Here is a 56,066-nt window from a genome sequence, read left to right as displayed (position 1 = left end):
AGTCCCCGTCCTGCACCACGTATTCCTTGCCTTCCTGCCTGAGCTTGCCGGCATCCTTCGCGCCGCCTTCGCCGCCGAGCGACACGTAGTCGTCATAGGCGATGGTTTCTGCCCGGATGAAGCCGCGCTGCATGTCGGAATGGATCTCGCCCGCAGCGTCCGGGGCCTTTGCGCCCTTGTGCACGGTCCAGGCGCGGGCCTCCTTGGGGCCAACGGTGAAGAAGGTGATCAGGTGGAGCAGCTCGTAACCGGCGCGGATCACGCGGGCGAGGCCGGTTTCGTGCAGGCCCATCTCCTCCAGGAACACGGTGCGCTCTTCCGGGTCCATGCCGACCAACTCGGCCTCGATCGCGGCTGAGACGATCACGGCATTGGCGCCCTCGGCCTTGGCCTTCTCGAACACGCGGGCGGAGAAGGCGTTGCCCTCGGCCGCGCTCTCTTCCTCGACGTTGCAGACGTAAAGCACCGGCTTTGCAGTCAGCAATTGCGCCTGAAGGAAGACGCGGGCTTCCTCTTCGTCCTTGGGCTTGGTCAGGCGGGCGGGTTTGCCTTCGCGCAGCAGGTCGAGCGCCTGGCCGAGGACCGAGGCAATGATCTTGCTTTCCTTGTCGCCTTGCGCGGCCTTCTTCTGGGCGGCGGGGACGCGCTTCTCGAGGCTTTCAAGGTCGGAGAGCATCAGCTCGGTCTCGACTGTCTCGGCATCCGAGATGGGATCGACCTTGTTGTCGACATGCTGGATGTCATCGTTCTCGAAACAGCGCAGCACGTGGACGATCGCGTCCACCTCGCGGATGTTGCCGAGGAACTGGTTGCCAAGGCCCTCGCCCTTGCTCGCCCCGCGCACGAGGCCGGCGATGTCGACGAAGCCGAGCTGGGTCGGGATGATCTTCTGGCTGCCCGCGATCTTCGCCAGGGCATCGAGCCGAGGATCGGGCACGCCCACATTGCCGACGTTCGGCTCGATCGTGCAGAACGGATAGTTCGCCGCCTGCGCCGCCTGCGTCTCGGTCAAGGCGTTGAACAGCGTCGACTTGCCGACGTTGGGCAGGCCGACGATCCCGCAACGAAAACCCATCTTGCACTCCGATAAACTGCTGGTTGCCGCGCCCCTTAGCCGGGCCGGGCCGCTTTGGCCAGTTGCCAGCGCGACTGGCGATTTCACAAGCTTTCGCTCGGATTAACGCGCTCAGCCCACCGCTTGTCGCGTCCCTTCCGCCGTCGTGGGCGGAACATGACGCGGCATCAGGGGTTTGCCCGAAGTCACCCCACCGGGAGAATAAACATGAACAAGTACCTCACCAGCACTGTTGCCGCGCTCGTCGCAGTGGGCAGCGTGGTGACAGCCATTCCTGCCCAGGCGCAGTACCGCAACCGCGACAGCGACCGCGACGGTGTGCCGGATCGCCGCGAATGGAACCGTGACCGCGACCGTGACGGCCGGCCCGACCAGTATGACCGCCGCGACAATCGCCGCGACAATCGGCGCGACCGCCACACCTGGCGCTATTATGGCGGCAACTACGGCTACAACGGCTATCAGGGCCGTTGGCGCACCGGTCAGCGCTACCCCTACTGGCGCGACCGTGGCTACTACATCACGAACTATTCGTACTATGGCCTGCCGGCCCCGCGCCCGGGCTATCGCTACTACCGGGCCGATAACGGCGATATCGTGATGGCTGCCGTGGCCACGGGCCTGATCGGCCTGATCATCGGCGGCGCTCTGCGCTAAACCTGGTCGGGCTAAACCTAACCGGATTGTCTCCGTCCCGCGTGGGCGGGGGCGGTCTCTCGAAATCGCGAAAGGGTCGCTCCCGAGGGAGCGGCCCTTTCAGCCGTTCTGGCGCAGGGCGACGTCGCTCATGAAGCGCGCGTCGCCGCCCTTGGCGAGCCATTCGGCCTCGCCGGCGATTGCGCCGAGCATGTCGGACAGGGCGTCGATCTCGCTCTTGGCATAGTTGCCGAGGACGTGGCCGGTCACCCGGTCCTTGTGGCCGGGGTGGCCGATGCCGATCCGGACCCGGCGGAAATCGGGCCCGAGGTGCTGGTCGATCGAGCGCAGGCCGTTGTGGCCGGCAAGGCCGCCGCCGGTGCGCACCTTGACCTTCATCGGAGCGAGGTCGAGCTCGTCATGGAACACGGTCAGCGCCTCGACGCCGAGCTTGTAGAAGCGCAGCGCCTCTCCGGCCGCGCGGCCGCTCTCGTTCATGAAGGTGGCGGGTTTGAGCAGGAGGATCTTCTGGCCGCCGATGCGGCCTTCCTGGGCCCAGCCCTGGAACTTTTTCTGCACTGGCCCGAAGCCATGCACCTCGGCGATGGTGTCCACCGCCATGAACCCCACGTTGTGCCGATGCAGCGCATATTGCGGACCGGGATTGCCGAGGCCGACCCAGACTTGCATGGCTTGGGGTGTTTACCTGAGAAAAGAGGAAAGAGGGCCGCGCACCGAGGCGCGGCCCCCGAAATCCATTACGCCGTAGGCGTTTCGTTGTCGCCTTCTTCGCTCTTCAGCGAGGAGGGGGCAACGATGGTCGCGATCGTGAAGTCGCGGTCGGTGATCGCCGAGGCGACGCCGGCCGGCAGGTTCACGTTGCTGATGTGGATCGAGGCGCCGATGTCGAGACCGGCAACGTCGATCTGGATCTCGTCGGGGATCGAATCCGGCGCGCAGACCAGTTCGAGCTCGTGACGGACGATGTTCAGCACGCCGCCCTTCTTGAGGCCGGGCGAGCCGGCTTCGTTGACGAAGATCACCGGCACTTCGACGTGGACCTGATGGTCAGCCGAGATGCGCAGGAAGTCCGCGTGGACCGGACGGTCGCTCACGGGGTGGAAGGCCACGTCCTTGGGAAGCGTCCGCACCTTGGCGCCATCGACCTCGATCTCGACGATCGAGTTGAAGAAGTGACCGGTCATCAGCTGACGGACCAGTTCCTTCTCCTCAACGTGGACGCTGAGGGGTTCTTCGTTGTTGCCGTAAACTACGGCGGGGACACGGCCCGTGCGGCGCAGACTGCGGGAGGCTCCCTTGCCAACCCGATCGCGCGCCTCGGCCGGCAGGTTAAGCGTTTCGCTCATGGACTTGCCTTTCGAATTGCGATTGAAGTTTGTTTCTCCCGCCACGCCTCCAGGGATGACCATGACGGGAAGCGGCGGCCCCTAAGCGCAAAGCGGCGGAAAAGCAAGCTATTCCACCCGGCGTACGGTCCACCCCCGCTGGACGAGCAGGGCGGGCAGGCCATCGGGCCCGGCAAGGTGCGCCGCGCCGACCGCGACGAAGGGGTGGCGCCCGGCCCTGAGCATGGTGTCGAGCTGTCCGGTCCAGTCGCGGTTGCGCGCTGAATAGAGCGCCTCGCGCAGTTCGGGATCGGCCAGAAGGCCCTGGTGCGTGGCCTCGGCGATGGTCTTCATGTTGCCGGTGCGCCAGGCTTCAGCGATGCGGCTTTCGTCATCCGGCTCGCCCGCGCCGCGAATGACAGCCGCGAGCAGGTCGCGCTGCTCGGTCTCGGGCAGGGCGTCGAAAATGCCGAGCTGCCGCCGCGCGCCTTCGAATTCGCCCACCGGCAGGCCCGGCTCGGCATTCGTCAGTGCCCGGTCGATCCCGTTGGCCGGATCGCCGGCCTTGGTTACGGCCTGGGCAAGCTCCAGCGCCGCAGCCCAGGTCTCGGTCTCGGCGAAGGCGGTGTCTGACAGGCCCTTGTCATTGAGAATGCGGGCGAGGGCAGGGCGCAGGTCAGGCGCGATCCGCTGGGTGAGTGGCGGCTGGCCGGGGCTCCTCGCCAATTCGCCAAAGACCTGCGCCGTGGCCGTGTCGTCGTTGATCCGGGCGATTTCCATCACGATCGAATCGGCCCCGCGCAGGGCTGCATCGACCTTGTCGGTGCGCCAGCCGACCTTTTGGGGCAGTGCGTGGATGGTGCCGAACAGCCAGCCTTTCTCGCCCTGCGGTCCGCTCACTTCCCACAGCGCTGGATTGGCCGGCTGGGCCCGCGAGCAGGCCCCGAGCAGCGCCAGCGCGGCGAGCGCAGCGACGGGCTTCACTGGATGCGCTCGACCTTCAATCCGTTCTTGGTCAGCATGGTCAGCATTGATTCCTTGCCCGCGAGGTGCCCCGCGCCGACCGCGACGAAGACCGTGCCCGGCTCGGCCATGCGCTTCTTCGCCCAGTTGGCCCACATCTTGTTGCGCCCGGTCAGCAGCACGGCGGAAATGCGCGGATCGTCTTCCTTGTCGTTGAGCAGTTCGGCGAGCTTGTCGGCATGGCCCGCGCTCCACTCGCGGATCATCGCTGCCAGTTCGGTATCGAGCGTGGGCAGGCCGTCGATCACGTCGCGCAGGTACTTCTTCTGGACCTCCATCGGCAGGCCGTCGAACAGGGACAGCTGGTAGGCCGCCGTTTCGAGGCCCATCCGGGGTTTGCCCAGTTGCTTGGCCGCGGCGGAAATGGTTTCCTCGGCCCCGGTATCGGCGCTGTAGCCCTCCTTGGCGAGCGGCAGGGTGGTCAGCGCGACGGCGGCGTACCACGGCTCGAACCGGTCGAAGGCCTCGGGCGGGAGCTTGAACGAGGCCAGAGCGCCTTCCAGCTTGGCCTTGTCCTCGGCCGAGAGCAGGCCGCGTAGGGTCTGGCTTGCCGGAAGCATGGCGTTGGACAGGATTGCGTTCTGCATCTCCTTCGCGTCGGTCTCGGGAATCTCGGTGACAAGCTGGTCCGACTTGCGGAAGGCGGCCTCGACCGGCCCGGTCAGCCAGTTCACCCCGGCCGGCAGGGCGTGGATCGTGCCGAACAGGTAGATCGTGGTGTCCTTGTCCGACAGCTTCCACAGCGCGGGCGTGACCGGTACGGTGGGCGGCGTCGTGGCTGCAGCCGCCGCGGCCGGGATGGGCGCGAGCTGCTGTGCCGCTCCGGGCGCGGCCAGCGAGGCAAGGGCGGCAAGAACGGGAAGGGCGAGCGAACGGAGGGCAAGGCGCATGATCACGGCCTATAGCGGGTAAACCTGCCAAGAGATGAACGGAAATTGACATGGCACCGTTTGCAGGCCGTGTGCACGGTTGATTCCCCGCGCGCCATCCGCCAAAGGCGCCCTCATGACGGATACCGCCGCACCGCTGTCCTTCCAGGACATGATCCTGCGCCTCCACGCCTTCTGGAGCGCGCAGGGCTGCCTCATCCTCCAGCCTTATGACATGCGCATGGGCGCGGGTACCTTCCACCCGTCGACCACTCTGCGCGCGCTCGGCCCGCAGCCGTGGAAGGCGGCCTATGTCCAGCCCTCGCGCCGGCCGACCGACGGGCGCTATGGCGAAAACCCGAACCGACTGCAGCACTATTACCAGTATCAGGTGATCCTGAAGCCTAACCCGGAAAACCTGCAGGAACTCTATCTCCAGAGCCTCGCCGCGATCGGCGTCGATCCGCTCGCCCACGATATCCGCTTCGTGGAGGATGACTGGGAAAGCCCCACGCTGGGCGCCTGGGGGCTGGGCTGGGAAGTCTGGTGCGACGGGATGGAAGTGACCCAGTTCACCTATTTCCAGCAGGTCGGCGGGTTCGACTGCAAGCCGGTGGCGGGTGAGCTGACTTACGGGCTCGAGCGTCTCGCCATGTATATCCAGGGCGTGGACTGGGTCTATGACCTCAAGTTCAACAACGACGGCGTGACCTATGGCGAGGTGTTCCTCGAGAACGAACGCCAGATGTCGAAGTACAACTTCGAGGTCGCGGACACGGATTCGCTGTTCCGCGGCTTCCAGGCGGCTGAGGCCGAGTGCAGGCGCTGCATCGAGGCCGAAGTTCCGCTCGCCGCCTATGACCAGGCGATCGAGGCGAGCCACCTGTTCAACCTGCTGCAGGCGCGCGGCGTGATCTCGGTGCAGGAACGCGCCAGCTACATCGGCCGGGTGCGTGATCTCGCCAAGGGTTCGTGCGAGGCGTGGATCAGGAAGAACGAGGCCGAATGGGCCGAGAAGTTCCCGGGGTGGACGGTATGAGCGATCAGCTTGCATCTGGCGCGGCCGCAAAGGCGCGTGATTTCCTCCTCGAACTGCGCTCCGAGGAGATCCCGGCGCGGATGCAGGCCGGTGCCCGCGCGAGCCTTGAGAAACTGTTCCGCGAGCAGATGGCTGGCGCCGGTGTTTCGGTCGGCGCGGTCACGGTCTATTCGACCCCGCGCCGCCTCGCGCTGATCGCCAAGGGCTTGCCGGACGCGACCGCCGCCGTTTCCGAAGAGGTGAAGGGACCGCGCGTCGGCGCGCCGCCGCAGGCGCTCGAAGGCTTCCTGCGCAAGACCGGGCTGACCGCCGAGCAATTGACCGAGCGTGACGGCGTGCTTTTCGCCATCACCGAAAAGCCTGGCCGCGATACCCGCGCCGTGCTGGGCGAGGCGATCCCGGCGATCTGCCGCGCCTTCCCGTGGCCCAAGTCGATGCGCTGGGGCAAGGCCTCGATCAGCACCGAGAGCCTGCGCTGGGTGCGCCCGCTTTCGGGCATCGTTGCCATTTTCGGGCAGGATCTGGTCGAGTGCGAGGTCGGCGGTGTCCGCTCGGGCTATGCCACTCTCGGCCACCGCTTTCACCATCCGGGCCAGATCACCATCGGCACGGCGGACGATTATGTGGAGAAGCTGCGCGCCTGCCACGTCCTGGTCGATCATGCCGAGCGTGAAGGCATGGTCCGCGAGCTGGCCCGGGCCGCCGCGGTGAATGCCGGGCTGGTGCTGGTCGAGGACGAAGGTCTGGTGATCGAGAACGCGGGCCTGACCGAATGGCCGGTGCCGCTGCTCGGCCGGTTTGACGAGGATTACCTCGAGGTTCCGCCCGAGACGATCCAGCTTACCGCGCGGACCAACCAGAAGTATTTCATCTGCCGTGACGGCGCGGGCAATCTTGCCAACGCCTTCGTCTGCACCGCCAATATCGAGGCGAGCGACGGCGGCGCGGCGATCGTGAACGGCAACCGCAAGGTGCTGGCCGCGCGCCTCTCCGACGCGCGCTTCTTCTGGCAGCAGGACCGTAAGACCCCGCTTTCGGTCCACGCCGAGAAGCTGGCGCGGATCACCTTCCACGAGAAGCTGGGGACGGTGGCCGACAAGGTCGAGCGCGTGGCGAAATTGGCCGAATGGCTGGCCAGCGAAGGGATCGTGCCGAACTGCGACCCTGCGCTCGCCCGCCAGGCGGCCGAACTGTGCAAGGCCGATCTCGTCACCGAAATGGTCGGCGAATTCCCTGAGCTGCAGGGCCTGATGGGCGGCTACTATGCCCGCGCCGAAGGTCTGCCCGACGCCGTGGCCGACGCGATCCGCGACCATTACAAGCCGGTCGGGCAGGGCGATGAAGTGCCCACCGCGCCGGTGACCGTGGCCGTGGCGCTCGCGGACAAATTGGACACCTTGGCGCAGTTCTTCGTTGAAGGTCTGACGCCAACCGGATCGAAGGACCCGTTCGCCTTGCGTCGGCAAGCCTTGGCGGTGCTGGCGGTCCTGCAGGAAAACAGGCTGCGGGTAGGGCTGAAAATGGCCCTCGCCGTAGAGATGGCGCGCGGTGTCGCTTACCGCGCGGGCCGGGTTGACGCGGATTCCGAAGTTTACGCGGCGCAGGCACTCGCCAACCTGGGTGAGGCGATGCCTGTCGACGATGTTGTCTGGGCGAACGCGGAGGAGCGCAAGCAGTCCGCAGTAACCCTTTCGATGCACCGGGCTGTCGATGGAACGGAGGCCCTGCTCAATTTTCTCGCCGAGCGGCTCAAGGTCCAGCAAAAGGAAGCCGGCGTCCGGCATGATCTGATCGATGCCGTGTTCGCGCTGGGCGGGGATGGCGATTTCGTCCGCCTGTTGGCGCGGGTCCAGGCGCTTCAGGCATTTGTCGGCACCGATGATGGTGTGAACCTGCTCGCCGGGTACAAGCGCGCGGCCAATATCCTCAAGAAGGAAGACTGGCAGGGCGCCGATGTGACCATTCCGCGTTCGGGCGACGAGGACCCGCTGTCGGGCGTCGACGATCCCGACATGCGCGAGGTGGCGCTCGCCCGCAGCCAGATGGTTCATCCTGCCGACTACGTCATGGAACCGGCAGAGGCCGCGCTCGTCGCGGCGCTGAACAAGGCGCAGCCGGCTGCGCGCGCGGCGGTTGCGGCGGAAGATTTCGCGGCGGCCATGGCGGCCCTCGCAGCCCTGCGCGGCCCGATCGATGCGTTCTTTGATGCGGTTACGGTCAATGATGCGGATGCTAACAAGCGCGCGACGCGGCTTGATTTGCTCGCGCACTTCCGTGATGCAGTGCAACACGTAGCCGATTTTTCCCGTATAGAGGGCTGAGCCAAGGCTTGGCGTTGACCCATGCAGGGTGGAGTGAGCAGGTCATGAGTGCATACGTATTCACCTTCGGCGGCGGCGTTCGTCACGAGGATCCGCGCAGCCGCGACAAGACCATTGTCGGCGGCAAGGGCGCGAACCTGGCCGAGATGGCCGGGATTGGCCTGCCGGTGCCGCCGGGCTTCACCATCACCACCGAGGAATGCATCCGCTATCTCGCGGAAGGGGCTGACTTTTCAGATGAGCTGCGCGCCGGAGTGAAGGCTGCGCTTGGCCATATCGAGCAGGCCGTGGGCAAGAGCTTCGGCAATCCCGCCGATCCGCTGCTGGTGTCGGTCCGCTCGGGCGCGCGCGTCTCGATGCCGGGGATGATGGACACCGTGCTCAACCTCGGCCTCAACGACGAGACCGTTGAAGGCCTCGCCGCGATCTCCGGCGACAAGCGCTTTGCCTGGGACTCTTACCGCCGTTTCATCCAGATGTATTCCGACGTGGTGCTGGGGGTTGACCATCACCTGTTCGAAGATGCCCTGGAAATCGCCAAGGAAGACAATGGCTTCTACGCCGATGTCGATATGGAGGCGGAGCACTGGCAGGCCCTCGTCGGGGAATACAAGCAGATCGTCGCGCGCGAACTGGACAGGCCTTTCCCGCAGGATGTGAACGAACAGCTGTGGGGCGCGATCGCCGCCGTGTTCGATTCGTGGGATTCGGACCGCGCCAAGGTCTATCGCCGCCTGAATGACATTTCGGGCGACTGGGGCACCGCGGTCAACGTCCAGGCCATGGTCTTCGGTAACATGGGCAATACCTCGGCCACCGGCGTTGCCTTCACCCGCGACCCGGCGACCGGCGAGCGCGCCTATTATGGCGAATGGCTGGTCAATGCCCAGGGCGAGGACGTCGTCGCCGGCATTCGCACGCCGCAGTACCTGACCAAGGCCGCGCGCGAGCGGGCCGGGGCCAAGCCGCTGTCGATGGAAGAGGCCATGCCGCAGGCCTACGGTGAACTCGCCGACGTGTTCGAGTTGCTCGAGAAGCACTACAAGGACATGCAGGACATCGAGTTCACGGTCGAGCGCAGCAAGCTGTTCATGCTCCAGACCCGCTCGGGCAAGCGCACGGCCAAGGCCGCGCTGCGCATGGCAGTCGAGATGGTCGAGGAAGGCCTGATCGACGAGGCGACGGCGGTGAAGCGGGTCGACCCGATGGCGCTCGACCAGTTGCTCCACCCCACGCTTGATCCCAAGGCTCCGCGCGACGTGCTGGGTAAGGGCCTGCCGGCCTCGCCCGGCGCCGCTTCGGGCGCGATCGTGCTTGATGCCGATACGGCCGAGCGGCTTGCCGGGCGCGGCGAGGCGGTGATCCTCGTCCGTGTCGAGACCAGCCCGGAAGACATCCACGGCATGCACGCGGCCAAGGGTATCCTCACCGCGCGCGGCGGCATGACCAGCCACGCCGCTGTGGTCGCCCGCGGCATGGGCCGCCCCTGCGTTTCGGGCGCCTCGCAGCTCTCGATCGACATGGGCGCGCGCACGCTCAAGATCGGCGGGCGCAGCCTCAAGGAAGGCGACGTGATCACGCTCGACGGCGCGACCGGCGACATCATGGCCGGTCTCGTGCCGACGATCGAGCCCGAGCTGGTCGGCGATTTCGGCACGCTGATGCTCTGGGCCGACAAGCACCGCCGGATGAAGGTGCGCACCAACGCCGAAACTCCGGCCGATTGCCGCATGGCCCGCCAGTTCGGCGCTGAGGGCATCGGCCTGTGCCGCACCGAGCATATGTTCTTCGATGCCAGCCGCATTTCGGCCGTGCGCCAGATGATCCTGGCCGAAGACGAAGCCGGCCGCCGCGCCGCCTTGGCCAAGCTGCTCCCCGAACAACGGGCTGACTTCAAGGCGATCTTCGAGATCATGGCCGGCCTGCCGGTCACGATCCGCCTGCTTGATCCGCCGCTGCACGAGTTCCTGCCCCACACCGAGGCCGAGTTCGCCGAATTGTCGGACGCGATTTCGATCGGGGTCGAGACGCTTAAGCGCCGGGCGGACGAGCTGCACGAGTTCAACCCGATGCTCGGCCATCGCGGTTGCCGCCTCGGCATCACCTTCCCCGAAATCTACGAAATGCAGGCCCGCGCCATTTTCGAGGCGGCCTGCGAGGTCGCCGCGGCCTCGGGCGAGGCGGTCGTGCCGGAAGTGATGATCCCGCTCGTTGCCACGAGGCGCGAGCTGGAAATCCTCAAGGCGCTGGTCGACCGCACGGCGCAGGCCGTGTTCGCCGAGCAGGGCCGCACGCTCGGCTACATGGTCGGCACGATGATCGAACTGCCGCGCGCGGCGCTGATGGCGGGCGAGATCGCCGAGGTGGGCGAGTTCTTCTCCTTCGGCACCAACGACCTGACCCAAACCACGCTCGGCCTCAGCCGCGACGACAGCGCCAAGTTCCTCGGCGCCTATGTCGACCAGGGGATCTTCCAGCGCGATCCGTTCGTCAGCCTCGATGTCGATGGTGTCGGCCAGCTCGTCCGCCTTGCCGCCCAGCGCGGCCGGGCGACCCGCGAGGACATCAAGCTCGGCATCTGCGGCGAACATGGCGGCGATCCGGCCTCGATTGCCTTCTGCGAGAAGACCGGGCTGGACTACGTCTCGGCCTCGCCGTTCCGCGTGCCGATCGCGCGGCTGGCGGCGGCTCAGGCGGCGCTGGGCTGATAATGGATTTGGGGCGGGGGCTTGCGGCCCCTGCTCCTATTTCCTCAAGGCCCAGCCCGACAGGGTCAGCAATTCAAACCGTTCGGTAACGCGCCCGTCCTGATCCGCCTCGGCGGCAAAGGCGGCCTCGGCGCGCGCGCGCGCGGCCTTGCCGAGGGGAGGGCCGGACTGGGTCAGCACGCCCGACAGGCCCTGATCGCGCAGGTCCTCGACCAGCCGGTTGAGCGTGCCGTAGCGCACCGCGAGCGAACGGCTGTCGGCCACCGGATCGGCAAAGCCCGCGCGCTGGAGCAATTGGGCCCCAGCGCGGACGTCGACCTGCGGGTGGATGCGCGGCGAGGGGCGCTCACCGTCGGCGGCGAGCATCACCGCCCGCAGGCTCGGCAGGCTGCCTGCGCCCAACATGGTCACGAGCGCCAGCCCGCCCGGCGTAAGGGCGCGGCGGGCATGGATCAGGGCGCCGGGCAGGTCGTTCGCCGTATCGTGGGCAAAGACTGAGACGATCGTGTCGTAGCCGCCAGTGGGCCACGGTTGCTCCAGCGCGAAAGTGCCTGCCTCCGCCGCTAGGCCCAGCGCTGCGGCGATCACCCCGGCCGGATCGCCGAGTACCAGTACCCGGCCCGGCTCATGGCGCAGGAAGCCAAGCCGCTCGGCCACATCCTCGGCCACGTCTTCGAGAAGGAAGCGCGCGGCATCGGCCCGGCCTTGCCGCGCGGCCATCCGGGCGGCCTGCGCGGCGCGGCGATGTGGGGCGAAGATCTCGGGAGTTGTGGGCTGGTCCATGGCGGCGGCTTGCCCCGCTCGCCCGGGCATTGCAAGCATGGCGCCATGCGCATTCACCCGGCCATCGCGCCGCTGATCGACCTTGTATTCCCGCCGCGTTGCCCGCTGTGCAGCGAGGCCATCGCCGTGCAGGAAGGGATCTGCGCGGCATGCTGGTCCGAACTGTCCATTCCGGGCCATCCCTGCTGCGCCGCGTGCCAGCGCCCGTTTACCGATCCTGTTGACGACAATTCGCTGTGCGCCGTCTGCCTGGCCGAGCCGCCACGGCATGATGGGATCGCCGCCGCGACCCTTTACAACGAGCCTTCCCGCCGCCTCGTTCTCGCTTTCAAGCGCGGCGGCAACATCGCGCTGGCACCGTGGCTGGCGCGGCTGATCGAGGCGCGCCTGCCGCCGGTGGGGGCGGACTGGCTGGCCGTGCCGGTGCCCTTGCACCGCTGGCGGTTGTGGAGTCGTGGCTACAACCAGTCGGCCCTGCTGGCCGGCGAGATCGCGCGGGACCTTGGCATGTCGATGCTGGTCGATGGTCTGCTGCGGGTGAAGCAGACGCCCAGCCTTGGCGGGCTCGGCGCCCGGCAGCGCGAGCAGGCGCTGAAAGGTGCGATTGCGATCAATGCGAGGCACGCGGAGCGGCTGAAAGGCGCGAAGATCGTGCTTGTCGACGACGTCCTGACTAGTGGCGCGACCAGCGAAGCCTGTGTGCGTGCGCTGAAACGGGCCGGGGCGGACAAGGTGGTGATAGCCTGTTTCGCGCGCGTGCTGAACGAATCGCTCCCGGGGTGAGTTAGCGATCCCAGGTTCCGCAAGCCGACAAACGAAAACGCCCGGAACCGAAGCTCCGGGCGTCCTCGTGACGAAACCGTCCGGGTGCCGCTTCCGCGGTTCGGCGATCGCCCCCACGATCGCTTCACCCAATCCCTCAATTCAGGCGGCCCTGCATTTCGCGGGTCCCGGCCTATTTACCCCTGAACCATGGCACTTTTGCCTGGTTCCGCCGGATCGGCGGGCGGTTCCCTGTCGAACCGCACGGCCCTTGTTCATCGAATCGACAGGAAAGAAAAGTGCCATGCGCGGCATTGTTGGATTTTGGGTCGGGTCTGTGGTTATCGTGCAACACGTTAACCTTTGAAATGCCGAAAGGACTTACCATGGCCGACAGCGCCAGCGCCGAGCGCGAACAAGGCCGCAGATTCATGCCGAAATTCGACGACAAGGGCCTGCTCAGCGCGGTCGTCACCGACAGCGAATCCGGCGAGGTGCTGATGGTGGCCTTCATGGACCAGGCCGCGCTCGACGCCACGCGGCGCACGGGCAAGGCTCACTTCCATTCCCGTTCGCGCGGAAAGCTGTGGATGAAGGGCGAAAGCTCGGGCCACGTGCTCGAGGTGACCGAGATTCTGGTCGATTGCGACCAGGACGCGCTGGTGCTGAAGGCGCGCCCCGCTGGGCCAACCTGCCACACCGGCGCGCGCTCCTGTTTCTACCGCCTGCTCAACGGGGACGAACTGGAGCGGGTGGAGGGCTGAGCCCCCACCCGCAGGATCAGCCGTAGATTTCGTCCAGCAGGCCGCCCAGCGAAGCCCAGGACTGCCGGTCGGCGCTGGCGTCGTAGCCGAGGGCGGCAATGCCGCGCGCATCGCTGCCGGGATCGGTAAAGCCGTGCTTCACCCCGGCATAGGCATGGAAATGCCAGTTGGCCCCGGCGCCATCCATTTCCTCCCAAAAGGCGAGCACCTGCTCGCGCGGGACCATCGGATCGCGGTCGCCATGGCAGACGAGGATCCGCGCCTTGACCGGCGTGTCGGCGCTGGCCCTGCGCCCGGTTTCGAGCAGGCCGTGGAAACTGGCCACCAGTGCAAGGTCGGTGCCGGACCGGGCCAGTTCGAGCGCGGCCTGCCCGCCCATGCAGAAGCCGATGGCCGATGCTCGCAGGCCCCTCGCCTCTGGCAGGGCCAGCAGCGCGGTCAGGGCGGCGGCGAGGCGGGCGCGATAATGATCGACGTCGGCCCGCAATTCCCCGGCAAACAGCCGCCATTCCTCAGGCGAGCTGGCGGTCTTGCCGTAGAAATCGGCGACGAGCACGACGAAGCCGGTCTGCGCCAGCCGCAGGGCCTTGGCCTCGACCGCAGGGCTGAGGTTGGCGATGGTCGGAAACACCAGCACGGCCCCGCGCGGGACGCCGGCCGGGCGAGCAAGCCACCCGGTCAGCGCGGTCCCGCGATCGTCGTAGCGGTGTTCCTCAAGCCCGCTCATTCCGGCAGGAATTCCGGCACCGAAAGGTAACGCTCGCCGGTGTCGTAGTTGAAGCCGAGCACGCGGCTCCCCGCCGCGATTTCCGGCAGCTTCTGGGCGATGGCGGCAAGCGTCGCGCCCGAGCTGATCCCGATCAGCATCCCTTCCTCGCGCGCGGCGCGGCGGGCCCATTCCTTGGCCTCGGCCGGATCGACCTGGATCGCCCCGTCGATCGACTGGGTGTGCAGGTTGCCGGGGATGAAGCCGGCGCCGATGCCCTGGATCGGGTGCGGTCCGGGCTGGCCGCCCGAGATGACCGGCGAGAGCGTCGGCTCGACCGCATAGGCCTTGAGCTTGGGCCACACGGCCTTGAGCGTCTCGGCGCAGCCGGTGAGGTGGCCGCCGGTGCCAACGCCGGTGATCAGAACGTCGACCGGGCTGTCCGCAAAGTCGGTCAGCACTTCCTTGGCCGTCGTCTTGACGTGAACGTCGATGTTGGCCGGGTTTTCGAACTGCTGGGGCATCCACGAGCCGGGAATCTCGATGAGAAGCTCCTTCGCCCGCTCGATCGCGCCCTTCATCCCCTTTTCGCGCGGGGTGAGGTCGAAGGTGGCGCCATAGGCCAGCATCAGGCGGCGACGCTCGATCGACATCGATTCGGGCATGACGAGGATCAGCCTGTAGCCCTTGACCGCGGCGACCATGGCAAGGCCGATGCCGGTGTTGCCGCTGGTCGGCTCGACGATGGTGCCGCCGGGCTTGAGGCTGCCGTCAGCCTCGGCCGCCTCGATCATGGCGAGGGCGATCCTGTCCTTGATCGAGCCGCCCGGATTGGCGCGCTCGCACTTCACCCATACCTCGTGGTCGGGAAACAGGCGGGACAGGCGAACATGCGGGGTGTTGCCGATAGTGGCGAGAATCGAATCCGCTTTCATGTCGCTTGCTCCTTGGTGGGATTGGCAGCCTGTGGACTATAGGCTGAAGCAAAGGTTCGGGACTGGCGAAGGACCGGGAACAGGACCGACCAGAGTGCGGTGACGACTATCGCACCTACCCCCCCGAAGACAACCGCCCCCGTGGCACCGAGCAGCGCAGCGGCAATGCCGGACTGCATTTCGCCCAGTTCGTTGGAAGCCGAGATGGCGATGCCCGAGAGCGAGGCGACACGCCCGCGCATGTCGTTCGGGGTGGAAAGCTGGATCAGCGAACTGCGGATGAACACCGAGACCATGTCGGCCGCGCCCAGCACGGCCAGCATGGCGAGGCTGAGCAGGTAATTGCGGGAAATGCCGAAGATGGCGGTCGCCACGCCGAAAACGACCACGGCCCACAGCATCTTGACCCCCACGTTCCGCGCGACCGGGCGGACCGAGAGAACCACGGCCACGACCGCCGCGCCAACCGCCGGGGCGGCGCGCATCTGGCCCAGCCCCATCGGCCCGACGGCCTGGCCATGCCAGGTCAGGATGTCGCGGGCATAGACCGGGAGCAGCGCCGTGGCGCCCGCCAGCAGCACGGCGAACAGGTCGAGCGTGATGCAACCGAGCAGCATCGGCGAGCGCGAGACGAAGCGGAACCCGTCGATGATCTGGCGCACCGGGTGAACCTCGCGGTTGTTCGCGGGTGCGGGCAGGGGGCGAATCGTCAGCACCATCACCAGGCCGGTCGCCAGCAAGGCAGAGGCGATCCAGTAGGGCAGGGCGGGCGAGAGGGCGTAAAGCAGGCCGCCCATTGCCGGGCCGCCGATCGTGCCGATTTGCATGGCCATGGAGCTGGCGCCCACGCCGCGCGGGATCAGCGCGGGCGGGAGCAGGTTGGGCGCGATCGAGCTGACCGCCGGTCCGTAAAAGGCGCGCGCTACCCCGTGAAGCGAGGCGAGGCCCAGCAGCAGCGGCAGGCTGGCCGCCCCCAGCGCCGTGCTCAGGCCCAGCGAAAGGGCCATGACGAGATCGATGCCGAGCGAGAAGGCACCGACCTTGCGCCGGTCGTACCGGTCGGCGATCACGCCGGCGATCGGCGCGAGGAGCAACATCGGCACGAATTGCACCAATCCAACCACGCCGAGCTGGAATGCAGCCTGCCCCGGAGTCATCCCGTACTGGGCGCGGGCAACGTCATAGACCTGCCAGCCGAGCACCACGGCGATCGCCGCGGTGGCGAAGACCGAACAGACCCGCGTCAGCCAGAAGCGGCGAAAATCGGGAATTCCAAAGGGAGAAGACGGCGCGGGGGAGGAGACTTCGCTGGACACCCGCGGGCCATGCCAGCCTGTCGCCCGATTGCCAAGCGGGGCAAAGGTTTGCACCGCCAAAGCGGGCCTTGCCGGCCCGAGATTTCACACCCTCGGCAGGCGGGCGGACCCGGCCGGCGGCGCCGGTCAGCGCCGGGCGCGCAGACGCGGATTGGGTTGGAGATGGTCGATCAGGGCCATGAACTCGTTGGCGCGCACGATCCGTTCGAACTGGAAGCCGGCACGGTCTCCGTTCGTCCAGATCAGGTGGGCTTCGATCCGGCCGACCTGCGGCAGGCGGATCACCACGCGCTCGCCGCGGCCAAGCTCAAGCTCGCCCTGGGCCATGAAGCCATGGGCCGAAAGGTTGACGATATGCAGGTGGACGTCGCCGCGCTGGCGATGTTCACCGATCACCCGGCAATCGACCGGATGGCGGGTCGACCGACGCATGTCGGTGACGGACAGCTGTGCTCCTGCACCCATTTTGCGGCTCGGCTCCTTTCTCTGCGACCGGCAACAAATTGCCGGAGAAAGCCGAACATTTGGTAAACCCTGTGGCAAACCCTTAGCGGGCTCGCCGATCAGGCCGCAGGGCGCAGGATTCCGTGCTTTTTCTTACCCGAGGAGATGCGCAGCTCGGCCCCGCCAGGAATATGGTAACCATCTTCGCTGATCGCGACTCCGCCGACTCGCGCGCCGCCGCCGGAAACCAGCCGCTTGGCTTCGCCGCGGCTTGCCGCAAATCCGATACCGACCAGCGCATCGATGATGCCCAGCCCCTCGGCCGGCAGGTCGAATACCGGCAGGTCCTGGCCGAGACCGCCGCCGGCAAAGGTGGCCTGGGCGGTCGACTCGGCGGTGCGTGCTGCTTCCTCGCCCCGGCACAGCTTCGTCACCTCGTTCGCCAGGACCACCTTGGCGGCATTGATCTCATTGCCTTCGAGCGCTTCGAGCCGGGCGATCTCGTCGAGCGGCAGGTCAGTGAACAGGCGCAGGAAGCGGCCGACGTCGCGGTCGTCGCTGTTGCGCCAGAACTGCCAGAAATCGTAGGCGGGCAGGGCATCGTCGTTCAACCAGACCGCGCCGGCGGCGGTCTTGCCCATCTTCTTGCCGTCAGCCGTGGTCAGCAGCGGGGTAGTGAGGCCGAACACCTCGATCCCGTCCATCCGCCGGGTCAGCTCGACCCCGTTGATGATATTGCCCCACTGGTCAGACCCACCCATCTGCAGCCGCACGGCGGAGGTCTTGCACAGGTGGCGGAAGTCGTAGCCCTGCAGGATCATGTAGTTGAATTCGAGGAAGGTCATCGGCTGCTCGCGCTCCAGCCGCAGCTTGACCGAATCGAAGCTGAGCATCCGGTTGACCGTGAAGTGGGTGCCCACTTCCTGCAGCAGTTGGATGTAGCCGAGCTGGCCCAGCCAATCGTGGTTGTTGACCATGACCGCGTCGGTCGGCCCGTCACCGAACTTGAGCAGGCGCGAGAAGATCGTGCGGATCGAGGCGATATTGGCCTCGATCGTCTCGTCCGAGAGCATCTTGCGGCTCTCATCGCGCCCGGTCGGATCACCGATCCGGGTGGTTCCGCCGCCCATCAGCACGACCGGCTTGTGCCCGGCCTGTTGCAGGCGGCGCAGCATCATGATCTGCACCAGGCTACCGACGTGGAGCGATGGCGCCGTTGCGTCGAAGCCGATATAGGCCGGCACGATCCCCTTGCCCGCCAGCTCGTCGAGCCCTTCCGGGTCGGTCAGCTGGTGAATGTAGCCGCGCTCGTCGAGCAGGCGGAGGAGGGAGGAATTGTAAGTCATGACGGCCTTCTTGAATGAGGGGCGCCGCCTAGCACGGAGAATTGCACTTGGGAACGCTGCGCCTCATGCCTCACCCCGACAGCCCGCCGCTGGCGGTGACGGGAATCGAGGCGGCCGTCATCGGCCTTGACGCCCATTGGCTCCGGGTGCGCTGGCGGATCGAGGGTTCGGCGCGCCTGCTCGTCCCGCCCTTCGCGGGCAAGGGGCGGACGGACGGACTGTGGCAGCAGACTTGCTTCGAGCTGTTCATCAAGACCCCGGACGAGGATGGCTACGTCGAGCTCAACCTCTCCCCGTCCGAACGCTGGGCGGCTTACGATTTCGCCACCTATCGCGCCGGCATGGAGAACCGGGACATGCCGCGCGATCCCGATTGCACGATGCGCCTCGGCGGCAACATGGCGATCTTCGACGCCGCGATCCCGGTCGCGGCCCTGCCACCATTGCCTTGGAAGCTCGGCATTTCGGCGGTGATCGAGGAACTGGGCGAGGACGAGGATGCGCAGGCGGGGGAAGAGGCCTCGCCGGTCAAGTCGCTCTGGGCCCTGCGCCATGCCCCCGGCCAGCCCGATTTCCATTCTCCCGCTTGCTTCGCCGCCTCGCTTGCGGCACCCGAACGGGCATGACCTCGAGCTTCCAGACCGGTATCGACCGCCTCCTCGCGGAACCTTCCCTGCGCCATCCGCTGGAGGGCCGCCGCGTCGCCCTTGTCGCTCACCCGGCGAGCGTGACGGCGGACCTGACCCATTCGCTGGACGCGCTGATCGCGGCGGGGGTCAATGTCACCAGCGCCTTCGGCCCGCAGCACGGACTGAAGGGTGACAAGCAGGACAACATGGTCGAGACGGCCAACGAGCTCGACCCGGCCTACGGCATCCCGATCTACAGCCTCTACGGCGAGGTTCGCCGGCCGACGCCCGCGATGATGGACAGCGCCGATGTCTTCCTGTTCGACCTGCAGGACCTTGGCTGCCGCATCTACACTTTCGTCACCACCCTGCTCTACCTGTTGGAAGAGGCGGCGAAGAGCGGCAAGGCGGTGTGGGTGCTGGACCGGCCCAATCCCGCCGGTCGCCCGATCGAGGGCACCTCGCTGCTTGACGGCCATGAAAGCTTCGTCGGCGCCGGGCCCATGCCGATGCGCCACGGGCTGACGCTGGGCGAAATGGGCCACTGGTTCGTTCGCCACTTCAATCTCGATGTCGACTACCGGGTGATCCCGATGCACGGCTGGCAGCCCGAAGGGCCGGGCTTCGGCTGGCCGGAAAGCCGGATCTGGGTCAACCCTTCGCCCAATGCCGCCAATCTCAACATGGCCCGCGCCTATGCCGGCACGGTCATGCTCGAAGGGGCAACCCTGTCGGAAGGGCGCGGCACGACCCGTCCGCTCGAAGTCCTGTTCGGCGCGCCCGATCTCGATGCCAAGGCAGTTCTGACCGAGATGCAGCGCGTCGCACCCGAGTGGCTCGCCGGCTGCGCCCTGCGCGAATGCTGGTTCGAGCCGACCTTCCACAAGCACGCCAAGAGCCTGTGCAGCGCCCTGATGATCCATGCCGAGGGCGGGTTCTACGATCACCACAAGTTCCGCCCGTGGCGCCTTCAGGCGCTGGCTTTCAAGGCGATCCGGGGCCTCCACGGTGACTATCCGCTGTGGCGCGATTTTCCGTATGAGTACGAGTTCGACCGCCTCGCGATCGACGTGATCAACGGCGGTCCGGCCCTGCGGCAATGGGTCGATGATCCCGCCACCCAGCCGGCCGATCTCGAAACCATAGCCAGCGCCGACGAGCAACGCTGGGCTCACGACATCCGCGACCTGCTGCTTTACTGAACGGCCGCCAGCGCCGCCGGATCGCCGAGCAGGTAGGAAGTCATCGACAGCGCCCCGTCGAGCGTGTCGTTGAACGTGGTCACCTCGTCGCCCGCCTCGCGCGCGCCCACCGCATAGAGCAGCGGCAGGTAATGCTCGGCGCTGTTGATAGCATAAGCGGCCGCCTGATCGTCGACCGGAAACCGGGTGAGGGCCCCGCGATCATCGGCCGTCACCGCGCGGTTGATCCGCTCGCGGAATTCCACCGCCCAGTCCGGCTGGGTTCCCTTGGCCTGCCGCCACAGGGCAAGGTTGTGGATCACGTTGCCGCTGGCGACGATCAGCACCCCTTCGTCCCGCAGCGGGGCCAGTTTCTCCGCCAGCGCGAGGTGAGCCTCGGGGCCGAGCGTGCGGTCGAGGCTCATCGCCACGGTCGGCAGATATTCGCCCGGAAACAGCAGGTCGAGCACGCCCCACGTGCCATGGTCATAGCCCCAGGCATCGTCACGCAGCACCCTGTCCTCGCCGATCAGGGCAGAGACGCGCTCGACCATCCATTCGGGCGATTGGGCCGGATAGCGCCAGTCGAACAGCGCCTGCGGAAAGCCGTAGAAATCATGGATCGTGCGCGGATGCCCGGCGGCGGTGACATGGGTTCGCCCCTGCGTCTCCCAGTGCGCGCTCACGCACAGGACTGCGCGAGGGCGGGGCAGGGCCTTGCCCAATTCGGCCAGGGCGCGGCGTTCGGGGCCATCGGTGATCACGGTCATCGGCGACCCGTGGCCGACGAACAGGACTGGCAGGCGCTGGCTCATGCCGCGGATGTAGGAAGCCCGGCCTCGCCCGCCAAGTCCTTAGCTCGCTGCCCGATGCCGTGGACCAGCCCGACCAGCACGAATGAGATGTACATCAACAGATACCACGCCCCCAGCTTGCCGGGTGAAACAAGGTGCCAGCCGGCCCGCTGATCGGGATAGAGCCATGCATTGGAAAAGGTCCCGACATTCTCGGCCAGCCAGATGAACAGGGCGACCAGCAGCCATCCGAGCATCAGCGGCATCCAGCGATCCTCCTGCCAGACCCGGAACCAGATCCGCGTGCGTGCGAACAGCAGGGCGATCCCTGCAAACAACATCCACCGCACATCGACCAGCCAGTGATGCGCGAAGAAATTGACGTAGATCGCGATGGCCAGCACCACGGTGGCCCAGCGCGGCGGATAGAAAGAATAGCGAAAGTCGAAAATCCGCCAGACCCGCGCGATATAGCTTCCGACCGCGCCATACATGAATCCGGAAAACAGCGGCACGGCCCCGATCCGCAGCAGGCTTGGTTCGGGATAGAGCCATGATCCGGCGGCGGTCTTGAACAGTTCCATCACCGTTCCCACCACGTGGAAGGCGAGGATAACCTTGGCCTCGTCCAGTGTCTCCAGCCGCATGGCCAGCATCGCCAGCTGGATCGCCAGCGCCGCAAGGGTCAGGAAATCATAGCGCGCCAGCCCAGCGCCCGGCGGATACCACAAGTGCGTTCCCAGCAGCAGCGCCAGCATCAGGCCGCCGAACAGGCAGGCCCAGCCCTGCTTGAAGCCGAACAGCAGGAATTCATAGAGCCATGCGCGCCATCCCGGCCGGGGCGAGAAACGCTCCAGCCGGGCGCGGATCGCCGCGAAGCGGGTCTCGGCCAGTCCGATCCCGCCCTTCGTCATGCCATTAGAGGGCAGGCGGCATCACCGGGGCCGGAGGCTGCTGCGGCCACTGTTCCAGATCGGGATCGATCACCGCCCAGTCCGGCGCATCCTCGGTCCAGATCGCCATTTCCGGGCGCAGGCCGTGCGGTTCGTTCAGCATGCCGAGCCGCACCGTGCGCAGGTGCATCCGGGCCGAACTTTGCGCAAAGACCTGGGTTCCGCATTCCGGGCAGAAGTGGAAGACCAGCCGGTTGCCCGAGGCCGCCGTCCACGAAGCCGCGCCCAGTGCACCGGCGATTGCCACGGATTCGGATCGAAAGATCGCGTTATTGGTGGGCCCGCCCGCCGCGATCCGGCGACATTGCTGGCACCAGCACTGGCGGGTTCCGATCGGCTCGCCCGAGATCGCGAGGGTGACCTGGCCGCATGCGCAACGCCCTGAATATGCCATTCTTACCTCCGACGGCCCCGCTGCGGAGAATGCCGCACTGCAACGTGAAGTCAATCCGCACGTCGCACCCCGGTCATTTGGCCTATTCCACCTGCGGCGAATCCGGCCCCTTGCTGAATTTGGGCAGGTTCGGATCGAACACGGCCCAGCGCGGCGCGCTGCTCACCCAGATCGCCGAACTCGGCGGGCAAAGATCGGGATCGTCCAGCACCCCGGCGCGGATGCGGATCGGCGCCCCTTGGGGGTCGACCGTCCGGCTGAACAGCTGCGATCCGCACTGCGGGCAGAAACCGCGCTCGACCGTATTCCCGCTGTCAGCCTGCTTGATGATCGTGGTGATCTCGCCGCTCCATGTCACGGCTTCTTCCGGAAAGAGCACGTTGACCGTGGGCGAGCCGCTGGCAATGCGCTGGCAGGAACGGCACCAGCAAACCCGCGCACCCTTGGGCTCGGCGTCGATGGAGAAGTGGACCTGCCCGCAAAAGCATTGGCCGGTGTGAGTCATGGCATTGGCGCTCCTGTCTGCGATCAGGATCTTTTATGCGCGCGGAACTTTGCCGGGGAAAGGCGGCTCAACCATTTGTCCCGTTCACGCGGCGGCAAGGTTGGCCTTGGCAGGCAGGACGGGTAAGGGGCTGCAACTCAAACCTTGCACTGGCGATGGAACAGCCCTCGACCGAACCGGAACACGGCCGCTACGGCACCTCGAAACGCAACCGCCCCGTGGCGCTTGCGCTGTCGGCCATCGTCTGCGCGCTTCTTTTCGCAACCATGCTGGCCATGGGCTCGTTCGATGCCCCCGGCGGGCGCGCGGGCGGCAACTTGGTGGCGATCTCGATTTCCCAGGAAAATTCCAAGCCCAAGGCTGCCCATGCCAAGGCCCGGCAGCAGGTGGCGAATCAGGCGGTTGCCGTTGCCGAGACGCGAACCGCCGTGATCCCGCCGGCTATCGTGCCGACGAAGAATACCTACCAGTTGCCCGAAGGCTTCATCCAGCTTTCCAAGGCCGACATGGCGAAGTCGGACATCGGTTCCATGCATTCCGCCCCCTCCGGCGCGGCGGCGGGCAGCGGATCGGGTTCGGGCGACGGTTCTGCCGACGGGACCGGGCAGGGGCCGGGCGGTGCCAAGCTTTACAACGCCGAATGGTACCGCGAGCCGCGCGATGCCGAACTGGCCGGCTATATCCAGCCCGGCCACGCTCCCGGTGAATGGGCGATGATCGCCTGCCGCACGATCGACCACTACCACGTCGAGGATTGCCGCGAACTGGACGAATCTCCGCGCGGATCGGGCATGGCACGCGCCTTGCGGCAGGCGGCTTGGCAATTCCTCGTCCGCCCGCCGCGGGTTGACGGTAAGCCGATGCTCGGCACCTGGGTGCGGATCCGCTTCGATTTCACCAGGGGCAAGCGATCGAGCGACGACGGCTGACCCGCCGGCCTAGTCAGGCGTCGATCATTTCTGGATCAAGCTCGCCGGCGCGGTTCTGGATGAACATGAAACGCTGCGCCGGATCGCGGCCCATCAGCTTGTCGACCAGTTCCTTTACCGCCGCGCGGCCCTCGTATTCGGGCGGCAGGGTAATGCGGATCAGCGAGCGGGTGGCCGGGGACATGGTGGTCTCGCGCAATTGCTGCGGGTTCATTTCGCCCAGGCCCTTGAACCGGCCCACTTCCACTTTCTTGCCCTTGAACTTGGTCGCCTCCAGCTCTGCGCGGTGGGCGTCGTCCTTGGCATAGGCCGAAGTGCTGCCGCTGGTGATCCGGTACAGCGGCGGCTGGGCAAGGTAGAGGTGCCCGCGCCGGACCAGTTCGGGCATTTCCTGGAAGAAGAAGGTCATCAGCAGCGTGGCGATGTGCGCTCCGTCGACGTCGGCGTCGGTCATGATGACGATCCGGTCATACCGCAGGTTGTCCGGGTTGCAGTCCTTGCGGGTGCCGCAGCCGAGGGCGAGGCCGAGGTCGGCGATTTCCTGGTTGGCGCGGATCTTGTCGGCCGTGGCGCTGGCAACGTTGAGGATCTTGCCCCGGATCGGCAGAATCGCCTGGGTCTTGCGGTCGCGCGCCTGCTTGGCGCTGCCGCCCGCGCTGTCACCCTCGACGATGAACAGCTCGGTCTCGCCGCTGCCTTCGCCCGAACAGTCGGTCAGCTTGCCGGGGAGGCGCAGCTTGCGCGCATTGGTCGCGGTCTTGCGCTTGACCTCGCGCTCCGCCTTGCGCCTCAGCCGCTCGTCCATCCGCTCCATGACATGGCCGAGCAGGGCCTTGCCGCGCTCCAGGTTGTCGGACAGGAAATGGTCGAAATGATCGCGCACCGCGTTCTCGACCATGCGGGCCGCTTCCGGGCTGGTCAGGCGGTCCTTGGTCTGGCTCTGGAACTGGGGGTCGCGGATGAAGACCGAGAGCATGATCTCGCTGCCCGTGATCACGTCCTCGGGCGCGATGTCCTTGGCCTTCTTCTGGCCGATCAGCTCGGCAAAAGCGCGGATGCCCTTGGTCAGCGCGGCGCGCAGCCCCTGCTCGTGCGTCCCGCCATCGGGGGTCGGGATCGTGTTGCAGTACCAGCTGTACGCTCCGTCCGACCACAAGGGCCAGGCGATCGCCCACTCCACGCGGCCCTGCTGTTCGCCGGGAAAATCCTGCGAACCGCGAAAGAACTGGGTGGTCACGCATTCGCGCGTGCCCAGTTGCTCGGTCAGGTGGTCCGCCAGGCCGCCGGGAAACTGGAAGGTCGCCTCGGCCGGGACCTCGTCGCTCACCAGCGAGGGCGCGCACTTCCAGCGGATCTCGACCCCGGCAAATAGATAGGCCTTGGACCGCGCCAGCCGGAACAGCCGCAGCGGCTTGAACTTCGCATCCTCGCCAAAAATCTCGGCATCCGGCACGAAAGTAACGCAGGTCCCGCGGCGGTTCGGCGCATTGCCGATCTTTGCCAATGGCCCCGTCGGGCTTCCGCGCGAAAATTCCTGCGCGTAGACTTCCTTGTTGCGCGCCACCTCGACCCGGGTCAGCACCGAGAGCGCATTGACCACCGAAACGCCGACGCCGTGCAGGCCGCCCGAAGTCGCATAGGCCTTGCCCGAGAACTTGCCGCCCGAGTGCAGCGTGGTCAGGATCACTTCCAGCGCCGACTTGCCCGGATACTTCGGATGTTCGTCCACCGGCATGCCGCGCCCGTTGTCGGTGATGGTGAGGCGGTTTCCCTCCTCCAGCGTCACCTCGATCCGGTTGGCGTGGCCGGCCACGGCCTCGTCCATCGAATTGTCGAGCACTTCGGCCGCGAGGTGGTGCAGGGCGCGCTCGTCGATCCCGCCGATGTACATGCCGGGGCGCCGCCGGACAGGCTCGAGCCCCTCCAGCACCTCGATCGCGGAACTATCGTAAGCCTCGGCGCTGCCCGCCGGCAGCTTGTCGAACAGGTCATCGGACATATGCGCGACTATAGAAGCGCCGGAATCGCGCGCGCAAGCGGTGTGCGCCGAAATCTGCGGGTTATGCTCAGTCCTGGAACTTGGCCGCTGCCGGGCTGACCACGGTCACCCCGCCGGCGCGCACCTCGTTGACCTCGAGCGCTCGCTCGACCACGCCCTGGCCATCAAATCGGAACGGCCCGTCGAGCCCGAGAAATCCGCCCTTGTCGCCCAGCCGTCCGGTCGGGAACACCGTGCCCGGCTTCCAGTCCCGCGCCACGCGCAGCGTGAGCAGGACCGCGTCATAGCCCAGCGTGGCGATGCGGAACGGCTTGGCCCCGAAGCGCGCGTTGTAGCTTTCCGCGAACTGGCGGAAGCGGCTGTCCGCCACGGCCGAATACCAGGCCCCGGAAAGGGCGGCATTGGCTGCCACGGCCCCGTCCCCGCTCCACAGCTCGGTGCCGAGGATGCGCGGCCCCGCCGTCTTTGCGGGCCTGCCGGCGCGCAGGGCGGGGGCGGCAAGCGCCGCGATCCGCCCGCCGTCGCCGATCAGGACGGCATCGAACGTGCCCGGCTTGAGCCGCCGCGCCGCGCTCACCACCGAGGTATTGCCCCGCGCATAGTTCTCGACCGGGCCAAGCGCCCCGCCGGCCCCGCTCACCGCCGCGCGGTAGGAAGCGAGAACGTGTTCGCCATATTCGCCGTCCGGCACCAGCGCGGCAAAACGGTTCACCCCGTGGGCCCGGGCATAGCGCACGGTCCGCGCGATCGACTGGGCGGGGATCGAACCCATCACGAAGGCCCCGGGCGAGGCGACGCCGGCATCGTTGGAAAACGAGATGATCGGCACCCGGGCCGGGCGCGCCACCTGGGCCACGGCGGCCACCTCGTCGCCCAGCAGGGGGCCGAGGATCAGCTTGTTGCCATCGGCGATGGCCCGCGTCGCGGCGGCCGAAGGCCCGGTCGCCGTGTCATAGGTGGTGATGCGCAGGTTGGCGGCATTGGTGTCGAGCAGGGCCATGGTCGTCGCATTGGCGAGGCTCTGGCCCACGTTCATGTTCGGGCCGGACAGCGGCACCAGCAGGGCCACGCGGTGGCGCGCCTGATCCTCGGGCAGGGTGCTCGCTTGCGGCCGGGTCGGCGGCGGCGGGGCCTGCTCGACCGGCCCTTGCGGAATGACCTTGCAGCCTGCCAGCAGCAGGATTCCGGCAAAGGCGATGACCTTCCTGCGGGAGCTGCATATATTCAACTTCGTCAGCTCCACACCGATCATGCTTGCCGCTCCCCTCACAGTTGGTTCATGGCACGGTGGATGACCACGCCGCTTGAACCCGGGCTCTATATTGTCGCCACGCCGATTGGCAATCTGGGCGATATCACCCTACGCGCGGCGGAGGTACTCCGTTCCGTAGCTGCGATAGCCTGTGAAGATACCCGCGTCACCGGCAAGCTGCTCCATCACCTTGAAATAAAACAGCGCCTGATCCGCTATGACGATCATGCGAGCGAGGCGACGCGCGATCACCTGCTGGGCATTGCCGCCGGCGAGGCGCTGGCCCTCGTCTCCGATGCCGGAACCCCGCTGATTTCCGATCCCGGCTACAAGCTGGTGCGCGCCGCGCGCGAGCGGGGGATCGCGGTCACCAGCCTGCCGGGCGCCAGCGCCGCCACCATCGCGCTCACCCTGTCGGGCCTGCCGAGCGACCGTTTCCTGTTCGCCGGCTTCCTGCCGAACAAGGAAAAGGCCCGGCGCGATATCCTCACTGAACTGGGCGCGGTGAAGGCCACGCTGGTCTTCTACGAGACGGCGCCGCGCCTGGCCGACAGTCTCGCCGCGATTGCCGAAGTCCTGCCCGGCCGCGAGGCGAGCGTCGCGCGCGAGCTGACCAAGAAGTTCGAGGAATGCCGCACCGGCTCTCCGGCTGAGCTTATCGCCCATTATGAGGCGCACCCGCCCAAGGGCGAGATCGTTCTCCTCATCGGCCCGCCGGGCGAAACCGCGCCGGGCGAGGGGGTGGACGTCGATGCCCTGCTGCGCGCCGCGCTCGAAACCGACAAGGCCTCGCAGGCCGCCGGCAAGGTGGCCAAGGCCACCGGGCTCGACCGCAAGGCGCTCTATGCCCGCGCGCTTGAACTGAAGTGAAGCGGAGCGGGCAACAGCGCGCTGAGGCCGAGCGGCGCGGACGCCGGGGCGAGACGCTCGCGGCGTGGTATCTGCGCCTAAAGGGCTGGTCGATCCTGGCCCGCCGGATCAAGACCCCGCGCGGCGAAGTGGACCTGATCGCCCGGCGCGGCCGCACGGTCGCGTTCATCGAGGTGAAGTGGCGGGCCACGGCCGAGCAGCGCGATTTCGCCATCGATTCCCGGCGCCTCGCGCGGGTCGTCGCCGCTGCCGAAGGCTTGGCTCATCGCTATGCTCAGGGCGGCGAAGACGTGCGGATCGACGCGATCCTCCTTGCGCCGGGGCGCTGGCCGCGCCACATCGCCAACGCCTCGCTGAATTGAGGGGCTGAATTGACGGGAAGAACAATTTCATGACCCTGCGCGTCGCGGTCCAGATGGACCCGCTGGAAACGATCAACCTAGCCGGCGATTCGAGCTTCGCCCTGATGCTCGCCGCCCAGGCGCGCGGGCATGAGCTGTGGCACTACGATGTCGCCACCCTTGCTTTCGACATGGGGCGGATCACCTGTTGGGCCGCTCCCGTCACGGTCCAGCGCAAGGCCGGCGACCATTTTCAGAGGGGTGACTACCGCAAGCTCGATCTTGCCGAGGATATCGACGTGATCCTGATGCGTCAGGATCCGCCTTTCGATCTCGGCTACATCACCGCCACCCACCTGCTCGAACGGCTCGAGGGGACGACGCTGGTGGTCAACGACCCGGCCTCGGTCCGCAATGCGCCGGAAAAGGTCATGGTGCTCGATTTCGCGCGGTTCATGCCGCCCACGCTGGTTGCCCGGCGCATCGACGATGTCCGCGAATTCCAGGCGCGGATGATCGCCAAGGGCATGGGCGGCGATCTGGTGATCAAGCCGCTTCACGGCAACGGCGGCAAGGCCGTGTTCCGCATCCCGGCCGATGGCTCGAACCTTGGCGCCCTGCTGGAGATGTTCCACGCCGCATGGGTCGAGCCGTTCATGGTCCAACCCTTCCTTCCCGATGTAGCCAAGGGCGACAAGCGGATCGTGCTGGTCGACGGCGTCTATGCCGGGGCGATCAATCGCCGGCCGGGGGCAGGTGAGTTCCGCAGCAATCTCGCCGTCGGCGGCTCGGCCGAGCCGACCGAACTCACCGCGCGGGAAGAAGAAATCTGCGCCGCGCTCGGTCCCGTGCTCAAGGCCAAGGGGCTTGTTTTCGTCGGGATCGACGTCATCGGCGGCGAATGGCTGACAGAGATCAACGTCACCAGCCCGACCGGGATCGTGGCGATTGACCGGTTCAACGGCACCGACACCGGCGCGCGCATCTGGGACGCGATCGAGGAACGCCACGCCGCAATGCTGCGCGGCTGACGGAACCACTCACCGCCTCCGCTCGTCCTGAGCCTGTCGATGGACGCGCGCAAACGGCAGCCGGGTAAGCCATGAACCACTGGATCATCCACCTGATCGAACAGGGCGGCTATTGGGGCATCTTCGCCCTGATGGTACTCGAGAACGTCTTTCCGCCGATCCCGTCCGAGATCATCATGGGCGTCGGCGGGATCGCGGTCGCGCGCGGGTCGATGACTTTCTGGCCGCTGCTGCTGGTCGGCACGGTCGGCTCGACCATCGGCAATTACGTCTGGTTCCTGCTCGGTGACCGCTTCGGCTATGCCCGGCTCTTGCCGCTGGTCAGGCGCTGGGGCCGCTGGATGACGATGGAGTGGCAGGACATTGAAAAGGCCAGTGCCTTCTTCCGCAGCCATGGGCAATGGGTGGTATTCGCCCTGCGCTTCTCGCCATTCTTGCGCACGATGATCTCGCTTCCGGCAGGGCTTGCCCACATGAAGCACTGGCGCTTCCTTGTTTTCACCTTCTTCGGCGCGGCGGTGTGGAATGCGCTGCTGATCCACGGCGGGCGCTTGCTGGCGCGCTTTACCGGCGCGCAGGAGGTGCTCGGCTGGGCCATTGCGGCGCTGACCGCCGGGGTCATCGGGTGGTACCTCTGGCGCGTCGCCACCTGGAACAAGAACAGGGCCTAGTTCTCGCGCGGGTGTGCGCTGCGATAGACGTCGAGCAAGGTCGCGGCATCGACCTGGGTGTAGATCTGGGTCGAACTCAGGCTCACATGGCCGAGCAGTTCCTGCAGCGAGCGCAGGTCTGCCCCCGCGCCAAGCAGATGCGTGGCGAAGGAATGGCGCAGCGCATGAGGCGTGGCACTGGCCGGCAGGCCGAGCACGACCCGTGCCCGCGCCACAGCCTTCTGCACCAGCCCTTGCGACAGCGGCCCGCCCTTGGCCCCGCGAAACAGCGGCATGTCCTTGCCCAGCGGCCACGGACATTTGCGGGCATAGTCGGCCACGGCCTCGCGCACGAGCGGTAGCAGGGGCACGACCCTCTGCTTGGCCCCTTTGCCTGTCACGGTGATGGTCTCGCCCAGCGGCAGGGCGGCCGCGGTGAGCGAAAGCGCCTCGGAAATGCGCAGGCCCGCGCCGTAGAGCAGCAGCAGCACGGCCCGGTCGCGAGCCCCGATCCATTCCAGCGCCGCATCTTCGTGGACCATGGCGGCAAGGTTCACCGCCTCGTCCGGCGTCACCGGGCGGGGAATGCCCTTCTTGATGCGCGGCCCCCGCAGGCGCGGCGCCGCCGCCTCGCTGACCCCCGCCTGTTCGCGGGCAAAGCCAAGGAAGGCCTTGAGCGCCGAAAGCTCGCGCGCGGCCGAGACATTGCCGATCCCGTCCGCTCGCCGCCGCGCCAGTTGCGCGCGCAGGGTCGCGGCGTCCAGCCGGGCGAGGGCAGCCCAGTCTGCCGCGCCCACCTCGTCCAGCAGCCGCGCCGCCGTCGCCAGATAGGCCCGCACCGTATGGGGTGAGCGCCGCCGCGCCAGAGCCAGATGATCGCGCCAGGCCTCGAGGAGGTCGGCCCGCGCGTTCACGAGGCGACCAACTCCGCCGGCACCAGTTCGCCAAGCAGGGCATCGAGCAGTGGCATCCCGGCCTCGGTCACCCCGATGCGCGGCCCCTTGCGCCACGTCAGGCCCTGCATTTCGTAAAAGGCGAACCGGTCCGCCTCGCACAGGCTGTCCGGCGTCATGGCAAAGCGCGCGGCTAGCGCCGCAAGGTCGATCCCTTCGCCCAGCCGCAGCCCCATCAGCATGGCTTCCGAGGCCTGCTCGGCCCGGCCGAGCGCGCGTTCCTCGGCGATGCCGTGCCCGCTGCGCCCGATCGCCTCGAGCCAATTCTCTGGCTTGCGATGCCGCACCGTTGCAGCGGCGTTGCGGCGGCCATGCGCCCCCGGTCCGATCCCGGCGTAGTCCTGGTAGCGCCAGTAGGCGAGGTTGTGCCGGCTTTCCTCGCCAATGCGGGCGTGGTTGCTGATTTCGTAAGCCGGAATCCCCGCAGAATCAGTCAATTCGCGGGTCAGGGTGAACAGGTCCGCCGCCGCATCGTCGTCCAGCGGGTCGAACTGCCGCTCGCGCACCATGGTCGCGAACCGGGTCCCCGGCTCGATCGTCAGCTGGTAGAGCGAGAGATGCCCCGTCCCGAAGCCAAGCGCCCGGGAAAGCTCGCTTTCCCAATCCTTTACGGACTGCCCGGGCCTGGCATAGATCAGGTCGCAGCTGACCCGCCCGAAATGCTTCTGGGCAACGTCGAGCGCCGCAAGGCTCTCCGCAACCCCATGCAATCGCCCGAGAAAACGCAGCGCTTCATCATCCAGCGCCTGCAATCCGAGCGAAACCCGGTTGACCCCGGCATCGGCCAGCGCCGCGAACTTCGCCGCCTCCACCGATGAAGGATTTGCCTCCAGCGTAATTTCGATCCCGTCCGCGAATCCCCAGAGCCGCTCGGCCTCGGTCAGCAGGTCCGCAACCAGCGCAGGCGGCATGAGCGAGGGCGTGCCCCCGCCGAAAAACACGCTTTCCAGCGCCTCTCCGCCAGCAACTTCGGCCTCGTGGCGCAGATCGGCCAGCAAGGCATCGCGCCACAGGCCGTGGTCGACGCCGTCGCGCACATGGCTGTTGAAGTCGCAATAGGGGCACTTCTTCAGGCAGAACGGCCAGTGGATATAGAGCGCGCGGGCCATCTTTGCCTTCTACGCCTCGAACTGGTCCTTCACCAGCTTGGCAAAGGCATTGGCGCGGTGGCTGATGCGGTGCTTGTCTTCGGGTGCCATCTCCGCGAAGGTCTGGTCCATCCCGTTCGGCACGAAGATCGGGTCATAGCCGAAGCCGAGCTTGCCGCGCGGCGGCCAGGTCAGCGTGCCGTCCACCGTGCCTTCGTAGATCGCGCTGTCCCCGTCCGGCCAGGCGATCGCCAGGACCGAGACGAAGTGGCCGGAGCGATCGGCATCGGGGCCCTGTTCGCAAAGCAGTCCTTCGACCTTGCCCATGGCCATGAACCAGTCGCGCCCTTCTGGCCCTTCGAACCACTGCCGTTCGGCCCAGTCGGCGGTATAGACACCTGGCTTGCCGCCCAGCGCATCGACGCAAAGACCCGAATCGTCGGCGAGTGCCGGAAGCCCGGCGCCGTCCGCCGCCGCCCGCGCCTTGATCAGGGCGTTCTCGGTGAAGGTCGTGCCGGTTTCCTCGGGCTCGGGCAGGCCGAGGTCTCCGGCCGAGAGGCAGGTCACGCCGAACGGGGCAAGCAGGGCCTGGATTTCCCTGAGCTTGCCGGCATTGTGCGTGGCGATCACCAATTGGCCGGAGAGCTTGCCCATCAGCGGCCTGCGGACTTGGCCTGCTCGGCAAAGATCTGGTCGCAGCCGATCCGGGCGAGACGCAGCAGGCGCAGCAGGCCTTCCTCGTCATAGGTCGCGCCTTCGGCCGTGGCCTGGACTTCGGCGATCTTGCCGCCTTCGATCAGCACGAAGTTGGCATCGGCATCGGCCGCGCTGTCTTCCACATAGTCGAGGTCGAGGACCGGCGTGCCCTGGTGAATACCGCAGGACACCGCCGCCACGCGCGCGGTCAGCGGGTCTTCCTTGATCAGCCCCTGGGCCATCAGCTTGTCGATCGCGATGCGCAGCGCCACCCAGGCGCCCGAGATCGAGGCCGTGCGGGTGCCGCCATCGGCCTGGATCACGTCGCAATCGAGCGTGATCTGGCGCTCACCCAGCTTCTTCAGATCGCACACGGCGCGCAAGGACCGGCCGATCAGGCGCTGGATTTCCTGGGTCCGGCCCGACTGCTTGCCCTTGGCCGCCTCGCGGCTGCCGCGGGTGTGCGTGGCGCGGGGCAGCATCGAATATTCCGCCGTAACCCAGCCTTCGCCCTTGCCGCGCAGGAACGGGGGCACGCGCTCTTCGACCGAGGCGGTGCAGATCACCTTGGTGTCGCCGAAGCTGATCAGCACGGAACCCTCGGCATGCTTGGTGAAATGGGGTTCGAAGCTGATGGCGCGCATTTCGTCAGGCGCGCGGCCGGAAGGACGCATGGACTGTTCCTCAAGTGAATGTTCGAGCCGCGTTTGGCGCTTCGGGCTTGAGGCTGCAAGAGTGCAGACTAAATAAGGTTTCACAAATGACCGGCCCACCCATCACCGAACTGAACACCCGAGCCCGCGAGATCTTCCGTCTCGTGGTGGAGGGCTACCTCGATTCCGGCCAACCGGTGGGCTCGAAGACGCTCGCGGGCGGGGCCGGGCTCAACCTCTCGCCCGCCTCGATCCGCTCGGTCCTGCACGATCTCGAATCGCTTGGCCTGCTGGCCGCGCCGCACACCAGCGCGGGCCGGATGCCGACCGACCTTGGGTTGCGCCTGTTTGTCGATGGCATGATGCAGGCCGCCGAGCCGACGCTGGAGGAGCGCGCCGCGATCGAGCGGCGCATGGCCCGGCCCGGCCCGATCGAGGCGGCGCTGACGGCAGCCTCGGCAGTGCTGTCTGACCTTTCGGCCTGCGCGGGCGTGGTCATGGTTCCGCGCCGCGAGCCGCGCCTGCAGCAGTTGCAACTGGTCCCCCTCAGCCCCGGCAAGGCGCTTGCCGTTCTGGTGGGCGAGGACGGGGGAATCGAGAACCGCGTACTCGAACTTCCCCTCGGCACCCCGATCGGCGCCCTGCAGGAGGCTTCCAACTATCTCTCGGCCCATCTTGGCGGGCGAACCCTGGCCGAAGCCGTCCGCGCCATCGCCGCTGAGATCGCGGATGGGCGCACCGCGCTTGATACCGCGAGCCGCGACCTCGTGGAGCGCGGCCTTGCGGTGTGGAGCGAGGACAGCGACCACCGCCCCGTGCTGATCGTGCGCGGGCAGGCCAACCTGCTTGATGAAACCGCCATCGGCGATCTCGAACGGGTCCGCTCGCTGATTGACGATCTGGAAAACAAGCAGTCCGTCGCCTCTCTGCTCGATGCCGCGCGCGAGGCTGACGCCACCCGCATCTTCATCGGCGCGGAGAACCGGCTGTTCGCCCTTTCCGGCTCGTCGGTCATCGCCTCGCCTTACCGTGATCGGGAAGGACGCGTGGTCGGCGTGGTGGGGGTAATCGGCCCGACTCGCTTGAATTATGCGCGGCTGGTCCCCATGGTGGATTTCACCGCCCAGAGTTTGGGCAAGCTCATCGGATAAGCGGAAACAAGCTGAAAATGACTGAAGATACCAAGCCGCAGGTCGACCCGGCGGTGGCCGAGGAATTGAAGGGCGTTCCCGAGGAACTGCTCGAAAAGGACGCTGACGAGGCCGCGCGCCTGCGTGAAGAGCTGGCAGCGGCGCAGCAGGAAGTGCTTTACGCCAAGGCCGAGACGCAGAACGTGCGCCGCCGCCTGGAAAAGGACGTGGCCGACACGCGCGCCTATGCGGCGACCTCGTTTGCCCGCGACATCCTTTCGGTGGCCGACAATCTGGCCCGCGCACTGGGCTCGATTCCGGCCGACCTGCGCGAGGACGAGAAGTTCAAGAATCTCGTTGCCGGGATCGAGGCCACGGGCCGCGAGATCGACAAGGTCTTCGCCAGCCACGGCATCACCCGCATTGCTGCGCTCGGCCTGCCGCTCGATCCCAACCAGCACCAGGCCATGATCGAGCTGCCCTCTGCCGACGCCGAACCGGGCACCGTGCTGCAGGAACTGCAGGCCGGCTACATGATCAAGGACCGCCTGCTGCGCCCGGCCATGGTGGCTGTCGCCAAGAAGCCGGACTGAGCGTCCTTCTAGCCGATCTGCGGGAACCCGTTCGGGCTCCGATCCATTTTTCCAGCAAGGAATAAATTGATCGGAGTAACCGAAATGTTGGCAAGATTTCTTGTCCCGCTGGCGGCGGCCGGCGCCTTGGCGCTGGGCGGCTGCGCAAGCAACTACGCTGGAGAGGGCGCCCTTGCCGGCGCGGCTGGCGGCGCCGTGATCGGCGCGGCTACCGGCGGCGATGTCGTCAAGGGTGCGGCGATCGGTGCTGCCGCTGGCGGCGCGGTCGGCGCGCTGATCAAGAAGAACGGCCGCTGCTATCGCACCGATCGGTATGGCTACGAATACGAGGTGGCGTGCTGATCGAGAGCAGCAACCGTTCGAGTTCGTCACGAGCGAGATCGTTCGCTAATGGTAGGCCCATCCGGGCCAGCCAGCCGTGGCGGACGATCTCGGCCTGTTGCTCGATGCCGTAGCGCTCGAACGCCTTTCCCGGCTCCAGCACATAGTCGTAGCGGCAGAACGGATGGCGCATCAGCGGCAGCCACAATCTTCCGCGTTGCTGGCTTTGCCAGACGTGGGTCAGTTCGTGCACGAACAGGCCCGTCAGTGACACGCCTTCCTGCGAGAAATCATCCGAATATCGCGATCCGGCCGGGTGGAAATGAAGGTGCCCGCAAGGCGCCATGACCGTTTCGCGCGGCTGGAAGGCGAACCACTTGCGCCGCCGCACCCTGACCGGATCGGGGTCGAGCGCGGGGCCGAACACCGCGCGGGCCAAGTCTCGCTCGCCCGGCGTGAGAGGGCGTTCTCCGCCCGGGGGCAAGGTAGGGGTCAGGCCCCGCCACCCGGCGCTTCGATGGTGAGCGGTGCGGAAAGCTTGTCACCATCGGCGAAAATGAGCGTTATCTCGATCGTGCCGCCCGGCTTGAGCCCGGCGGGCAGGTCGGACACCATCACGTGCTTGCCGCCGGGGGCGAAGACCAGTGTCTCGCCCGGCTTCACCTCGTCCTGCTTCATCTCGCCCATGGTCGAATGACCGCTCGTCTCCATCGTCTGGTGCATCATGGCCATGCCCGCGCCGGCGACGTCGACCGCCGCAAGGGTCACGGCCTTGTCCGAACCGTTGGTCAGCGAGAAGTAGGCCGCGGCCGGGTTGCCGGAGACAGCGGGCAGGATCAGCCGTCCTCCGCCGAGCGACAGGCCCGGTTTCGCTTCGGGCGCGGATTCGCTCGTCTGCACCGTCTCGGGCGCGGCCCCGTTCTGCCGGCAGGCCGCCAAAGGCAGGGCGAGGGCGGCCAGGCCAAAGGCCAGCGGGCGGGAAAAGCGGTTCATCCGGTTGCCTTTCGGGACAGGGCGAGAAAACGAGGGAAATCGCCCGGGAACTAGTTTGCCCGCGCCCTTGTGCCAAGAAAAACCGCTCCTATATCGCCCCCGTCAACGAGCCGCACGAGTACGCCTTGCCGGGCACCGGGGGGCTGGCTGCGGTGTCAACCTTGCGACGTGAGGAATGGGGTATAATGGGTAAAGTCATCGGTATCGACCTCGGCACTACCAACAGCTGCGTGGCCGTGATGGACGGCGGCAAGCCGAAGGTCATCGAGAATTCTGAAGGCGCGCGCACGACGCCCTCGATCGTTGCCTTCACCAAAGATGGTGAACGCCTGATCGGGCAGCCGGCCAAGCGCCAGGCCGTCACCAACGGCGACAACACGATTTTCGCGGTCAAGCGCCTGATCGGCCGCCGCTACGACGATCCGGTCACCCAGAAGGACACCGAGCTGGTTCCCTATCACATCGTGAAGGGCAAGAACGGCGATGCCTGGGTCCAGGCCGGCGGGCAGGACTACAGCCCCTCGCAGATCAGCGCCTTCACGCTCCAGAAGATGAAGGAAACCGCCGAGAGCTATCTGGGCGAAACCGTGACCCAGGCGGTCATCACCGTCCCGGCCTACTTCAACGACGCCCAGCGCCAGGCGACCAAGGACGCCGGCCAGATCGCCGGCCTCGAAGTGCTGCGCATCATCAACGAGCCGACCGCGGCCGCTCTCGCCTATGGGCTTGAGAAGAACGACGGCAAGACCATCGCGGTCTACGACCTTGGCGGCGGCACCTTCGACGTCTCGATCCTCGAGATCGGCGATGGCGTGTTCGAGGTGAAGTCGACCAACGGCGACACCTTCCTCGGCGGTGAGGACTTCGACTCGAAGCTGGTCGAATACCTGGCCGACCAGTTCAAGAAGAAGGAAGGCCTCGACCTCAAGACCGACAAGCTGGCCCTGCAGCGGCTCAAGGAAGCCGCCGAAAAGGCCAAGATCGAGCTGTCGAGCGCGCAGACCACCGAGATCAACCTGCCGTTCATCACCGCCCGCATGGAAGGCGGCGCCACCACGCCGCTTCACCTCGTGGAAACGATCACCCGCGCCGACCTTGAAAAGATGGTCGCGGAATTGATCAAGCGGACGATGGAACCCTGCCGCAAGGCGCTCGCCGATGCCGGGCTCAAGGCCTCGGAGATCGACGATGTCGTGCTGGTCGGCGGCATGACCCGCATGCCCAAGGTGCGCGAGGCCGTGAAGGAATTCTTCGGCAAGGACCCGCACACCGGCGTGAACCCGGATGAAGTCGTCGCCATGGGCGCGGCGATCCAGGCCGGCGTGCTGCAGGGCGACGTCAAGGACGTGCTGCTGCTCGACGTCACCCCGCTGTCGCTGGGGATCGAGACGCTGGGCGGGATCATGACCAAGATGATCGACCGCAACACCACGATCCCGACCAAGAAGAGCCAGATCTACTCGACCGCCGAGGATAACCAGCAGGCGGTGACGATCCGGGTATTCCAGGGCGAGCGCGAGATGGCGCAGGACAACAAGCTCCTCGGCCAGTTCGACCTGCTCGGCATTCCGCCGGCCCGCCGCGGCGTGCCGCAGATCGAGGTGACCTTCGACATTGACGCCAACGGCATCGTCAACGTCTCGGCCAAGGACAAGGGCACCGGCAAGGAGCAGCAGATCCGCATCCAGGCCTCGGGCGGTCTCAGCGACGCGGACATCGACCAGATGGTCCGCGATGCCGAGAAGTTCGCGGCCGAGGACAAGTCTCGCCGCGAGGCGGCCGAGGCCCGCAACAATGCGGACAGCCTCGTCCACGCGACCGAGCGCCAGCTGGAAGAGAACGGCGACAAGGTCGATCCGGCTCTTAAGGCCGAGATCGAGGAGGCGATCGCCGAAGCCAAGGTTGCCATCGAAAGCGGCGATGCCGCGGCGATGACCGCCAAGACTCAGGCCTTGACCGAAAAGGCCATGAAGATGGGCCAGGCGATCTACGAGAAGGAGCAGGCTGCCCAGGCCTCGCCGGGTGCGGAAGCGCCGAAGGGCGATGACGACGTGGTCGACGCCGAGTTCTCGGAAGTCGACGACAAGAACTCGTGATCCGGGGCTGATGCTGCGATGAAACCGATCCGCCGCCCGTGTTCGCATGGGCGGCGGGACGGGTTAGGGACGGGGCGATATGTCGGCCGAGATTGACTATTACGAACTGCTGGAAGTCGAGCGGACGGCTGACGACGCCACGCTCAAGACCGCCTATCGCAAGCTTGCGATGAAGTTTCACCCGGACAAGAATCCGGGCTGCGGCGAATCCGAAAACCGCTTCAAGGCGATCAACGAGGCCTACGATTGCCTCAAGGACCCTCAGAAGCGCGCGGCCTATGATCAATATGGCCATGCCGCGTTCCGCCAGGGCGGCCCCGGCGGCAATGGTGGATTCCATGGCGGCGAGGGCTTCTCCGACATCGGCGACATCTTCGAGACGATCTTCGGCAATGCCTTCGGCGGCGGCGGTCGCCAGCAAGCCCGGCGCGGCGCTGACCTGCGCTACGATCTCGAAATCTCGCTCGACGATGCCTATCACGGCAAGGACGTGGAGATCGAGATCGAGGTCTCGCGCCCGTGTGAACCGTGTAGCGGCTCGGGCGCCCAGCCCGGCACCGGCACACGCCGCTGCGGCATGTGCGGCGGGCATGGCAAGGTCCGCGCCCAGCAGGGTTTCTTCATGGTCGAGCGCACCTGCCCGACCTGTCACGGCCGCGGCGAGGTGATCGAAAGTCCCTGCCGTTCGTGCCGGGGCGAAGGCCGGGTCGACCAGCCGCAAAAGCTTGAGGTCAACGTACCGCCGGGCGTCGATACCGGTACGCGCATCCGGCTTTCCGGCAAGGGCGAGGCGGGACCGTTCGGCGCGCCTCCGGGCGACCTCTACATCTTCGTCCACGTCAAGCGCCATTCCATGTTCGAGCGGGACGGGACCACCTTGATGACCAAGGTGCCGATCAGCTTCACCACGGCGGCGCTGGGCGGCGAGATCGCCATTCCTGGCCTCGATGGCGCGCGCCACGCGATCGTAATTCCGGCGGGCATCCAGTCGGGCAAGCAATTGCGCCAGCGCGGCGCGGGCATGCCGGTGTTGCAGGGGCGCGGCAAGGGTGACCTTGTCATCGAAATCATGGTCGAGACCCCGACCAAGCTGACCGGGCGGCAGAAGGAATTGCTGCGCGAACTGCAGGAAACCGAAACCGGTGAGGAATGCCCTCAGTCGCGCGGGTTCTTCGACCGCCTCAAGAACGCATGGGAAGGCCTTACGGAGTAATCCGCGGCGGTTTTCCGTCCGGCCTCAGGCCGGCATTTTCCGGAGCACCTCGTCGCGCAGCGCGCCGACGAGGCCCGGATCTGCCTGAAGCCGGTCCTCTTCCTCGTCCAGGATCGCGAGAAATGCCTCGCGCTTGAAGCGCTGAATCTCGTTCGGATCGAGCAGCGAACCGGGCGGCAGGGCCGTGGCGATCAGGTCGACCATTCGCTCGGCCCCATGGAGCCGCCCCCACAGGTAGTCATTTTCCCGGTAGGCCCGGCTGAAGAAGGCGCCGAAGTTGTAGAACTCCACCCCGCGCAGCGTGGCATGGGTTCCGCCGGTGCGGATCGCGTTGCAGTCGTCGGGTGAGATCCGGTCGACCTTCACCGGGTCGAACTCGGTCAGCCCTTCGCCGCGCAGCAAGGGCAGGGTTATCGCGTCGAACCATGGAAACCCGAGATAGGTCAGCAGCACCCGACGCTTGAGCGGAGCGGGCATCTCGGCAAGGGCCGAGGCAAGGATCGCATCGACCACCAGATCGGTCGCCGGCAATTGCCGGCGCTGCGCAATATGGGCGAGCACGGCGGCCGGATCATCGAAGGCGCGGCTGGCCACTGCGGCGAAATCCTCGCCGAGGCCGCGCAGCGGCTCCAGTTCGAAATAGAGCGACATGGCGCGGTAAACCGCCTCTCGCGCGGCGTGTCGTTGCTCCTCGCTGACCTCGGGATCGTCCTCCCAGTCCTGGGTCAGTCCGCGCGCCAGCAAGCGCAGGCGGCGAATGCGGAAGGGCAGGTCGTGCGCGCGGAAAAAGGCGATCAGCCGTTCCTCCTGGCTCAGCCCGTCGTTCTCCGTGCCGTCGCGGATGGCCCCCAGAAACAGGTGAACCAGCGCATCGTGCGAAGCGAGCGTCAGTTCCGGCGCCGCCTGCTGGACCATGCCGGCAAGGCCGTCGACCAGCCCGGCCAGTTTGACCTCCTCATAGCCGCGCCAGGCCAGCCCCGATTCCCTGTGCACCAGTTTGTGCGCCTTGTGCCGCCACTGGGCCAGCCGGCGCGGCGTGGGCCGGTCAAGGAACAGGGTGCGGCCGAGGTGCTTGTCGATTGCTTCCTCGACCTCGGGACGCAGTGCCGCGACGATCCCGCGCAGCCGGGTCATTTCGCGCGACTGGTGGGCAAGGTCGTCAAGGTTGTCGCGGATCGGCTGCTCGCGCGGGATCGATGAGAGCGAGCCGAAAATGACCGAGAACCAGCCGGGCAGGCGCGGGTCGTCGCGCCGCAGTCCGCCGATCCGGTCCGGTTTGGGGTCGATGTAGACGAAACGCCGGTCCACCTCGCGCTGGGCGGGGCGGTCGCGCAGCACGGCCATGGCATCCGCGAAGGGTGCGTTGACCAGCACCGAACCGTCGATCAGCGAAACCCCCTCGGCCTCGCCGCGATAGGCGTGCTCGGGCATGATCCGCTCGAGGAATTCCCGGCGCCCGGCCCAGATGCGGCCGCGCTCGACGCCGAGCATGTCGATCTCGTGCAATTGCAGCGGCGGGAAAGCCCCGGGGAAGCTCGCCGTGGCTCGCGCGGCGAAGACGAGTTCCAGTGGGTCGGCCAGGTCAACGCCGGCATGGCCCGGGGTCTGCGACCGGAACCCGATGGAGAGGCGATGTTCGCTTTCCTCGACAAGGTGCGGCGAATGGAGCCGCAGTGTCTCGATATGCCCCTTGAAGTCGGTAGCCGTCACGAACAGGTCGATCGGGTGCCCTGCCGGCAGCAGCGGCTCGCCTTGCACGCCGCCGCCCATCGCATCGAGCGCGTCGGCCAGCAGGTGAGAGAATCCGAGCCCGCCGAAGGGCGGCTCGAACCAGCGCGAACGGATCAGCCGAGACAGCTTCGTCCGCACCTCGGCCCGTGTCTCGGGGGCCACGCTCTGCGAGATCACGTTGCCCGGCCGGGTCAGCACGTACCAAACCAGCGGTGCGGCCCAGAACTTGGCGAAGCGAGACCACGGCCGCGCCGACGGGTCGAGCAGCACGTCGACATCGGCCCGTTCGAGCCAGAGCTTGGTCAGCGGTTCGATCGAACGCCCGGAATGGATCGCCTGGGCAAGGAACACGCCGTTGATCCCTCCCGCGCTGGCCCCGGCGATGATGTCGGTCAGCACGCGCAGCCTTAGCCCGTGGCGCTCCTGCACATGTTCGAGCAGCCGTCGGTAGACCCCCTGGCAATCGCTCGGGACCGGTTCGCCGGCGTGGAACGAGCGGCTGGCGCAGCACAGCTTCCACAATTCCTTGGTTACGCCATGCATATAGACCGCAAGACTGATGCCGCCGTAGCAGACTAGCGCGATCCGCAATTCCTTCTGCCGCATGAGCAGGGTGTGGACCGATAATCGTGAGAAGGCAATTATTGCGGGAATACAATTGCGTTCCCGTTGCGTTCCATTTAGAGCCGGATCATGGCCAAGCCGAAACGCCGTTATGTCTGCGCCGCCTGCGGCTCGCTCTCCACCCGGTGGCAGGGGCAATGCGCCGATTGCGGGGAATGGAACACTTTGACCGAGGAGGCGCCGCAAACGGTGTTCTCGGTCAAGCACGACCTGTCGACCGGGGGCCGACCCATCCAGTTCGAGCCGCTCGATGCCAAGGGCGAGATGCCGCAGCGCCGCTCGACAGGCCTTCCCGAGTTCGACCGCGCGCTGGGCGGTGGCCTCGTTCCGGGCTCGGCCATCCTGATGGGCGGCGATCCCGGCATCGGCAAATCGACCTTGCTGCTCCAGGCCTCGGCGAAGATCGCGCTGGGCGGCGGCACGGTGGTCTATATCAGCGGTGAGGAAGCGGCCGGACAGGTGCGCCTGCGCGCCGAACGGCTGGGTCTTGGCAAGGCCCCGATCCAGCTCGCCTCGGCCACCTCCGTCCGCGATATCCTGACCACGCTGGGCGCGATGGAGCCGCCGGCCCTGCTGGTGATCGATTCGATCCAGACCATGCATTCCGACCAGATCGAGGGCGCCCCAGGCACGGTCAGCCAGGTCCGCGCGTCGGCCTTCGAGCTGATCCGCTATGCCAAGGACAGCGGGGCTGCGCTGGTCCTCGTCGGTCACGTCACCAAGGACGGCTCGATCGCCGGCCCGCGCGTGCTCGAGCATATGGTCGATGTGGTCATGGCCTTCGAGGGCGAGCGCAGCCACCAGTATCGCATCCTGCGCAGCCTCAAGAACCGCTTCGGCCCGGTGGACGAGATCGGCGTTTTCGCCATGGCCGGGCAGGGGCTGCAGGAAATTTCGAACCCCTCGATGCTGTTCCTCTCGGGGCGTGAAGACCCGGTGCCCGGCTCGGCAGTTTTCCCGGCGATGGAGGGGACGAGGCCGGTGCTGGTCGAGATCCAGGCGCTGATCGTACGCCTGCAGAGCGGGGCCACGCCGCGCCGCGCCGTGGTCGGGTGGGACAGCGGGCGCATGGCCATGCTGCTGGCCGTGCTCGAGGCGCGCTGCGGGCTCAACTTCTCATCGGCCGAGGTTTATCTCAACGTCTCCGGCGGTTACCGTCTCGCCGATCCGGCGGCGGACCTTGCCGTTGCCGCCGCGCTGGTCTCGGCGCTGGCGGATCGGCCACTGCCCAAGGCCACGACCTGGTTTGGCGAAGTCTCACTGGCAGGCGAGGTTCGCCCGGTCGCTCATGGCGCGATCCGGCTGCGCGAGGCCGCCAAACTGGGGTTTGACTCGGCGCACGCCCCGCCGGAATCCGGGCCGGAAGTTCCGGGAATGCGACGGCACGATATAGCCATGCTCAACCGCCTCGTTGACCGGATCGTCGGTGACACCTAGGAATCGGGTCAATGACGGGATTTGACATCGGTGTGCTCATTCTGGTCGCGCTTGGCGCGATCACTGGCTTCGTGCGCGGTTTCGTGCAGGAGGTGCTGACGCTTGGCGCTTGGCTGGTTTCGCTTCTGGCGATTCATTACGCTCACACGCCGGTCACCAACATGCTCGCCGGTTATGTCGGCGATCGCTACAGCGCGGCGGCGGTGCTGGCCTTCGCGCTGCTGCTGCTCGTGCCTTACGCCGTGGTCCGCCTGCTGGCCCGCACCATCGGCACGGCCACGCGCGGTTCGCTGCTCGGGCCGGTCGACCGGGTGATCGGCTTCGGCTTCGGCGCGGTAAAGGGCATGCTCTTGTCGGTGCTGGGGTTCTCGATCATCGTGCTCGGCTATGACACTGTCTGGGGCGTCAACGGCCGGCCGGACTGGATCACCCAGTCGCGCACCTATCCCTTCATCAATGCCAGCAGCGATGCCCTGGTCAAGATGATCGGCGAACGGCGGCAGGAAGCGGCCGACGCCGAGGCCAAGCGGCTCGCCGCAAAGAAGAAGTAGGGCCGGTGGCTTCCGCCGCCAAGCTCTACACGCCCGAAGTGCTGGGCCTGGCCACGGGGCTTGCCGCCTGGCCGCTCGATCCTGCCATGCCGCTCCAGGGTACAGCGCGCTCGCAAAGCTGCGGCTCGACCCTTGCCATATCCCTTACCGTTGATGGAGCGGGAGCGATCTGCGCCCTTGGTCTGCGCGCCCAGGCCTGTGCCGTTGGCCAGGCCAGCGCCGCGATCTTCGCCCGGGCCGCGACTGGACGGACGCGGGCTGACCTTGCCCGTTCGGCGGAAGCGATTGCCGGATGGCTTGCCGGCGGGGCGCCGATGCCCGATTGGCCGGGCCTTGCCGCCATTGCACCTGCCGCAGCTTACCCGGCCCGCCACGGCGCGATTCTGCTGGCGTGGAAGGCTGCGCTCGCCGCGCTTCCCACCGCCTGAAACCGTCGCTAGAGCGGGCGGAACGACACCGGGGGGAAGGTTTCACGGCAATGGCCACGGCGGAAGCAACACCGGCACATCTCGAACCGAGCGCAAGCGATATGCGCCTCGTCATCGCCGCCTCGTCGGCCGGAACGGTGTTCGAGTGGTATGATTTCTTTATCTACGGAACCCTTGCCGCGATCATCGGCAAGACCTTCTTTCCCTCCGGCAACGAAACGCTGCAGACGCTGCTGGTCTGGGCGGGGTTTGCTGTGGGCTTCGGCTTTCGGCCGCTCGGCGCGATCCTCTTCGGATTTCTGGGCGACCGGCTCGGCCGCAAATACACCTTCCTGGTCACCGTCCTCCTGATGGGTGTGGCGACGGCCGGGGTCGGCCTGATCCCTTCGGCGGAGAGCATCGGCCTGGCCGCGCCGCTCATCGTCTTGTTCCTGCGCATCCTGCAAGGCCTTGCGCTTGGCGGGGAATATGGCGGGGCAGCGATCTACGTGGCCGAGCACGCGGGGCCCGGCCGCCGGGGCTATTTCACGTCCTATATCCAGGCCAGCGTGGTCGGCGGCTTCGTCCTCAGCCTCGTCGTCGTGCTTTCGTGCAAGAGCCTGATGCCGGCCGAGATCTGGTCCGCCCGGGGCTGGCGCGTGCCGTTCCTGCTCAGCCTTGCTCTCCTCGGCATCTCGCTGTGGATGCGGCTGAAGCTGTCGGAAAGCCCGGTCTTCATCGCCATGCGCGAAGAGGGCGAGATCGCCGGCAACCCGTTCAAGGAGAGCTTCACTTATCCCGGCAACAGGAAGCGGATCTTCATCGCCCTGTTCGGCATCGCCGCCGGGCTAACCGTGATCTGGTACACGGCGATGTTTTCCGCCCTGTCGTTCCTCAAGGGGCCGATGCGGATGGAGGATATCCATGCCGAGATCATCATCGGCATTGCCGCGCTGGTCGGCACGGGTTTCTTTGTGCTGTTTGGCGCCCTGTCTGATCGGGTCGGGCGCAAGAAGCCGATCGTGTTCGGTTACCTGCTCGTCCTGCTCGCGATGTTCCCGATTTACTGGACGATCGGCAGCGTCGCCAATCCCGCGCTGGTCGCGGCGGCCCGGGCCGCACCCGTGTCCGTCGCCGGACCGGGCTGCCGTTTCAACCCGTTCGATTCTGAGCAGAAGACCGAATGTGGCAAGCTGCTGGGTGATCTTACCGCCATGGGAATATCCTATTCCCGCGCCGAAGCTCCCGCGCTCACCCTGTCGGTCGGCGACAAGGCCTTGCCGGTCGGCGCCTATCCCTTTGCCGACAAGGCGGCGCGGACCAAGCTCCTCCAGCAATGGCTGGGCGATGCCGGCTACAATTTGGCCAAGGTCACGCCGTCGCTCGGCACGGCGCTGGCCATCATCGCCGCGCTGCTGGTGATGATGGCCCTGTCCGGTGCCACCTTCGGACCGGTCGCGGCCCTGCTCTCCGAGATGTTCCCGCCCCGGATCCGCTATTCCTCGATGTCGATCCCCTATCACATCGGCACCGGCTATTTCGGCGGCTTCCTGCCCCTGATTTCCAGCTATATCGTTGCGCGCACCGGCGATCCCTATTCGGGTCTGTGGTACACTTGGGCGGTGGTGGCGGTGGCCTTTGCCGTCTCCGCCTGGGGCCTCAAGGGCGGGCCACCCCGTGATTTCGATGCCGATGCTGCCTGACCTGCGCTCTCCCGCACCGCCGGTTCGCCTCGCGCTCGACAAGGCTGCGCTTGCCGCCAACTGGCAGGCGCTCGACCGGCTGTCCGGCGCGGCGACGGCCGGCGCTGCGATCAAGGCCGACGCCTACGGCACCGGCGCGCGCCGCGCGGCCAAGGTTCTGGCCGAGGCCGGCTGCCGCGATTTTTTCGTTGCTCACTGGCGCGAGGCGGAGGAGGTGCTCGATCTCGTTCCGCAGGGCTCGCTGTCGGTGCTCCATGGGCCCATGTCGGCCGCCGATGCAGTCTGGGCGCGTGAGGCGGGGGTAAGGCCGGTGCTCAATTCGCCGTCCCAGGTCCAGACCTGGCTCGACGCGGGCGGCGGCCTTTGCGACGTCATGGTGGACACCGGGATCAACCGCCTCGGGCTGTCGATGGCGGACCTCGCGGACGAACGCCTGTCCCGGCTCGAGATCGACGTCCTGCTCTCGCACCTCGCTTCCGCCGAGGAGGAAACCCCGCTCAACCAGCAGCAACTGCACCGCTGGGAGGAAGTCTGCCGCAGCCTGCCGCACCGCCGGGCAAGCCTTGCCAACAGCGCCGGAATCGCGCTCGGGCGGGACTATCACGGCGATCTGACTCGCCCTGGCCTTGCCCTCTACGGCGGGGTGCCCTGCGCAGCGCTGGCACCGCACATCGCGCAGGTCGTCCGTCCCGAAGCGGCCATCATGCAGGTGCGCAATATCGCTGCGGGAGAGAGCGTCGGCTACAACGCCACTTTCGTTGCTGCGGCGCCGATGCGCGTTGGCGTCATCTCGCTCGGCTATGCTGACGGCTACCTGCGCTGCTGGTCGAGCCGGGGAATCCTGCGCGCGGGCGACCGGGTCCTTCCGGTTCTGGGCCGGGTCTCGATGGACATGACCGTGATCGATCTCGCTGCCGCACCCGACCTCGGGGAGGGGGACTGGGTGAGCGCTGACTATGCCCTGCCCGAGGCCGCGCGTGTCAGCGGCCTGTCACAATACGAATTGCTCACCTTGCTGGGGCGTCGTTTCGTCCGCTGAGGGGCTTGTGCTGCGCAACAATGCCGTTGTTGCAATGCAACCAAACGCCTATACCATATGAAAGCCGAATCAGGCATTATGGGGGTGTTGCAAATGGCCGGTAAGTCGAGCGAAGACGGCGATATCGTGGTGATCAAGAAGTACGCCAACCGGCGGCTTTATAACACGCGCTCGTCCAGCTACATCACGCTCGACCATCTTGCCAAGATGACCCGCGAAGGGGTGGACTTCAAGGTGGTCGACGCCAAGACCGGCGCCGACATCACGCACCAAATCCTCACCCAGATCATCATGGAAGAAGAGGCCAGCGGAGGGGAGCAGATCCTCCCGGTCAACTTCCTGCGCCAGCTGATCGCCATGTATGGCAACTCGATGCAGTCGCTGCTGCCGCACTATCTCGAAGCCTCGATGGAGCATTTCCGCGAGAACCAGCTCAAGCTGCGCAAGGCCTTCGAGGAAAGCCTCGGCAACAATCCGCTCGCCGCGATCGCTCAGCGCAACATGGAAATGTTCAAGGCCGCTGCCGCCGCCTTCATGCCGGGTGCGGAAATGGCCGCCGGCGAAACCCCGGGCGAGGAAAAGCCCAAGGACGATCTCTCCTCGCTCAAGGCCCAGATGGCTGCGATGCAGAAGAAGCTCGACGAACTCGGTAAGTAAGGCATTTGAACGTGGGCGCATGAGCGGCTAACAGGCCGCTCATGAATCAGCCCGCCCAAAAGCCCGTCGCTATCAAACACGCCCTTTCCGTCACCCGCGATGCGGATTTCGCCGCGTGGTACCAGGAAGTCATCTCCGAAGCCGACATGGCGGAGGAGAGCGGCGTGCGCGGTTGCATGGTCATCAAGCCGTGGGGCTACGGTATCTGGGAACGCATCCAGCAGGTGATGGATGCGCGGATCAAGGATGCCGGCGTCTCCAACTGCTATTTCCCGCTGTTCATCCCCCTGTCCTATTTCGCCAAGGAAGCCGAACACGTCGAAGGCTTCGCCAAGGAAATGGCGGTCGTTACCCATCACCGCCTGGTGGGTGACGGGAAGGGCGGCCTGGTCCCCGACCCCGAGGCAAAGCTCGAAGAGCCGCTTGTCGTCCGCCCCACCTCCGAAACGGTGATCGGCGCGGCCATGTCGCGCTGGGTCCAGTCGTGGCGAGATCTGCCGCTGCTCACCAACCAGTGGGCGAACGTGGTTCGCTGGGAAATGCGCACCCGGATGTTCCTGCGCACCAGCGAATTCCTCTGGCAGGAAGGCCATACCGCTCACGCCGACCGCGCCGACGCCATGGCCGAGACCCTGCGCGCGTTGGAAATGTACCGCTCTTTCGCGGAAGACGTCCTCGCCATGCCGGTGATCGCCGGCGAAAAGCCCGAGAACGAACGCTTCCCCGGTGCCGTCGCGACCTATTCGATCGAGGCGATGATGCAGGACGGCAAGGCCCTTCAGGCCGGCACCTCGCACTATCTCGGCACCGGCTTCGCCGAGGCGGCGGGCATCCGCTACCAGGACAAGGAAGGCGCGCAGCAGCACTGTCACACCACCTCGTGGGGCGTGTCGACCCGGATGATCGGCGGCGTCATCATGACTCATGGAGATGATGATGGCCTGCGCGTGCCCCCGGCAATTGCCCCGCACCAGATCGTGATCCTGCCCATGCTGCGCGACGACGATGGCGACGAGGCCCTGCTCGCCTATTGCGAAGACCTGCGCCGCGCGCTCGCCGCGCAGACCGCGCTTGGCGAACGGACGCGCGTTTTGCTCGACAAGCGCCCGGGCAAGGCCACCCAGAAGCGTTGGGCCTGGGTCAAGAAGGGTGTGCCGCTGATCCTCGAGATTGGCGGGCGCGATGCTGCTGGCGGACAGGTCTCGGTCCTGCGGCGTGACAGGCTGTGGCGCGAGGATGGCAAGGTCAATTTCGCCGGGCAGGCGCGTGACGAATTCCTCGCCACCGCCTCGGCCGAGCTGGAATCGATCCAGTCCAGCCTCCATGCCGAAGCGACGACCAAGCGCGACGCCCAGATCGAGCGCGGCGTGACCACTCTCGAAGGCCTCGCCGAATTCTTCGCTGACGCGAAGCGCTATCCCGGCTGGGTCGAGCTGGGCTGGTCGCGGCCGACCGGCGCTGCACTGGAAGCCGTGGTGCAGAAGCTCAAGGCGCTCAAGCTGACGATCCGAAACACGCCGATGAACGGGCCCGCGCCGGCGGGGACATGCCCCTTCACTGGCGATGCGGTGGTGGAGACGATCTACGTCGCGCGCGCCTATTGATCCGCGAGCGTTCAGTGCATTTCGCAATCAATTGCAAATTCGCACTTTACAATGAGCGGATGGCTAGGGCGTTCTGCGGATAGGGCATTATCCGCAGTAGAATGAACTTTGGTTAGTGTCGAACCGTATCCACAGGCTGGAGTGCGGTCATGTTCGATGCTTTCGTGAAGAATCTGCCTATTCGCCGCAAGTTCGCGTCATTGAAACTGGTGGTGGTGGGCCTGTGGCTTCCCGCCACCGTGGTGGCGGTTGCCTGCTCCCTTGGATGGCTTCCCGCCTGGGCCGTGCTGGTCGTGATGGCCGCATCAGGTGCCGTCAACCTCGCCGTCCTGCACGTCGCTGGCGAGCTGATCTGCAGGCCCTATGTCGACACCGTGGTCCGGATGGAGGCGCTCGCCGCCGGAGACGTGAGCAGCCCGATCCTCTATGCCGATCACCGCGATTGCGTGGGCCGGATGACAGTCGCCATGGGCCGCTTCCGCGACAATATCGAGCAGATGACCGGGCTGGAGACGCAGCAGCACATCATCACCACCTTGCGCGATCACCTCAAGCGCCTCGCCGGCAACGATCTTGACGCGGCGATCACCGAGACTTTCCCCGGCGCCTATGACGAGATCCGGGTCAATTTCAACGCCGCTGCCCGGTCGCTCGCCCAGGCCATCGCCGATGTCCATTCCGGCGCGGGTTCAGTCCTCACCGGGGCGAAGGAAATCAGCAGCGCCGCCGCCGACCTCGCGCAGCGTAACGAACGCCTCGCCGCCAATCTCGGCGAAACCTCCGGCGCGATGAACGAGGCGACCGGCAATGTCCGCCAGATCGCCCATCAGGCTGAAGAAGCTGCCAAGGCGGTAGGTGAGACCCTCGGCATCGCCAACAATGGCAGTGCGGTGGTCGGCGAGGTGATCGGCGCGATGGAAACGATCCGCACCTCGTCCGACCGGATTCACGCGATCATCGGCCTGATCGACGGGATCGCCTTCCAGACCAACCTGCTCGCGCTCAACGCCGGGGTCGAGGCCGCGCGCGCCGGTGAAGCGGGCAAGGGCTTCGCGGTCGTGGCAAACGAGGTCCGAACGCTGGCCCAGCGTTCGGCCGAGGCGGCGCAGGATATCAAGAACCTGATCAAGCAGAGTGGCTCGGACGTCGTTTCCGGGGTCAATCTTGCCCAGCAGGCCGGACAGATCATCTCGAGCCTGGTCGAGCGCGTGGGTTCGATGAGCCAGTTCGTCGCCGAAGTGTCGGACAGCGCCGGGATGCAGGTGCGCAATCTGGAACAGGTCAATGCCGCGGTGAAGGAGATGGACCGCATGACCCAGCAGAACGCCGCGATGGTCGAGGAAAGCACCGCCGCCGCCGCCAGTCTCGCGTCCGAGGCCCAGGCGCTCGGCACCCTGGTCGGCGCCTTCCGCCTGCCGGGCGGCGCGCAGTCACCGGCCGGCAAGTCGCCCAAGGCCGATCGCGCCGCGCCGGCCCCGATGCTTCGGCCGGCAGCCAACGAAACGGCACCTCGCCCGGCCGAAGTGCGCTACGTCGCCAACGGCGCCCCTGTCGCAGTCGAAAGCGACTGGGCGGAGTTCTGACCCCGTCCCACCGGGCGGCGGCTTCTACCGGTCCTTGGCCATCTCCGCCTTGTAGGCATCAATGCTGATCGGCCGCCCGAGGAAGTCGGCAACCAGTTGCGCCGCCGGCTTGCTTCCGCCCGGCTCGAGCACCTTGCGGCGATAGGCCAGCGCCGTTGCCGGGTCTCGCAGCCCGGCCTTGGCAAAGCGGGTGAACATGTCGTCGGCGATGACCTTGGACCAGCGATAGGTGTAATAGACCGCCGAATAGCCGTTGAGGTGGCCGAAGCTGTCCTGCTGCTGGGCGAAAGCGGGGAGGGGCAGGGCATCGTACTCCGCATCGAGCTGCCGGGTCCGCGCGCCAAGGTCTGCTGGCGCAGGGCCCTGGTGCAGCCGCAGCGAGATGTTGGACAGGGCCAGCTGCCGCATGTCGGTCATGCCAAGATCGAAGTAGCGCGCCGCGTTCATCTTCTCCACCAGCGCGCGCGGGATCGTCTCGCCCTTGGCGTTCACCGCGAACTTCGCCAGCGTGTCATAATCATAGACCCATTCCTCCAGCATCTGCGAAGGCGCCTCGACGAAGTCCCACTCGGTCGAAACTCCCGAAAGCCCCGCCCAGCGCGCGGCCTGGCCGCCGAAGATGTGGTGCAACATATGACCGAATTCGTGGAGGAACGTCTCCACGTCGCCGTGCTCCATCAGCCCGGTCGCGTGCCCGCCTTCCGGCAGGTTCATCACCAGCACGCCAACCGGCACTGCGCGTCCCGCCAGGCCCTGCCTGAGGTTGATCATGTTGGCATGGTTGTACTTGCCGGGGCGGGGGTGGCTGTCGAAATAGAACCGCCCGATCAGCTTGCCGGCATTGGCACCGCGCCCCTCGAACATCTCGTAGGCCTCGACCGACGAGTCCCATGTCGTGGTCCTCCACGGGCGGATGGTCACGCCGAACAGGCTTTCCGTCAGCCGCAGGATGCCGTCGCGGACATTGTCATAAGCGAAATACTGCCGCGCCTCCTGCCGGTCATAGGCAAAGTCGCGCTTCTGCACCTGCTGGCTGAGCCAGGCATTGTCCCAGGCGTTGAAGCTCGTCGCCCCGGGGTGGCCCATCTGATAGACTGCCAGCTTGCGCGCATAGTCCCGCGCCGCCGCAGGGCGCGCCGCTGCCGCCATTTCGGTGAGCAGGCCTTCGACCTTGGCGGGCCGGTCGAGCATCTTGTCTTCCAGCACCAGCGTCGCGTGGTCCTTGCGGCCCAGCAGGGCCGCGAACTGCTGTCGCAGGTCGAGCATGACGCGCAGGTTGGCGTCGTTCGCCGGCCAGGCCCGCGTCAGGTTGGCCTCGTAGAGCTTCCGGCGCAGGCCCTCGCTCCGGGCATAGGAGAGGACCGGAAAGAGGTCGGGATAGTCGGTCGAGATCGTCACCTTTCCGTCCGGCCCCGGCTTGTGCGCGGCAATGAAGTCGGGCGGCAGGCCTTCCAGCTCGGCCGGATCGGCGCTCACGGTCTTGCGCCCATTGGCGATCTCGCGGTCGAACGCGGCACCGGCGGCCGAGATCTTGTCCTGCAGGTCCTGCGCCCGCTTGCGCTGCGCCGCAGGCAGGGCCACGCCCGAGCGCTCAAATCCCCCAAGGCTGCGGGTCAGGTAAAGGCGCGTGGCCGGATCGGCCTTGGCCGCCGGGATCGCCTTCAGGCGGTCATAGACCTTGCGGGAAAGGTTGAGCCGGGTGTTGGCCGCCGCGACCTTCACCTCGCAGGCGCTGCCCGCCTCTCGCCGCGCCGCATCGGCCGAAGCCTCCCGGTACAGCGCGAACTCGCCCGCCGCCGCGATCAGCAGGTTGTTGACGTCATCAAAGGTCTGCAAGGTCAGGTGCACGGTCGCCGCTCCGGCTCCGTTCTCCAGCACGGCCTGCCGCCGCGCGATCTCGGCAAGGTAAGCATCGCAGCGCCGCGAAATCGTGCCTGCGTCCTGCGGATTGCCAAGGATCGCCCCGGCGAACAGGTCCGACCCGTTGGGCCGCAGTGGCGCTGCCTCGGCGCTCCCCGCAAGGACCGAGCAGGCGAGCAGGGCAGGGGCAAAAGATCGGCGCATTTACAAGGTACTCCGCAAATTCGGCCCAAAATCGGCTTCACCCCACGTTGCCAGCAGAAGCGTTTGCCGCCAAGGCTGTAGCATGAACCGCAAGCCCCAGAACCGAGCCAAGCTGCCCCACGGAATGCCGACCCGCCAGCAGGTGCTGGATTTCATCGCCAGCAGCGAGGAACCGGCCGGCAAGCGCGAGATCGCCCGCGCCTTCGGCCTCAAGGGGCAGGAAAAGATCCAGCTCAAGGCCCTGCTGCGCGACATGGCCGACGAAGGCCTGATCGACGGCAACCGCACCGCCTTCCACCGCATGGGCGGGGTCGCCAAGGTCACCGTCCTGCGGGTGGTCGAGATCGAGGACGGCGAGGCCTATGCTATCCCCGATAGCTGGCAGCCCGACGATGCCAGCCCCCCGCCGCGCCTGCGCATCGTCGAGCCCAAGGGCAAGGCCGCCCGGCGCGACGGCGCGCTCAAGGTGGGTGACCGGGTGCTGTGCCGCACCGAGGAAGCGGGGCAGGGCTGGCGCGCTCACCCAATGAAGAAGCTCGCGCACCACGAAGACCAGATGCTCGGGGTGGTCGAGATCGATGGCGGCGGCAAGGGCTGGCTGGCGCCGGTGGACAAGCGCGTGCGCAATGCCGTGCCGATCGCGGATCTTGCCGGCGCGGAAGCGGGCAACCTCGTGCTGGCCGAACCGGCTGGGCGCTCGCCGCGCTCCGGGGTCAAGGTCACCGCCGTGCTCGGCGATCCGCTCGCCCCGCGCGCCTTCAGCCTGATCGCGATCCACAAGCACGGCATCCCCTTCACCTTCCCCGGCGAAGTGCTGGAAGAAGGCCAGATCGCGGCCAAGCTCCCCCTTGCGGAGAACAAGCGCGAAGACCTGCGCCACCTCCCGATCGTCGCCATCGACCCGTCCGACGCGCGCGACCATGACGATGCGATCTGGGCCCAGCCCAACGAAGCGGGCGGCTTCGACGCCATCGTCGCCATTGCCGACGTCAGCTTCTACGTCCGCCCCGGCGGCATGCTCGACCGTGAGGCAAGGAAGCGCGGCAACTCGGTCTATTTTCCCGACCGCGTCGTGCCGATGCTGCCCGAAGTCCTGTCCGCCGACGTCTGCTCCCTCCGCTCGGGCGAGGACCGCGCGGCCATGGCCTGCCACCTCACGATCGACAGCGAAGGCCGCATCACCGAATTCCGCTTCACCCGCGCCCTCGTCCGCATCGCCGAGGTCATCGCCTACGAGGAGGCCCAGCGCCGGATCGACACGGGCGAGGCGCCTGAGCACCTCAACAACCTCTGGGCCGCCTGGCGCCTGCTGGAATCCGCCCGCTCCAAGCGCGATCCGCTTGAGCTCGAAATCCCCGAGCGTCGTGTCCGCCTCGACGAGCACGGCAAGATCGTCGAGATCGCCGTGCGCGAACGGCTCGACGCGCACCGGGTGGTGGAAGATTTCATGATCGCCGCCAACGTCGCCGCGGCCAAGGCGCTGGAAAGCAAGGTCGCCCCCGTGGTTTACCGCATCCACGAGCCGCCGAGCCGGGAAAAGCTCGTCGCGCTCAAGGAATACCTTTCCACCTTCGATCGCAACATCGCCCTGGGCCAGGTCATTACCCCCGGCCTGTTCAACCGCCTGCTCAAGGACGTGACCGACGAGGCCGAGCGCATCCTGGTCATGGAAGCCGTGCTGCGCAGTCAGACCCAGGCCTACTACGGCCCGCGCAACGCCGGTCACTTCGGCCTCGCGCTCGGTTCCTACGCGCACTTCACTTCCCCGATCCGGCGCTACGCGGACCTTCTCGTCCACCGTGCCCTCGTCGATGCCTTCGGCCTTGAACAGCCCGCGCCGAAGGCCGATGTCCCCGGCACGTCCGGCCTGTCCGAACGTGACCGCGCCGATCTCACCCGCATCGCCGAAGCTATCAGCGCCGCCGAACGCCGCGCGATGGAGGCAGAGCGCGAGACCATCGACCGCTACGTCGCCGCCTGGCTGTCCGGCCGGGTTGGCGAGACCTTCACCACCCGCATCACCGACGTGCAGAAATTCGGCCTCTTCGCCACGATCCTCGGTCTCGGCGGAGACGGCCTTGTCCCCGTCTCCACCCTCGGCTGGGAGCGTTTCAACTACGACGAACGCGCGCAGGTCCTTGAAGGCGAGCAGAGTGGTACGAAATTCGCCATAGGCCAGATCGTCGAGCTCAAGCTGGCCGAAGCCAACCCGCTAACCGGCGCACTCAAGTTCGAGCCGGTCGACGGCCCCGGCAGCAAGATCGAGCCGCGCGGCAGGGCGATGGAGTTCAAGAAGAAGGGCGATTTCCAGAAAAAGGGTGGGCACATGGCCGGCAAGCGCGGCCGTCCCGGCAATATCCGCCATCAGGGCAAGCGGCGCTGATCGCTGTCGGTTTCAGCTGAGGTCGTCGATCTTCGCCTCGTCGAGCGACGCGGGCACGATGTAGAGCGGGCAGGGCAGGGTGCCGATCCCCGGCCCGGCGAACCAGCTGACCAGCGGCCCCGGCGTATCGACTTCCGCTGCGCCCAGCACCAGCGCGGCAACGTCGCCATGTTCGGCCATGTATTCGGTCACCACCTTGATCGCGTCTCCCTGGCGGACGGCGATGGCGGGCATCTTGCCGCTGTCGGAGAAGACGTTTCCGGCCAGCGAAGTGACGAGAACCTCGGCCCGGGCACGGGCCTCTTCCTCGATCGTGGCCTGGACTCCGCCAAAGGCGACGAAGGCCTGGCGGGGGACGATGGCGAGCAATTGCAGCTCACCGCCGGTCTTGGCGGCGCGGCGGGAAGCGAAGCGGAGCGCCATTCTGACCTCCTCCGTCTCGTCAACAATAACCAGATAGGTTCTCAACCTCTCGCTCTCCAACAAATTTCTAACCGTCTGTTGCACTTTTCCATGTAATTCGCTTGCAACGCGCGGCCGATTGGTCAAGACCAAGCGCCAAGAGCAGCGCCAGTTTGACGGAGCGAGCCACCCATGCCGATCGAGATCAAGATGCCCGCCCTTTCTCCCACGATGGAAGAGGGAACACTAGCGAAATGGCTGGTCAAGGAGGGAGATGCCGTTTCCTCCGGTGACATCCTCGCCGAGATCGAGACCGACAAGGCCACGATGGAATTCGAGGCGGTCGACGAAGGCATCATTGCCTCGATCACCGTGCCGGAAGGCAGCGAAGGCGTGAAGGTCGGTACCGTGATCGCCGTGCTTGCGGGTGAGGGCGAAGATGCCTCCGCCGCCAAGGCCGCGCCCGCCCCGGCTGCCGCCGCCGCCCCGGCTCCCGCTGCTGCCGCGCCTGCGCCGGCCGCTGCCGCCGCGCCGGCCCCTGCTG

The 56,066-nt window shown here is 66.7% G+C and carries 54 protein-coding genes (1 of these 54 running past the window's edge); 28 read left to right on the top strand and 26 right to left on the bottom strand.

The window, feature by feature from the left end; genetic code table 11:
* Nucleotides 1-1,075, bottom strand: the 5' portion of a protein-coding gene (gene ychF, locus H7F51_RS04315) for a redox-regulated ATPase YchF (RefSeq protein WP_185663013.1). Its footprint begins 26 nt before the window's first position; the window shows 1,075 of its 1,101 coding nt (coding positions 1-1,075); its start codon is at nt 1,073-1,075; the stop codon falls past the left edge of the window.
* 207 nt (nt 1,076-1,282) lie between these two features.
* Here ychF and H7F51_RS04310 point away from each other — a divergent pair, with 207 nt between their 5' ends.
* Entirely contained in the window at nt 1,283-1,732 is a 450-nt protein-coding gene (locus H7F51_RS04310; protein ID WP_185663012.1) for an RcnB family protein, read from the top strand.
* 99 nt (nt 1,733-1,831) lie between these two features.
* On the opposite strand, the gene pth is transcribed toward H7F51_RS04310, so the two are convergent.
* The 4 genes from pth to H7F51_RS04290 form a co-directional block, all read right to left on the bottom strand.
* Nucleotides 1,832-2,401 (bottom strand): aminoacyl-tRNA hydrolase, encoded by a 570-nt coding sequence (gene pth / locus H7F51_RS04305; RefSeq protein ID WP_185663011.1) that lies wholly within the window; start codon nt 2,399-2,401, stop codon nt 1,832-1,834.
* Between the two features lie 68 nt (nt 2,402-2,469).
* The gene (locus tag H7F51_RS04300; RefSeq protein WP_185663010.1) at nt 2,470-3,078 is read right to left on the bottom strand and encodes a 50S ribosomal protein L25/general stress protein Ctc; all 609 of its coding nucleotides are present in this window, start codon (nt 3,076-3,078) and stop codon (nt 2,470-2,472) included.
* A gap of 108 nt (nt 3,079-3,186) precedes the next feature.
* A complete protein-coding gene (locus H7F51_RS04295) occupies nt 3,187-4,041 on the bottom strand; it encodes a TraB/GumN family protein (RefSeq protein WP_185663009.1) in 855 nt (284 codons plus the stop codon).
* Entirely contained in the window at nt 4,038-4,970 is a 933-nt protein-coding gene (locus H7F51_RS04290) for a TraB/GumN family protein (protein WP_185663008.1), read from the bottom strand. The genes H7F51_RS04295 and H7F51_RS04290 overlap by 4 nt, the downstream gene beginning before the upstream one ends.
* Nucleotides 4,971-5,085: 115 nt before the next feature.
* Here H7F51_RS04290 and H7F51_RS04285 point away from each other — a divergent pair, with 115 nt between their 5' ends.
* Genes H7F51_RS04285 through ppdK form a run of 3 tightly spaced genes read left to right on the top strand, consistent with a single transcriptional unit; the run spans nt 5,086 to nt 11,017 of the window.
* Nucleotides 5,086-5,988, top strand: coding sequence for a glycine--tRNA ligase subunit alpha (locus tag H7F51_RS04285; RefSeq protein ID WP_185663007.1), 903 nt, complete (start codon nt 5,086-5,088; stop codon nt 5,986-5,988).
* Nucleotides 5,985-8,309: a glycine--tRNA ligase subunit beta gene (glyS, locus tag H7F51_RS04280; protein WP_246447811.1), complete on the top strand. Its 2,325-nt coding sequence runs from the start codon at nt 5,985-5,987 to the stop codon at nt 8,307-8,309. Before H7F51_RS04285 ends, glyS begins: the two co-directional genes overlap by 4 nt.
* Nucleotides 8,310-8,353: 44 nt before the next feature.
* Complete coding sequence (gene ppdK, locus H7F51_RS04275) at nt 8,354-11,017, top strand: pyruvate, phosphate dikinase (protein ID WP_185663005.1); 2,664 nt, start codon at nt 8,354-8,356, stop codon at nt 11,015-11,017.
* 36 nt (nt 11,018-11,053) lie between these two features.
* Here the strand turns inward: ppdK and H7F51_RS04270 are convergent, their stop codons facing one another.
* A complete protein-coding gene (locus H7F51_RS04270) occupies nt 11,054-11,800 on the bottom strand; it encodes a class I SAM-dependent methyltransferase (protein ID WP_185663004.1) in 747 nt (248 codons plus the stop codon).
* A gap of 45 nt (nt 11,801-11,845) precedes the next feature.
* Here H7F51_RS04270 and H7F51_RS04265 point away from each other — a divergent pair, with 45 nt between their 5' ends.
* Both H7F51_RS04265 and hisI read left to right on the top strand, forming a co-directional pair.
* A complete protein-coding gene (locus H7F51_RS04265) occupies nt 11,846-12,583 on the top strand; it encodes a ComF family protein (protein ID WP_185663003.1) in 738 nt (245 codons plus the stop codon).
* Between the two features lie 365 nt (nt 12,584-12,948).
* Entirely contained in the window at nt 12,949-13,326 is a 378-nt protein-coding gene (gene hisI / locus H7F51_RS04260; RefSeq protein ID WP_185663002.1) for a phosphoribosyl-AMP cyclohydrolase, read from the top strand.
* 16 nt (nt 13,327-13,342) lie between these two features.
* On the opposite strand, the gene H7F51_RS04255 is transcribed toward hisI, so the two are convergent.
* The 5 genes from H7F51_RS04255 to tyrS form a co-directional block, all read right to left on the bottom strand.
* Nucleotides 13,343-14,053, bottom strand: coding sequence for a dienelactone hydrolase family protein (locus tag H7F51_RS04255; protein WP_185663001.1), 711 nt, complete (start codon nt 14,051-14,053; stop codon nt 13,343-13,345).
* Nucleotides 14,050-14,967, bottom strand: a complete 918-nt coding sequence (gene cysK, locus H7F51_RS04250; RefSeq protein ID WP_185663000.1) for a cysteine synthase A — start codon at nt 14,965-14,967, stop codon at nt 14,050-14,052. The genes H7F51_RS04255 and cysK overlap by 4 nt, the downstream gene beginning before the upstream one ends.
* Nucleotides 14,964-16,283 (bottom strand): MFS transporter, encoded by a 1,320-nt coding sequence (locus tag H7F51_RS04245; protein ID WP_185662999.1) that lies wholly within the window; start codon nt 16,281-16,283, stop codon nt 14,964-14,966. Before H7F51_RS04245 ends, cysK begins: the two co-directional genes overlap by 4 nt.
* Nucleotides 16,284-16,409: 126 nt before the next feature.
* On the bottom strand, nt 16,410-16,748 hold the full coding sequence (locus tag H7F51_RS04240; protein ID WP_185662998.1) for a PilZ domain-containing protein: 339 nt from the start codon (nt 16,746-16,748) through the stop codon (nt 16,410-16,412).
* Between the two features lie 98 nt (nt 16,749-16,846).
* Entirely contained in the window at nt 16,847-18,073 is a 1,227-nt protein-coding gene (gene tyrS / locus H7F51_RS04235; RefSeq protein WP_185662997.1) for a tyrosine--tRNA ligase, read from the bottom strand.
* A 65-nt stretch (nt 18,074-18,138) separates the two neighbouring features.
* Between tyrS and H7F51_RS04230 the strand changes: the two genes are divergently transcribed.
* Nucleotides 18,139-18,699 carry a DOMON-like domain-containing protein gene (locus H7F51_RS04230; RefSeq protein WP_185662996.1) on the top strand — a complete coding sequence of 187 codons (561 nt, stop codon included), beginning with the start codon at nt 18,139-18,141 and terminating at the stop codon, nt 18,697-18,699.
* Nucleotides 18,696-19,904, top strand: coding sequence for an exo-beta-N-acetylmuramidase NamZ family protein (locus H7F51_RS04225; protein WP_185662995.1), 1,209 nt, complete (start codon nt 18,696-18,698; stop codon nt 19,902-19,904). Before H7F51_RS04230 ends, H7F51_RS04225 begins: the two co-directional genes overlap by 4 nt.
* Here the strand turns inward: H7F51_RS04225 and ygiD are convergent.
* The 4 genes from ygiD to H7F51_RS04205 all read right to left on the bottom strand — a co-directional run bounded on the left by ygiD (nt 19,898) and on the right by H7F51_RS04205 (nt 22,529).
* Nucleotides 19,898-20,698 carry a 4,5-DOPA-extradiol-dioxygenase gene (gene ygiD, locus H7F51_RS04220; RefSeq protein WP_185662994.1) on the bottom strand — a complete coding sequence of 267 codons (801 nt, stop codon included), beginning with the start codon at nt 20,696-20,698 and terminating at the stop codon, nt 19,898-19,900. The genes H7F51_RS04225 and ygiD overlap by 7 nt on opposite strands.
* Nucleotides 20,695-21,591 (bottom strand): DUF817 domain-containing protein, encoded by an 897-nt coding sequence (locus tag H7F51_RS04215; RefSeq protein WP_185662993.1) that lies wholly within the window; start codon nt 21,589-21,591, stop codon nt 20,695-20,697. The genes ygiD and H7F51_RS04215 overlap by 4 nt, the downstream gene beginning before the upstream one ends.
* Nucleotides 21,592-21,595: 4 nt before the next feature.
* Nucleotides 21,596-22,024, bottom strand: coding sequence for a GFA family protein (locus H7F51_RS04210; protein ID WP_185662992.1), 429 nt, complete (start codon nt 22,022-22,024; stop codon nt 21,596-21,598).
* Between the two features lie 82 nt (nt 22,025-22,106).
* Nucleotides 22,107-22,529 (bottom strand): GFA family protein, encoded by a 423-nt coding sequence (locus H7F51_RS04205; RefSeq protein WP_185662991.1) that lies wholly within the window; start codon nt 22,527-22,529, stop codon nt 22,107-22,109.
* A gap of 155 nt (nt 22,530-22,684) precedes the next feature.
* Here H7F51_RS04205 and H7F51_RS04200 point away from each other — a divergent pair, with 155 nt between their 5' ends.
* On the top strand, nt 22,685-23,458 hold the full coding sequence (locus tag H7F51_RS04200) for a hypothetical protein (protein WP_185662990.1): 774 nt from the start codon (nt 22,685-22,687) through the stop codon (nt 23,456-23,458).
* Nucleotides 23,459-23,471: 13 nt separating this feature from the next.
* Here H7F51_RS04200 and parE read toward each other — a convergent pair whose 3' ends face one another.
* Nucleotides 23,472-25,457, bottom strand: a complete 1,986-nt coding sequence (parE, locus tag H7F51_RS04195; protein WP_185662989.1) for a DNA topoisomerase IV subunit B — start codon at nt 25,455-25,457, stop codon at nt 23,472-23,474.
* A gap of 67 nt (nt 25,458-25,524) precedes the next feature.
* The gene (locus H7F51_RS04190) at nt 25,525-26,709 is read right to left on the bottom strand and encodes a penicillin-binding protein activator (protein WP_185662988.1); all 1,185 of its coding nucleotides are present in this window, start codon (nt 26,707-26,709) and stop codon (nt 25,525-25,527) included.
* A 39-nt stretch (nt 26,710-26,748) separates the two neighbouring features.
* Here H7F51_RS04190 and rsmI point away from each other — a divergent pair, with 39 nt between their 5' ends.
* The 4 genes from rsmI to H7F51_RS04170 all read left to right on the top strand — a co-directional run bounded on the left by rsmI (nt 26,749) and on the right by H7F51_RS04170 (nt 29,622).
* Entirely contained in the window at nt 26,749-27,579 is an 831-nt protein-coding gene (rsmI, locus tag H7F51_RS04185) for a 16S rRNA (cytidine(1402)-2'-O)-methyltransferase (RefSeq protein ID WP_185662987.1), read from the top strand.
* Nucleotides 27,576-27,941, top strand: coding sequence for a YraN family protein (locus H7F51_RS04180; protein WP_185662986.1), 366 nt, complete (start codon nt 27,576-27,578; stop codon nt 27,939-27,941). The genes rsmI and H7F51_RS04180 overlap by 4 nt, the downstream gene beginning before the upstream one ends.
* A 29-nt stretch (nt 27,942-27,970) precedes the next feature.
* Nucleotides 27,971-28,951, top strand: coding sequence for a glutathione synthase (gene gshB, locus H7F51_RS04175; RefSeq protein ID WP_185662985.1), 981 nt, complete (start codon nt 27,971-27,973; stop codon nt 28,949-28,951).
* Nucleotides 28,952-29,022: 71 nt separating this feature from the next.
* Nucleotides 29,023-29,622, top strand: a complete 600-nt coding sequence (locus tag H7F51_RS04170) for a DedA family protein (protein ID WP_185662984.1) — start codon at nt 29,023-29,025, stop codon at nt 29,620-29,622.
* Here the strand turns inward: H7F51_RS04170 and H7F51_RS04165 are convergent.
* The 4 genes from H7F51_RS04165 to rph are packed head-to-tail and all read right to left on the bottom strand — an operon-like array spanning nt 29,619 to nt 33,012.
* Entirely contained in the window at nt 29,619-30,515 is an 897-nt protein-coding gene (locus tag H7F51_RS04165; RefSeq protein WP_185662983.1) for a tyrosine-type recombinase/integrase, read from the bottom strand. The two genes, H7F51_RS04170 and H7F51_RS04165, sit on opposite strands and share 4 nt — an antisense overlap.
* Complete coding sequence (gene hemW / locus H7F51_RS04160; RefSeq protein WP_185662982.1) at nt 30,512-31,663, bottom strand: radical SAM family heme chaperone HemW; 1,152 nt, start codon at nt 31,661-31,663, stop codon at nt 30,512-30,514. Before hemW ends, H7F51_RS04165 begins: the two co-directional genes overlap by 4 nt.
* A 9-nt stretch (nt 31,664-31,672) precedes the next feature.
* Nucleotides 31,673-32,296, bottom strand: a complete 624-nt coding sequence (gene rdgB, locus H7F51_RS04155) for an RdgB/HAM1 family non-canonical purine NTP pyrophosphatase (protein ID WP_185662981.1) — start codon at nt 32,294-32,296, stop codon at nt 31,673-31,675.
* Nucleotides 32,296-33,012: a ribonuclease PH gene (rph, locus tag H7F51_RS04150; RefSeq protein ID WP_185662980.1), complete on the bottom strand. Its 717-nt coding sequence runs from the start codon at nt 33,010-33,012 to the stop codon at nt 32,296-32,298. Before rph ends, rdgB begins: the two co-directional genes overlap by 1 nt.
* A gap of 86 nt (nt 33,013-33,098) precedes the next feature.
* Here rph and hrcA point away from each other — a divergent pair, with 86 nt between their 5' ends.
* From hrcA to H7F51_RS04135, 3 genes are all read left to right on the top strand, one after another.
* A complete protein-coding gene (gene hrcA, locus H7F51_RS04145; RefSeq protein WP_185662979.1) occupies nt 33,099-34,142 on the top strand; it encodes a heat-inducible transcriptional repressor HrcA in 1,044 nt (347 codons plus the stop codon).
* Nucleotides 34,143-34,159: 17 nt separating this feature from the next.
* Nucleotides 34,160-34,714 (top strand): nucleotide exchange factor GrpE, encoded by a 555-nt coding sequence (grpE, locus tag H7F51_RS04140; RefSeq protein ID WP_185662978.1) that lies wholly within the window; start codon nt 34,160-34,162, stop codon nt 34,712-34,714.
* An 84-nt stretch (nt 34,715-34,798) separates the two neighbouring features.
* Complete coding sequence (locus H7F51_RS04135; protein ID WP_185663275.1) at nt 34,799-35,056, top strand: glycine zipper domain-containing protein; 258 nt, start codon at nt 34,799-34,801, stop codon at nt 35,054-35,056.
* Here the strand turns inward: H7F51_RS04135 and H7F51_RS04130 are convergent.
* Both H7F51_RS04130 and H7F51_RS04125 read right to left on the bottom strand, forming a co-directional pair.
* Nucleotides 34,992-35,474 carry a vgr related protein gene (locus H7F51_RS04130; RefSeq protein ID WP_246447809.1) on the bottom strand — a complete coding sequence of 161 codons (483 nt, stop codon included), beginning with the start codon at nt 35,472-35,474 and terminating at the stop codon, nt 34,992-34,994. The genes H7F51_RS04135 and H7F51_RS04130 overlap by 65 nt on opposite strands.
* A gap of 53 nt (nt 35,475-35,527) precedes the next feature.
* The gene (locus tag H7F51_RS04125) at nt 35,528-36,028 is read right to left on the bottom strand and encodes a copper chaperone PCu(A)C (protein ID WP_185662977.1); all 501 of its coding nucleotides are present in this window, start codon (nt 36,026-36,028) and stop codon (nt 35,528-35,530) included.
* A gap of 185 nt (nt 36,029-36,213) precedes the next feature.
* Here H7F51_RS04125 and dnaK point away from each other — a divergent pair, with 185 nt between their 5' ends.
* Both dnaK and dnaJ read left to right on the top strand, forming a co-directional pair.
* Entirely contained in the window at nt 36,214-38,124 is a 1,911-nt protein-coding gene (dnaK, locus tag H7F51_RS04120; protein ID WP_185662976.1) for a molecular chaperone DnaK, read from the top strand.
* A gap of 79 nt (nt 38,125-38,203) precedes the next feature.
* Nucleotides 38,204-39,337: a molecular chaperone DnaJ gene (gene dnaJ, locus H7F51_RS04115; protein ID WP_185662975.1), complete on the top strand. Its 1,134-nt coding sequence runs from the start codon at nt 38,204-38,206 to the stop codon at nt 39,335-39,337.
* Nucleotides 39,338-39,361: 24 nt separating this feature from the next.
* Here dnaJ and H7F51_RS04110 read toward each other — a convergent pair whose 3' ends face one another.
* Complete coding sequence (locus H7F51_RS04110; RefSeq protein WP_185662974.1) at nt 39,362-41,674, bottom strand: patatin-like protein; 2,313 nt, start codon at nt 41,672-41,674, stop codon at nt 39,362-39,364.
* Nucleotides 41,675-41,761: 87 nt separating this feature from the next.
* On the opposite strand from H7F51_RS04110, the gene radA reads away from it, so the two are divergent.
* The 8 genes from radA (at nt 41,762) to H7F51_RS04070 (ending at nt 50,673) form a co-directional block, all read left to right on the top strand.
* Nucleotides 41,762-43,129, top strand: coding sequence for a DNA repair protein RadA (radA, locus tag H7F51_RS04105; protein ID WP_185662973.1), 1,368 nt, complete (start codon nt 41,762-41,764; stop codon nt 43,127-43,129).
* Between the two features lie 11 nt (nt 43,130-43,140).
* The gene (locus H7F51_RS04100) at nt 43,141-43,680 is read left to right on the top strand and encodes a CvpA family protein (protein ID WP_185662972.1); all 540 of its coding nucleotides are present in this window, start codon (nt 43,141-43,143) and stop codon (nt 43,678-43,680) included.
* 5 nt (nt 43,681-43,685) lie between these two features.
* Nucleotides 43,686-44,108 (top strand): iron-sulfur cluster assembly scaffold protein, encoded by a 423-nt coding sequence (locus tag H7F51_RS04095; protein WP_343061198.1) that lies wholly within the window; start codon nt 43,686-43,688, stop codon nt 44,106-44,108.
* A 101-nt stretch (nt 44,109-44,209) separates the two neighbouring features.
* Nucleotides 44,210-45,790 (top strand): MFS transporter, encoded by a 1,581-nt coding sequence (locus tag H7F51_RS04090; RefSeq protein WP_246447806.1) that lies wholly within the window; start codon nt 44,210-44,212, stop codon nt 45,788-45,790.
* A complete protein-coding gene (gene alr / locus H7F51_RS04085; protein WP_185663273.1) occupies nt 45,780-46,829 on the top strand; it encodes an alanine racemase in 1,050 nt (349 codons plus the stop codon). The genes H7F51_RS04090 and alr overlap by 11 nt, the downstream gene beginning before the upstream one ends.
* 93 nt (nt 46,830-46,922) lie before the next feature.
* Nucleotides 46,923-47,486 carry a polyhydroxyalkanoate synthesis repressor PhaR gene (gene phaR / locus H7F51_RS04080; RefSeq protein WP_185662970.1) on the top strand — a complete coding sequence of 188 codons (564 nt, stop codon included), beginning with the start codon at nt 46,923-46,925 and terminating at the stop codon, nt 47,484-47,486.
* 41 nt (nt 47,487-47,527) lie between these two features.
* Nucleotides 47,528-49,090 carry an aminoacyl--tRNA ligase-related protein gene (locus tag H7F51_RS04075; protein ID WP_185662969.1) on the top strand — a complete coding sequence of 521 codons (1,563 nt, stop codon included), beginning with the start codon at nt 47,528-47,530 and terminating at the stop codon, nt 49,088-49,090.
* Nucleotides 49,091-49,239: 149 nt separating this feature from the next.
* The gene (locus H7F51_RS04070) at nt 49,240-50,673 is read left to right on the top strand and encodes a methyl-accepting chemotaxis protein (RefSeq protein WP_185662968.1); all 1,434 of its coding nucleotides are present in this window, start codon (nt 49,240-49,242) and stop codon (nt 50,671-50,673) included.
* 24 nt (nt 50,674-50,697) lie between these two features.
* On the opposite strand, the gene H7F51_RS04065 is transcribed toward H7F51_RS04070, so the two are convergent.
* Entirely contained in the window at nt 50,698-52,737 is a 2,040-nt protein-coding gene (locus H7F51_RS04065; protein WP_185662967.1) for a M3 family metallopeptidase, read from the bottom strand.
* Nucleotides 52,738-52,819: 82 nt separating this feature from the next.
* Here H7F51_RS04065 and rnr point away from each other — a divergent pair, with 82 nt between their 5' ends.
* Nucleotides 52,820-55,120, top strand: a complete 2,301-nt coding sequence (rnr, locus tag H7F51_RS04060; protein WP_246447803.1) for a ribonuclease R — start codon at nt 52,820-52,822, stop codon at nt 55,118-55,120.
* 12 nt (nt 55,121-55,132) lie between these two features.
* On the opposite strand, the gene H7F51_RS04055 is transcribed toward rnr, so the two are convergent.
* Complete coding sequence (locus H7F51_RS04055; RefSeq protein ID WP_185662966.1) at nt 55,133-55,588, bottom strand: universal stress protein; 456 nt, start codon at nt 55,586-55,588, stop codon at nt 55,133-55,135.
* A gap of 126 nt (nt 55,589-55,714) precedes the next feature.
* Here H7F51_RS04055 and H7F51_RS04050 point away from each other — a divergent pair.
* Nucleotides 55,715-56,066: biotin/lipoyl-containing protein (locus H7F51_RS04050; RefSeq protein WP_185662965.1), on the top strand; the 352-nt coding region annotated here is incomplete at its 3' end.

Origin of the sequence: Novosphingobium flavum, assembly GCF_014230315.1 — a bacterium.
Lineage (GTDB): Bacteria > Pseudomonadota > Alphaproteobacteria > Sphingomonadales > Sphingomonadaceae > Novosphingobium > Novosphingobium flavum.
Note: the sequence above shows the minus strand (reverse complement) of the source record. Positions and strands in the feature narration are given on the sequence as shown.

Coding starts and splice junctions, on each gene's coding strand:
- dnaJ (WP_185662975.1), top strand. CDS start 38,204: ATGTCGGCCGAGATTGACTATTACGAACTGCTGGAAGTCGAGCGGACG.
- radA (WP_185662973.1), top strand. CDS start 41,762: ATGGCCAAGCCGAAACGCCGTTATGTCTGCGCCGCCTGCGGCTCGCTC.
- H7F51_RS04125 (WP_185662977.1), bottom strand. CDS start 36,028: ATGAACCGCTTTTCCCGCCCGCTGGCCTTTGGCCTGGCCGCCCTCGCC.
- H7F51_RS04135 (WP_185663275.1), top strand. CDS start 34,799: ATGTTGGCAAGATTTCTTGTCCCGCTGGCGGCGGCCGGCGCCTTGGCG.
- phaR (WP_185662970.1), top strand. CDS start 46,923: ATGGCCGGTAAGTCGAGCGAAGACGGCGATATCGTGGTGATCAAGAAG.
- H7F51_RS04065 (WP_185662967.1), bottom strand. CDS start 52,737: ATGCGCCGATCTTTTGCCCCTGCCCTGCTCGCCTGCTCGGTCCTTGCG.
- rdgB (WP_185662981.1), bottom strand. CDS start 32,296: ATGGGCAAGCTCTCCGGCCAATTGGTGATCGCCACGCACAATGCCGGC.
- dnaK (WP_185662976.1), top strand. CDS start 36,214: ATGGGTAAAGTCATCGGTATCGACCTCGGCACTACCAACAGCTGCGTG.
- H7F51_RS04230 (WP_185662996.1), top strand. CDS start 18,139: ATGCCTCACCCCGACAGCCCGCCGCTGGCGGTGACGGGAATCGAGGCG.
- glyS (WP_246447811.1), top strand. CDS start 5,985: ATGAGCGATCAGCTTGCATCTGGCGCGGCCGCAAAGGCGCGTGATTTC.
- gshB (WP_185662985.1), top strand. CDS start 27,971: ATGACCCTGCGCGTCGCGGTCCAGATGGACCCGCTGGAAACGATCAAC.
- alr (WP_185663273.1), top strand. CDS start 45,780: ATGCTGCCTGACCTGCGCTCTCCCGCACCGCCGGTTCGCCTCGCGCTC.
- H7F51_RS04255 (WP_185663001.1), bottom strand. CDS start 14,053: ATGAGCGGGCTTGAGGAACACCGCTACGACGATCGCGGGACCGCGCTG.
- H7F51_RS04200 (WP_185662990.1), top strand. CDS start 22,685: ATGGAACAGCCCTCGACCGAACCGGAACACGGCCGCTACGGCACCTCG.
- tyrS (WP_185662997.1), bottom strand. CDS start 18,073: ATGACTTACAATTCCTCCCTCCTCCGCCTGCTCGACGAGCGCGGCTAC.
- H7F51_RS04110 (WP_185662974.1), bottom strand. CDS start 41,674: ATGCGGCAGAAGGAATTGCGGATCGCGCTAGTCTGCTACGGCGGCATC.
- H7F51_RS04240 (WP_185662998.1), bottom strand. CDS start 16,748: ATGGGTGCAGGAGCACAGCTGTCCGTCACCGACATGCGTCGGTCGACC.
- H7F51_RS04090 (WP_246447806.1), top strand. CDS start 44,210: ATGCGCCTCGTCATCGCCGCCTCGTCGGCCGGAACGGTGTTCGAGTGG.
- parE (WP_185662989.1), bottom strand. CDS start 25,457: ATGTCCGATGACCTGTTCGACAAGCTGCCGGCGGGCAGCGCCGAGGCT.
- H7F51_RS04265 (WP_185663003.1), top strand. CDS start 11,846: ATGCGCATTCACCCGGCCATCGCGCCGCTGATCGACCTTGTATTCCCG.
- H7F51_RS04075 (WP_185662969.1), top strand. CDS start 47,528: ATGAATCAGCCCGCCCAAAAGCCCGTCGCTATCAAACACGCCCTTTCC.
- hemW (WP_185662982.1), bottom strand. CDS start 31,663: ATGGCCCGCGCGCTCTATATCCACTGGCCGTTCTGCCTGAAGAAGTGC.
- H7F51_RS04270 (WP_185663004.1), bottom strand. CDS start 11,800: ATGGACCAGCCCACAACTCCCGAGATCTTCGCCCCACATCGCCGCGCC.
- H7F51_RS04205 (WP_185662991.1), bottom strand. CDS start 22,529: ATGACTCACACCGGCCAATGCTTTTGCGGGCAGGTCCACTTCTCCATC.
- ppdK (WP_185663005.1), top strand. CDS start 8,354: ATGAGTGCATACGTATTCACCTTCGGCGGCGGCGTTCGTCACGAGGAT.
- H7F51_RS04215 (WP_185662993.1), bottom strand. CDS start 21,591: ATGACGAAGGGCGGGATCGGACTGGCCGAGACCCGCTTCGCGGCGATC.
- H7F51_RS04100 (WP_185662972.1), top strand. CDS start 43,141: ATGACGGGATTTGACATCGGTGTGCTCATTCTGGTCGCGCTTGGCGCG.
- H7F51_RS04210 (WP_185662992.1), bottom strand. CDS start 22,024: ATGGCATATTCAGGGCGTTGCGCATGCGGCCAGGTCACCCTCGCGATC.
- H7F51_RS04170 (WP_185662984.1), top strand. CDS start 29,023: ATGAACCACTGGATCATCCACCTGATCGAACAGGGCGGCTATTGGGGC.
- rsmI (WP_185662987.1), top strand. CDS start 26,749: ATGACCACGCCGCTTGAACCCGGGCTCTATATTGTCGCCACGCCGATT.
- pth (WP_185663011.1), bottom strand. CDS start 2,401: ATGCAAGTCTGGGTCGGCCTCGGCAATCCCGGTCCGCAATATGCGCTG.
- cysK (WP_185663000.1), bottom strand. CDS start 14,967: ATGAAAGCGGATTCGATTCTCGCCACTATCGGCAACACCCCGCATGTT.
- hisI (WP_185663002.1), top strand. CDS start 12,949: ATGGCCGACAGCGCCAGCGCCGAGCGCGAACAAGGCCGCAGATTCATG.
- H7F51_RS04290 (WP_185663008.1), bottom strand. CDS start 4,970: ATGCGCCTTGCCCTCCGTTCGCTCGCCCTTCCCGTTCTTGCCGCCCTT.
- ygiD (WP_185662994.1), bottom strand. CDS start 20,698: ATGAGCCAGCGCCTGCCAGTCCTGTTCGTCGGCCACGGGTCGCCGATG.
- H7F51_RS04070 (WP_185662968.1), top strand. CDS start 49,240: ATGTTCGATGCTTTCGTGAAGAATCTGCCTATTCGCCGCAAGTTCGCG.
- H7F51_RS04310 (WP_185663012.1), top strand. CDS start 1,283: ATGAACAAGTACCTCACCAGCACTGTTGCCGCGCTCGTCGCAGTGGGC.
- H7F51_RS04285 (WP_185663007.1), top strand. CDS start 5,086: ATGACGGATACCGCCGCACCGCTGTCCTTCCAGGACATGATCCTGCGC.
- H7F51_RS04225 (WP_185662995.1), top strand. CDS start 18,696: ATGACCTCGAGCTTCCAGACCGGTATCGACCGCCTCCTCGCGGAACCT.
- H7F51_RS04300 (WP_185663010.1), bottom strand. CDS start 3,078: ATGAGCGAAACGCTTAACCTGCCGGCCGAGGCGCGCGATCGGGTTGGC.
- hrcA (WP_185662979.1), top strand. CDS start 33,099: ATGACCGGCCCACCCATCACCGAACTGAACACCCGAGCCCGCGAGATC.
- rnr (WP_246447803.1), top strand. CDS start 52,820: ATGAACCGCAAGCCCCAGAACCGAGCCAAGCTGCCCCACGGAATGCCG.
- rph (WP_185662980.1), bottom strand. CDS start 33,012: ATGCGTCCTTCCGGCCGCGCGCCTGACGAAATGCGCGCCATCAGCTTC.
- grpE (WP_185662978.1), top strand. CDS start 34,160: ATGACTGAAGATACCAAGCCGCAGGTCGACCCGGCGGTGGCCGAGGAA.
- H7F51_RS04190 (WP_185662988.1), bottom strand. CDS start 26,709: ATGATCGGTGTGGAGCTGACGAAGTTGAATATATGCAGCTCCCGCAGG.